The 57671-nt window shown below is 40.8% G+C and carries 44 protein-coding genes and 1 rRNA gene (1 of these 45 running past the window's edge); 32 read left to right on the top strand and 13 right to left on the bottom strand.

Annotated features, from left to right (window positions below; genetic code table 11):
- The first annotated feature begins 4 nt into the window (after positions 1-4).
- A 5S ribosomal RNA gene (gene rrf, locus FTT71_RS11145) occupies positions 5-119 on the top strand.
- 125 nt (positions 120-244) lie between these two features.
- Here rrf and FTT71_RS11150 read toward each other — a convergent pair.
- The gene (locus tag FTT71_RS11150; RefSeq protein WP_167845627.1) at positions 245-928 is read right to left on the bottom strand and encodes a TIGR04219 family outer membrane beta-barrel protein; all 684 of its coding nucleotides are present in this window, start codon (positions 926-928) and stop codon (positions 245-247) included.
- Positions 929-1097: 169 nt separating this feature from the next.
- On the opposite strand from FTT71_RS11150, the gene FTT71_RS11155 reads away from it, so the two are divergent.
- From FTT71_RS11155 to FTT71_RS11165, 3 genes are all read left to right on the top strand, one after another.
- On the top strand, positions 1098-2540 hold the full coding sequence (locus FTT71_RS11155) for an aldehyde dehydrogenase family protein (RefSeq protein ID WP_131262040.1): 1443 nt from the start codon (positions 1098-1100) through the stop codon (positions 2538-2540).
- 565 nt (positions 2541-3105) lie between these two features.
- Positions 3106-4590 carry a sodium-dependent transporter gene (locus FTT71_RS11160; RefSeq protein WP_104852799.1) on the top strand — a complete coding sequence of 495 codons (1485 nt, stop codon included), beginning with the start codon at positions 3106-3108 and terminating at the stop codon, positions 4588-4590.
- A 1-nt stretch (position 4591) separates the two neighbouring features.
- Entirely contained in the window at positions 4592-4702 is a 111-nt protein-coding gene (locus FTT71_RS11165; protein ID WP_004970370.1) for a methionine/alanine import family NSS transporter small subunit, read from the top strand.
- 302 nt (positions 4703-5004) lie between these two features.
- Here FTT71_RS11165 and rsmB read toward each other — a convergent pair whose 3' ends face one another.
- Positions 5005-6312 carry a 16S rRNA (cytosine(967)-C(5))-methyltransferase RsmB gene (rsmB, locus tag FTT71_RS11170; RefSeq protein ID WP_180160952.1) on the bottom strand — a complete coding sequence of 436 codons (1308 nt, stop codon included), beginning with the start codon at positions 6310-6312 and terminating at the stop codon, positions 5005-5007.
- Complete coding sequence (gene fmt / locus FTT71_RS11175) at positions 6309-7271, bottom strand: methionyl-tRNA formyltransferase (RefSeq protein ID WP_179994460.1); 963 nt, start codon at positions 7269-7271, stop codon at positions 6309-6311. Before fmt ends, rsmB begins: the two co-directional genes overlap by 4 nt.
- A 370-nt stretch (positions 7272-7641) precedes the next feature.
- Here fmt and ilvD (FTT71_RS11180) point away from each other — a divergent pair, with 370 nt between their 5' ends.
- The 5 genes from ilvD (FTT71_RS11180) (at position 7642) to FTT71_RS11200 (ending at position 13604) form a co-directional block, all read left to right on the top strand.
- Positions 7642-9471 carry a dihydroxy-acid dehydratase gene (ilvD, locus tag FTT71_RS11180; protein WP_019837334.1) on the top strand — a complete coding sequence of 610 codons (1830 nt, stop codon included), beginning with the start codon at positions 7642-7644 and terminating at the stop codon, positions 9469-9471.
- Positions 9472-9690: 219 nt separating this feature from the next.
- Complete coding sequence (gene ilvD, locus FTT71_RS11185) at positions 9691-11376, top strand: dihydroxy-acid dehydratase (RefSeq protein WP_004970362.1); 1686 nt, start codon at positions 9691-9693, stop codon at positions 11374-11376.
- A 118-nt stretch (positions 11377-11494) separates the two neighbouring features.
- A complete protein-coding gene (locus tag FTT71_RS11190) occupies positions 11495-12814 on the top strand; it encodes a hypothetical protein (RefSeq protein WP_180160953.1) in 1320 nt (439 codons plus the stop codon).
- Entirely contained in the window at positions 12804-13091 is a 288-nt protein-coding gene (locus FTT71_RS11195; protein ID WP_004970358.1) for a chorismate mutase, read from the top strand. Before FTT71_RS11190 ends, FTT71_RS11195 begins: the two co-directional genes overlap by 11 nt.
- Before the next feature lie 333 nt (positions 13092-13424).
- Positions 13425-13604 carry a hypothetical protein gene (locus tag FTT71_RS11200; protein ID WP_004970356.1) on the top strand — a complete coding sequence of 60 codons (180 nt, stop codon included), beginning with the start codon at positions 13425-13427 and terminating at the stop codon, positions 13602-13604.
- A 279-nt stretch (positions 13605-13883) separates the two neighbouring features.
- Here FTT71_RS11200 and FTT71_RS11205 read toward each other — a convergent pair whose 3' ends face one another.
- The 4 genes from FTT71_RS11205 to FTT71_RS11220 form a co-directional block, all read right to left on the bottom strand.
- Positions 13884-15182 (bottom strand): solute carrier family 23 protein, encoded by a 1299-nt coding sequence (locus FTT71_RS11205; RefSeq protein WP_004970352.1) that lies wholly within the window; start codon positions 15180-15182, stop codon positions 13884-13886.
- Between the two features lie 261 nt (positions 15183-15443).
- On the bottom strand, positions 15444-16388 hold the full coding sequence (locus tag FTT71_RS11210; protein WP_180061065.1) for a GGDEF domain-containing protein: 945 nt from the start codon (positions 16386-16388) through the stop codon (positions 15444-15446).
- Between the two features lie 441 nt (positions 16389-16829).
- Positions 16830-19514 carry a phosphoenolpyruvate carboxylase gene (gene ppc, locus FTT71_RS11215; RefSeq protein WP_131261313.1) on the bottom strand — a complete coding sequence of 895 codons (2685 nt, stop codon included), beginning with the start codon at positions 19512-19514 and terminating at the stop codon, positions 16830-16832.
- Positions 19515-19749: 235 nt separating this feature from the next.
- Positions 19750-20364, bottom strand: a complete 615-nt coding sequence (locus FTT71_RS11220) for a TetR/AcrR family transcriptional regulator (RefSeq protein WP_019837343.1) — start codon at positions 20362-20364, stop codon at positions 19750-19752.
- A gap of 413 nt (positions 20365-20777) precedes the next feature.
- On the opposite strand from FTT71_RS11220, the gene FTT71_RS11225 reads away from it, so the two are divergent.
- The 4 genes from FTT71_RS11225 (at position 20778) to dnaJ (ending at position 26812) form a co-directional block, all read left to right on the top strand.
- Complete coding sequence (locus FTT71_RS11225; RefSeq protein ID WP_180160954.1) at positions 20778-21917, top strand: efflux RND transporter periplasmic adaptor subunit; 1140 nt, start codon at positions 20778-20780, stop codon at positions 21915-21917.
- 3 nt (positions 21918-21920) lie between these two features.
- The gene (locus FTT71_RS11230) at positions 21921-25055 is read left to right on the top strand and encodes an efflux RND transporter permease subunit (RefSeq protein WP_180160955.1); all 3135 of its coding nucleotides are present in this window, start codon (positions 21921-21923) and stop codon (positions 25053-25055) included.
- Between the two features lie 135 nt (positions 25056-25190).
- A complete protein-coding gene (locus FTT71_RS11235; protein ID WP_026438412.1) occupies positions 25191-25568 on the top strand; it encodes a hypothetical protein in 378 nt (125 codons plus the stop codon).
- Between the two features lie 128 nt (positions 25569-25696).
- Positions 25697-26812 carry a molecular chaperone DnaJ gene (dnaJ, locus tag FTT71_RS11240; protein ID WP_004970338.1) on the top strand — a complete coding sequence of 372 codons (1116 nt, stop codon included), beginning with the start codon at positions 25697-25699 and terminating at the stop codon, positions 26810-26812.
- 94 nt (positions 26813-26906) lie between these two features.
- Here dnaJ and FTT71_RS11245 read toward each other — a convergent pair whose 3' ends face one another.
- Complete coding sequence (locus FTT71_RS11245; RefSeq protein WP_180160956.1) at positions 26907-27191, bottom strand: hypothetical protein; 285 nt, start codon at positions 27189-27191, stop codon at positions 26907-26909.
- Between the two features lie 283 nt (positions 27192-27474).
- Between FTT71_RS11245 and dapB the strand changes: the two genes are divergently transcribed.
- Together dapB and FTT71_RS11255 are read left to right on the top strand one after the other, a co-directional pair.
- A complete protein-coding gene (gene dapB, locus FTT71_RS11250; protein WP_180160957.1) occupies positions 27475-28296 on the top strand; it encodes a 4-hydroxy-tetrahydrodipicolinate reductase in 822 nt (273 codons plus the stop codon).
- Between the two features lie 132 nt (positions 28297-28428).
- Positions 28429-29073, top strand: a complete 645-nt coding sequence (locus tag FTT71_RS11255) for an START domain-containing protein (protein ID WP_179988874.1) — start codon at positions 28429-28431, stop codon at positions 29071-29073.
- A gap of 92 nt (positions 29074-29165) precedes the next feature.
- On the opposite strand, the gene FTT71_RS11260 is transcribed toward FTT71_RS11255, so the two are convergent.
- The 5 genes from FTT71_RS11260 to FTT71_RS11280 all read right to left on the bottom strand — a co-directional run bounded on the left by FTT71_RS11260 (position 29166) and on the right by FTT71_RS11280 (position 35241).
- Positions 29166-30605 carry a capsule assembly Wzi family protein gene (locus FTT71_RS11260; protein ID WP_180160958.1) on the bottom strand — a complete coding sequence of 480 codons (1440 nt, stop codon included), beginning with the start codon at positions 30603-30605 and terminating at the stop codon, positions 29166-29168.
- A 176-nt stretch (positions 30606-30781) separates the two neighbouring features.
- Positions 30782-31156: an endonuclease domain-containing protein gene (locus tag FTT71_RS11265; RefSeq protein WP_136143550.1), complete on the bottom strand. Its 375-nt coding sequence runs from the start codon at positions 31154-31156 to the stop codon at positions 30782-30784.
- Positions 31157-31470: 314 nt separating this feature from the next.
- Positions 31471-33657, bottom strand: a complete 2187-nt coding sequence (locus FTT71_RS11270) for a polysaccharide biosynthesis tyrosine autokinase (protein ID WP_180160959.1) — start codon at positions 33655-33657, stop codon at positions 31471-31473.
- A 52-nt stretch (positions 33658-33709) separates the two neighbouring features.
- Positions 33710-34138: a low molecular weight protein-tyrosine-phosphatase gene (locus tag FTT71_RS11275; protein WP_019837353.1), complete on the bottom strand. Its 429-nt coding sequence runs from the start codon at positions 34136-34138 to the stop codon at positions 33710-33712.
- Positions 34138-35241 carry a polysaccharide biosynthesis/export family protein gene (locus tag FTT71_RS11280; RefSeq protein ID WP_180160960.1) on the bottom strand — a complete coding sequence of 368 codons (1104 nt, stop codon included), beginning with the start codon at positions 35239-35241 and terminating at the stop codon, positions 34138-34140. Before FTT71_RS11280 ends, FTT71_RS11275 begins: the two co-directional genes overlap by 1 nt.
- Positions 35242-35558: 317 nt before the next feature.
- Between FTT71_RS11280 and tviB the strand changes: the two genes are divergently transcribed.
- From tviB to pgi, 17 genes are all read left to right on the top strand, one after another.
- Positions 35559-36836 (top strand): Vi polysaccharide biosynthesis UDP-N-acetylglucosamine C-6 dehydrogenase TviB, encoded by a 1278-nt coding sequence (gene tviB, locus FTT71_RS11285; protein ID WP_180160961.1) that lies wholly within the window; start codon positions 35559-35561, stop codon positions 36834-36836.
- 9 nt (positions 36837-36845) lie between these two features.
- Complete coding sequence (wecB, locus tag FTT71_RS11290) at positions 36846-37970, top strand: non-hydrolyzing UDP-N-acetylglucosamine 2-epimerase (RefSeq protein ID WP_180160962.1); 1125 nt, start codon at positions 36846-36848, stop codon at positions 37968-37970.
- 12 nt (positions 37971-37982) lie between these two features.
- Positions 37983-39242: a UDP-N-acetyl-D-mannosamine dehydrogenase gene (gene wecC, locus FTT71_RS11295; RefSeq protein WP_180160963.1), complete on the top strand. Its 1260-nt coding sequence runs from the start codon at positions 37983-37985 to the stop codon at positions 39240-39242.
- Between the two features lie 263 nt (positions 39243-39505).
- Positions 39506-40429, top strand: coding sequence for a hypothetical protein (locus tag FTT71_RS11300; protein WP_180160964.1), 924 nt, complete (start codon positions 39506-39508; stop codon positions 40427-40429).
- Position 40430: 1 nt separating this feature from the next.
- Positions 40431-41600, top strand: a complete 1170-nt coding sequence (locus FTT71_RS11305; RefSeq protein WP_180160965.1) for an EpsG family protein — start codon at positions 40431-40433, stop codon at positions 41598-41600.
- Positions 41601-41620: 20 nt separating this feature from the next.
- The gene (locus FTT71_RS11310; RefSeq protein ID WP_180160966.1) at positions 41621-42757 is read left to right on the top strand and encodes a glycosyltransferase; all 1137 of its coding nucleotides are present in this window, start codon (positions 41621-41623) and stop codon (positions 42755-42757) included.
- A gap of 22 nt (positions 42758-42779) precedes the next feature.
- Positions 42780-44120: a hypothetical protein gene (locus FTT71_RS11315; protein ID WP_180160967.1), complete on the top strand. Its 1341-nt coding sequence runs from the start codon at positions 42780-42782 to the stop codon at positions 44118-44120.
- Positions 44121-44143: 23 nt separating this feature from the next.
- On the top strand, positions 44144-46279 hold the full coding sequence (locus FTT71_RS11320; protein ID WP_180160968.1) for a bi-domain-containing oxidoreductase: 2136 nt from the start codon (positions 44144-44146) through the stop codon (positions 46277-46279).
- A gap of 4 nt (positions 46280-46283) precedes the next feature.
- Complete coding sequence (locus tag FTT71_RS11325) at positions 46284-47930, top strand: heparinase II/III family protein (RefSeq protein ID WP_180160969.1); 1647 nt, start codon at positions 46284-46286, stop codon at positions 47928-47930.
- Positions 47927-49099, top strand: a complete 1173-nt coding sequence (locus FTT71_RS11330) for a glycosyltransferase family 4 protein (protein WP_180160970.1) — start codon at positions 47927-47929, stop codon at positions 49097-49099. The genes FTT71_RS11325 and FTT71_RS11330 overlap by 4 nt, the downstream gene beginning before the upstream one ends.
- A 16-nt stretch (positions 49100-49115) precedes the next feature.
- Complete coding sequence (locus FTT71_RS11335) at positions 49116-50069, top strand: NAD-dependent epimerase/dehydratase family protein (RefSeq protein WP_180160971.1); 954 nt, start codon at positions 49116-49118, stop codon at positions 50067-50069.
- 14 nt (positions 50070-50083) lie between these two features.
- Positions 50084-51094 carry a glycosyltransferase family 4 protein gene (locus FTT71_RS11340; RefSeq protein ID WP_180160972.1) on the top strand — a complete coding sequence of 337 codons (1011 nt, stop codon included), beginning with the start codon at positions 50084-50086 and terminating at the stop codon, positions 51092-51094.
- A complete protein-coding gene (locus FTT71_RS11345; RefSeq protein WP_180160973.1) occupies positions 51087-51611 on the top strand; it encodes an acetyltransferase in 525 nt (174 codons plus the stop codon). Before FTT71_RS11340 ends, FTT71_RS11345 begins: the two co-directional genes overlap by 8 nt.
- A gap of 45 nt (positions 51612-51656) precedes the next feature.
- The gene (locus FTT71_RS11350) at positions 51657-53531 is read left to right on the top strand and encodes a nucleoside-diphosphate sugar epimerase/dehydratase (RefSeq protein WP_180160974.1); all 1875 of its coding nucleotides are present in this window, start codon (positions 51657-51659) and stop codon (positions 53529-53531) included.
- Positions 53532-53619: 88 nt separating this feature from the next.
- Positions 53620-54501 carry a UTP--glucose-1-phosphate uridylyltransferase GalU gene (gene galU, locus FTT71_RS11355; protein ID WP_180160975.1) on the top strand — a complete coding sequence of 294 codons (882 nt, stop codon included), beginning with the start codon at positions 53620-53622 and terminating at the stop codon, positions 54499-54501.
- A gap of 348 nt (positions 54502-54849) precedes the next feature.
- On the top strand, positions 54850-56118 hold the full coding sequence (locus FTT71_RS11360; RefSeq protein ID WP_180079765.1) for a nucleotide sugar dehydrogenase: 1269 nt from the start codon (positions 54850-54852) through the stop codon (positions 56116-56118).
- A 14-nt stretch (positions 56119-56132) separates the two neighbouring features.
- Positions 56133-57671 carry the 5' portion of a glucose-6-phosphate isomerase gene (gene pgi / locus FTT71_RS11365; RefSeq protein WP_180160980.1) on the top strand. The gene runs 168 nt beyond the window's last position, so the window shows 1539 of its 1707 coding nt (coding positions 1-1539); its start codon is at positions 56133-56135; its stop codon lies off the right edge, out of view.

Genomic DNA, 57671 nt, shown 5'->3' on the forward strand with positions numbered 1-57671 from the left:
TTGTGCTGGCGACCATAGCAAGAGTGAACCACCTGATCCCTTCCCGAACTCAGAAGTGAAACCTCTTCGCGCTGATGGTAGTGTGGGGTTACCCATGTGAGAGTAAGTCATCGCCAGCTCATTATTCTAAACACCCTCAACTAGCGTTGGGGGTGTTTTTTTATGGATAAAATAAAATGTTAAGAAGAATAAAAAACCCTTAAATATAATTTAAGGGTTTTAAACTTATATGAATATCAAATACTTAGAAATGTGCTTCTAAGCCTAAATATGGACCTTTAAACTCTAATTGAGTTTCTTGGTTGGAATCTTGATTCAGTTTAATGTCTAAGATGCGATAACCCGCTTTTAAACCGACATCCACCAGAATCGCATCAATAAAGTTATACTTAATTTCTGCTTGAGCATCACGCACTTCATTGTCACTATTTTTAGCGTAATTGGCTTCAGCTTTAGCACTTAATCCTGTAAATGGTAACTTTACTGCAGCTTCAGCATACAGCATTGGCAAAGTTTCACTGACTTCCTGAGTTTGGAACAGATTAGATTTTAAATCACCCTTAATGAGTTTAGCGCCAATCCCAACATCTGCTGCAACAATATTATCTAAAATTTCATAATATAAAATGAAATCTGAATAGTCTAAATCGAGCTGATGGGTTTTTACACCTGCAACACTTTGTTCACTTTCGGCCTGTAAATTGGTGTGTTTAATTTTTGCATTGGGCAAAAATGGCACAGGATGCTCGACTGAAACGCTAAAAGGTAGGGCATAATCATCATCAAGCTCAGGTGAGAGTTGCGTTTGAGTCCAGTCTGCACTGTATTTCCAGTAATCTAGGCTGGCTTTTACACCAATGATATCGGCATGCACCGCTGAACAACTAATTAAACTGCATGCTAAAGCAAAACGTTGTAATGTAAGCATATAAACTCTAGTATTTTGTCATCATTTGGGATGAATGGTGTGGTGTTGTATGTTCTCGTGACAAAAAATCATGTGAAATATTGTCCAACTTAGCGCATCATACATTTTCTAGAATCAAAATTCTTGTAAAAATATAGCTTAATTCGCGCCAAAAATAGAGGATTTCAGTATGCAAAATGTCCATCCACCTGTCGATTATCCGCTCTATCTTGCCAATAAAGCCGTAGAAACAGGGCAATGGTTAGCCGTTCAGCATAAATATTCTCAAAATTTATATGCGCGTGTCGCACTTGCCGATGCGAAAAGTATTGAAAAAGCCATTCGTGCAGCCGTAAAAGCAGAAGCCGAAATGGCAAAGTTACAGCCCTTTCAAAAACAAAAAATTCTGTTGCATTGTGTGCAGCGTTTTCAAAACATGCGTGAAGAATTGGTCGAAATTTTAATTGCCGAAGGTGGAAAACCACGTTTGGCTGCGATGGCAGAAGTCGAGCGTTTAATTAATACCTTCCAAATTGCGGCAGATGCGGTGTCACAACTAGATGAAGGGCGTATTTTGCCGTTGGCAGTGACGGCTGCTGCTGCGAATTATCAAGGGATGGTTAAGCATGTACCCATTGGTACCGTGTCTTTGATTAGTCCTTTTAATTTTCCGTTGAATTTAACTGCACATAAAATTGCACCTGCGATTGCCGCAGGTTGTCCTTTTGTATTAAAACCTGCCAGTGCCACGCCTATTTCAGCATTGAAAATTGCAGAAGTGTTGGCAGAAACAGATTTACCTAAAGGTGCGTTTTCGGTATTGCCTTGTGAGCGTGAACAAGCTGATGTTTTAGTGACAGATGACCGCTTTAAACTGCTCAGTTTTACCGGTTCAGATGTGGTGGGTTGGGATATGAAAGCCCGCGCAGGACGCAAAAAAGTAACGCTAGAGTTGGGCGGCAATGCAGCAGTGATGATTGAACCCGATACTGAATTGAATGATGCATTGATTCATCGCTTAATTGGTGGTGCGTATAATCATGCTGGGCAGGTGTGTATTAGTGTGCAACGTATTTTGGTGCATGCTGACGTATATGCCGAACTGAAAAAGAAACTTGTGAGCCAGCTCAAGAAAATTAAAGCGGCAGATCCTGATTTAGACAGCACTTTGGTCGGGCCAATGATTAAGGAAGCTGAAGCGCAGCGCTTGAAAAAGTGGATTGATAAAGCAGTGAAAAAAGGCGCAAAAATATTGGCAGGTGGCGAGCTGAAAGGTGTGATGTTTGAGCCGACTTTATTGGAACAGGTCGATCCAAACTTGGAGGTTTATAAAGATGAAGTTTTTGGCCCTGTTGCCATTTTGGAAAAATATTCATCTTTTGAACAAGGAATTACACGTATTAACCAAAGCCGTTTTGGTTTACAGGCGGGTATTTATACACAAAGCTTGGAAAAAATGCTGTATGCATGGGATCAGTTACAAGTTGGTGGGGTGATTATTAATGATATTCCATCGTTCCGTGTGGACAATATGCCTTATGGTGGAGTGAAAGATTCGGGTTTAGGGCGTGAAGGGATTCAATCTGCTATTCGGGATATGCAGGAAGAGCGTTTATTGGTAATTAAGCGTTAAGTATCTGATCTAATGATGCATCGTTATAAATAAAGAGAAAGGATGAGTTAACTCTGAATTTTGAGATGATTGATTACAGTGCTGTAGTTCGGTGAATAATAGGCTACAGCGCTGCTAAAATAGATGAAAATTAAAATAACTCAAATAGCATCAAAATTTCATTCCAAATAGTTATACGATTTATAACTAAAAAATCAAGTCAAAATGGAGTGGAATTTGAACGTTTGATTAAAAAAATGCATACAAAAAGCATCTTTCTAAGCAGAATTTACAGAAAAATTGTTCAAAAATGAGTATTGTTAAGCCATACAAAAGCGCAATATTGGGCAAAGACTTTAAGCAAGATTTTCCGAATATTTCGCTGTTTGACCTTTAGAATTTGATGCTCAAAAGGTGTGACTCTAAAGCAAACACCCAGATTTTCATTTTTTGCAGGATATTTTTTGCGTGCGCTAAAGTACCGTTATATAAAGTAAATTTAAGCTAATGAAAAAGTAAGTTATTTATATAAAAGGTCAGAATTAAAAAACAAGCAGCAAAAAATAGCCTGAAGTTTAGGTGTTCTATGACAGATTCTCGTGAGAGTTGGTCCGCGCGATCAGGCTTTATTATCGCAGCCATTGGTTCTGCGGTCGGGTTGGGCAATATTTGGCGTTTCCCTTATGTTGCCTATGAAAATGGCGGCGGCGCATTTTTAATCCCTTATTTAATTGCGATCTTTGCCGCAGGTTTGCCATTGCTGTTTTTGGACTATGCAGTTGGGCATAAATACCGTAAAGCACCACCAACCGCTTATAAAAAGCTCATGAACAGTGAAGCATTGGGCTGGTGGCAGGTGATGGTGACTTTGCTGATTGGTATTTATTATGCCAGCGTATTGTCTTGGGCAGGCAGTTATATGTTCTATTCCATTGGTCAGCAATGGGGAACAGACACTGAAAAATTCTTTTTCACAAGCTACTTACAAAATGGTGAAGGTTTAGCCTTTGGTTTTGTACCAACCTTATTTATTGGCTTAGTCATCGTATGGACGGTGGTGATGTTCATTTTATATGGTGGGGTGAAAAAAGGGGTTGAGCTGTCAAATAAAATTTTTATACCACTTTTGCTGATTTTGTTCTCTATTCTCGTGGTTCAAGCTTTACGTTTACCGGGTGCAGTCGATGGCTTAAATGCTTTCTTTACGCCTAACTGGGAAGCGATGGCGAACTATAAAGTATGGTTAGCTGCCTTTGGTCATATCTTCTTCTCACTTTCAGTGGGTTTCGGGATTATGTTGACCTACTCATCTTACCTAAAACGTAAAACCAACTTGACTGGTTCAGGCTTGGTGGTTGCACTTGCAAACTCATCTTTTGAAATTTTAGCGGGTATTGGTATTTTTGCTGCGCTTGGTTTCATGGCGTACAGCGCAGGTTCATCGGTAGATGAAGTGGTTTCGGGCGGTATTGGTTTAGCTTTTATTGCATTCCCGAAAATCATTTCAAGCTTGGGTGCAGGTGGCGATTTATTTGGTTTCTTATTCTTCGCCTCATTGACGGTTGCAGGGGTGACCTCAATGGTGAGTATTCTGCAAGTACCCATTGCTGCGTTCCAAGACAAGCTGGGTTGGTCGCGTAAGCGTGCAGTAACCATTATTGCGGGTGGTTCAGCTATTGTTTCAACCATTTTATTCTCTACCCACAGCGCGATTACTTTTGTCGACATCATTGACTACTTTGCCAACAACATTGGTATTGTTGGTGGTGGTTTATTGTCGATCATTTTGGTGACTTGGTTCCGTCGTCCATTGCTCAAAGAATTGCAGCAACACGTTAACCAATACTCAAGCATTAAATTGGGTTGGGGCTGGAATTTCCTATTAACCATCGTGACTCCGCTTTCATTGCTCGTGGCTTTAGGCTTAACCCTGAAATCTATTTTTGCAGAAGGCTATGGTGGTTATCCATTACACATTTTACTCACCGTGGGTGGTGGTACCGTGGTGCTCTTTATTATTGGCGCGGTATTGCTTAGCCGCTTAAAAGATCACGACGCAGCGGAGAAATAAGATGAATACATCTGCATTGGTGATGTTGATTATTTCAACAGTGGTACTTTGGGGTGGTTTGGTTTTGGCGATGATTCACCTGATCAAAAACCCAGATGAACTTGAAGACTAAGCATTTTACTGAACGAGTGCAATGTTGTAAGGCATTGCACAGCCTGAGCAAAAACAAGCACTGCTTTGTTTGCAGCGCAAGGCGCAGCGAAGGACAAGCATATTTTTTGCTGCTATTGCGTTATGTGCCAGTCATTTAGAATGACTAAATTTCCTGTCCCATGCCTTATATCAGCTAAAAAATATGCGTCGTCGCAAACATAGACGAAGTGTCAACAGACCCTAAATTAACCCTTGATTGATTCAAGGGTTATTTTTTGGGAAAGGCTATTAAATGAGAAGAATCGTTAAAACAGAAATAGCTTAGGCGGTTTTTTCAATACGACAATAATAAAAACCATCCCCGCGTCCTTGTTGCGGCAATAATTGGCGCCCATACAGTTGTGGAATGCCCCAATCTGCCTCAATTTTGACTTCTTTGGCATTTTGATGTTCGGAAAAGAATTGCTGCATTTGCTGTTCATTTTCGGCTTTTAAAACCGAGCAGGTAATGTAAAGCAAGGTGCCACCAACTTTGAGCTGTTGCCACATCTGCTGCAAAATCTGTTGCTGTAATACCACCGTCTGCTGAATATCGCTAGATTGACGCAGCAAACGAATATCTGGATGACGACGCAAGACTCCAATTGCAGAACACGGTGCATCCAATACAATACAGTCTACTGCTTCACTGGCATTCCATGTGGTTGCATCGGCAGCCAAAATTTCAACTTGCGCTTCTTGATTCAGTTGCAGACGTTCTAGATTTTCGCTGACACGTAACAGACGTTTGGCATCCTGATCTAAGGCAATCAATTTTTTAGGCTGAAATTTTTCAAGCAGATGCGCTGTTTTACCACCGGGTGCTGCGCAGGCATCGACTACCACTTTGCCATCTAAATTTGGCAAGAGCGTTGCACACAGTTGGGCATGTTCGTCCTGTACGGAAAATACGCCTTCATCAAAACCAGGCAAGTCTGGAATGTGCACATTTTGCAGCATCACAATACCGACTTCAGACACGGTGCAAGCTTCTGCAGCAATCTCTTGTTCCTGCAAAATTTCTAAATAGTCATCGCGGCTGATTTGGCGTGTATTGACTCTTAAAGTCAGAGGCGCGGTTTGCTTTAAAGTTTGCGTCAGTTGTTCTTGTTGTTCAGGCCAATCTTTTTTCAGACGTTTATACAACCAACTTGGCAAACCATGTGCCTGCGCCAAAGCCTTTTGAAATTCCGATGTTTCACGTGAAACACGACGCAGAATTGCATTCACCACACCGCTGAGTGCTTGATAGCCCAATTGTTTGGCTGCAGTTACGGTTTCAGAAATTGCGGCATGACTGGCTACACGAGTACAAAGCACTTGATATAAGCCGACATATAAACAGGTTTCAACAGTTTCATTGTTGAGTGGTTTCACCAACAGCGGCAAAGTAATGCTTTTTAGGGCATACCATTGACGCAAAGTGCCCAAAACCAGTTCATGAAACAAGGCGCGGTCACGTTCTGCGACTTTACTTAAATGTGCAGGTAAAACGCTCGCCAATGATTGCCCTTGTTGTACAGCCAATAGCGTACGGATGACTTGGGCACGCAAGTTCAAATGTGAGTTGCCTGATTCAGAATGGCTCATGCGAGAACTTGTCCTGTTTGAAGTTTTTGAGTTTGAATGATTTGCACAGGATTCAGCGGTTTAGCGCCTGGCCATTGCAACGAGCTTAAGCATACCGCTTGTTGATCGCCACAAGCGACGTGTACGCCTTGTTTGTCCAGTTTTAAAATTGTGCCTGCAGCTTTGCCTTGTGCAGATTCATCCGATAATGCTGAACCCCAAACGCGCAAGTTTTGAGTGTCATCTAAAGGGATAAACGCCACAGGCCACGGATTAAAGGCACGGATATTACGGTCAATTTCGGCTGCAGTTTGTGACCAGTTAATTTGCGCTTCGGCTTTCGTCAGTTTGTGTGCGTAGACCGTCAAGGCTTCATCTTGCACTTCACGCGCAGCCAAATAGTCTTGCAATTTTTGCTCTGAAGCCAATACTTCAACAATCGCTTCAGCACCTTGCTGTGCCAGTTTGTCATGTAAAGTGGCAGAGGTGTCTGTGGCAGTAATTGGGCATAGGGTTTTATACATCATATCGCCTGTATCTAAGCCTGCAGCCATTTTCATAATGGTAATGCCTGTTTCGGTATCACCTGTGGCAATAGCACGCTGAATCGGCGCTGCACCACGCCAACGTGGTAGTAAAGAACCGTGAATATTCAAGCAGCCATATTTTGGAGTATCTAAAACCACTTGCGGCAAAATTAAACCATAGGCAGCAACCACCATCACATCGGCATTCAATGCAGCCAATTCTTGTTGAGCCGCCAGACCTTCTTCAGTAGATGATTTAAAATGTAAAGGTTGATAGACAGGAAGATCGTGTTGTAGTGCCAATTGCTTCACCGCAGATGCTGTGAGTTTTTGTCCGCGTCCTGCTTTACGGTCAGGCTGGGTGTAAACCGCGACAATCTCATGTTCGGTGTTCAGGAGTGCTGCCAAAGCGCTTGCAGCAAATTCAGGCGTACCTGCAAAAACGATTTTCAATGGAAATCAACCCATAGTTTTAGATGACGCGGCAATTATAACAAATTGCGGCTCAAAGGTCGGAACGGGTTGTAACAAATCCACCTTGTCGCTGTGCTATAAATTATTATGATAAAAATTAGTAATGCAAAATTTAAAAATTATTCATGAAAGTTTTGTATTGCATTCAGTATGATCAACAAGGTGCTGTGGGTTCTCGTCACTTTTTATCCATCATAAAGTTGGTAAAGCAGCAGCCTTACTACCTCAAGCTGTAGTAAAATAGAAAGACTCTTAAACTATTTTGCAGTGATACAGATCTTGCAAACAGTATTATTTCGCCAGAATGAATTTCAGATTCATTTCAGCACAACCAAGTTGGAACTTTATAATGCCTGACTATCGTTCAAAAACATCGACACACGGAAGAAATATGGCGGGTGCACGCGGCTTATGGCGTGCAACGGGTATGAAAGACGAAGATTTCGGTAAGCCGATTATTGCGGTGGTCAACTCATTTACCCAATTTGTACCTGGCCATGTGCATTTAAAAGACCTCGGTCAAATGGTGGCAGAGCAAATTCAGGCGGCAGGTGGTGTTGCCAAAGAATTTAACACCATTGCTGTAGATGACGGGATTGCCATGGGTCATGACGGCATGTTGTATTCATTGCCATCGCGTGACTTGATTGCCGACTCGGTAGAATACATGGTCAGCGCACACTGCGCCGATGCAATGGTGTGTATATCCAACTGTGACAAAATCACACCAGGGATGCTGATGGCTGCTATGCGTCTGAACATTCCAGTGGTGTTTGTGTCTGGCGGCCCAATGGAAGCAGGTAAAGTCAAAATTCGTGGCAATGAACACGCGATTGACTTGATTGACGCGATGATTGTGGCGGCAGATGACAACTATACGGATGAAGAAGTTGCTGAATATGAGCGTTCTGCATGTCCAACTTGTGGTTCATGCTCAGGGATGTTCACTGCAAACTCAATGAACTGCTTAACAGAAGCTCTAGGTTTATCTTTACCAGGCAACGGTTCAATTGTAGCAACTCACGCCAACCGTAAAAAACTGTTTGATAAAGCAGGTCAGTTGATTGTGGAATTGGCCAAACGCCATTATGAACAAGACGATTACAGCGTATTGCCACGTTCAATTGCAACCAAAGCATCTTATGAAAATGCTATGACGTTGGACATTGCCATGGGCGGTTCAACCAACACCGTACTGCACTTGTTGGCGGCTGCCAATGAGGCAGGTGTGGATTTCACCATGGATGACATTGACCGTTTATCACGTAAAGTGCCTGTACTATGTAAAGTAGCGCCTGCAAAACAAGATGTTCACATGGAAGATGTACACCGTGCGGGTGGCATTATGTCTATTTTAGGCGAGCTGGATCGCGCAGGTTTATTGGACACTTCAGTAGGCACAGTTCACGAAGCGACTTTAAAAGATGCTTTGGATAAATGGGACATCATCCGTACCGAAAATGAAGACGTTTACCAGTTCTTCCGTTCTGCACCGGGCGGCGTACCCACCCAAACAGCATTCTCACAAGACCGTTACTATTCACGTTTAGATGGTGACCGTGACAATGGTGTGATTCGTAATGCAGAACACGCTTTCTCTAAAGATGGTGGTTTGGCGGTACTTTACGGCAATATTGCTTTAGATGGCTGTATTGTAAAAACTGCAGGGGTGGATGATTCTATTTTGAAATTCAACGGCACAGCACGTGTTTTTGAAAGTCAGGATGCTGCAGTAGACGCGATTTTGGGCGGTAAAATTACAGCGGGTGATGTGGTGGTGATTCGCTACGAAGGCCCACGTGGTGGCCCAGGTATGCAAGAAATGCTCTATCCAACCAGCTATTTGAAATCGAAAGGTTTAGGCAAAGAATGTGCCTTACTGACCGATGGTCGTTTCTCGGGCGGTTCTTCAGGTCTTTCAATTGGTCACGTTTCTCCAGAAGCGGCTGAAGGTGGTGCGATTGGTCTGGTTGAAGATGGTGACCGTATCGAAATTGATATTCCAAACCGCAGCATTCACTTGGCGGTAGATGACGCAACTATGGCGGCACGTCGTGAAGCGCAAGAAGCTAAAGGCTGGCATCCTGCAGAAGAACGTCCACGTAAAATTTCTAAAGCGTTGAAAGCTTATGCCATGCATACCACCAGTGCGGCAAAAGGTGCGGTACGTGAAATCTAAGCAGTACTTGGCAATTTAAGCTGCTACAAAAAAGCACTCCAAAATTGGGGTGCTTTTTTTATGAGCCTGCATTGAGCAATGTTAGTAGTGCAGCAAATTTGAGCAATGAAATTAGACAGGCATTTTCGTTTACATCCTGCCCGCTTTCGATACAATGAAAAATAAAATAAATCGTCATGATGAGCACGTCATTTCACCCATCTTGCTAAGGAATCAGCCATGAGTAAACAGAATATCCGCGAACATTCAGCCGAAGTCTATGAAGGCATTGAAAATGCACCTGCACGCTCCATGATGCGTGCGGTGGGTTTTAAGGATGAAGATTTTACTCGTCCATTTATTGGCATTGCATCGACTTGGGCCAATGTCACACCATGTAATATGCATATTGATGGCTTGGCGCGTGAAGCGGAAACAGGCGTGAATCAAGCGGGTGGTAAAGGCATTATTTTCAATACCATCACCATTTCAGACGGTATTTCAAACGGCACCGAAGGCATGAAATATTCACTAGTTTCACGTGAAATCATTGCCGACTCAATTGAAGCCGTGGTGGGTTGTCAGGCCTATGATGGTGTGATTGCAATTGGTGGCTGCGATAAAAACATGCCAGGCTGCATTATGGGACTGGCGCGTTTAAATCGTCCGGGCTTGTTTGTTTATGGCGGCACGATTAAACCGGGTGCAGGACATACCGATATTATTTCGGTGTTTGAAGCCGTGGGTCAGCATGCCAAAGGTGAAATTAACGAAATTCAGGTCAAACAAATTGAAGAAGTGGCTTTGCCAGGTGCAGGCTCTTGTGGTGGCATGTACACCGCGAACTCTATGGCATCGGCCATTGAAGCATTGGGCATGAGTTTACCAGGGTCTTCGGCACAAGAAGCTGTTTCTCAAGATAAAATGGATGACTGCCAACGTGCAGGCGAAGCAGTCATGAATCTGTTACGTCTGGATATTAAACCACGTGACATTATGACCAAATCTGCCTTTGAAAATGCCATTAAAGTGCTGATTGCTTTGGGTGGATCGACCAATGGTGTACTGCATTTAATTGCCATGGCACATTCTGCAGGGGTTGAACTGACACTAGATGATTTCGTGCGTATTGGTCAGGAAACTCCAGTGGTGGCCGATGTACGTCCATCGGGCAAGTATTTAATGTCGGAGCTGATTGCCATTGGCGGAATTCAACCACTGATGAAACGTATGTTAGATGCAGGCATGCTCGATGGTTCTTGCTTAACGGTTACAGGTAAAACTTTGGCAGAAAACTTGGCCGATGTTGCTGATTATCCTGAAGGTCAGCAAATTATTTTACCGTTTGATGCACCAATCAAAAAAGATTCGCACTTGGTGGTTTTAAAAGGCAACTTATCGCCTACGGGCGCAGTGGCAAAAATTACAGGCAAAGAAGGCTTGTATTTTGAAGGCCCTGCGCGCGTTTTTGAAGGTGAAATTGGCGCGATGCGCGGCATTTTAGATGGTGAAGTGCAAGAAGGTGAAGTGGTGGTGATTCGTGGTGAAGGCCCTAAAGGTGGCCCGGGTATGCCAGAAATGCTGAAACCAACTTCTGCAATTATTGGCAAAGGTTTGGGTAATTCAGTCGCGTTAATTACCGATGGACGTTTTTCGGGTGGCAGTCACGGTTTTGTGATTGGGCATGTGACCCCAGAAGCGTATGAAGGCGGGCCAATTGGTCTGGTGAAAAATGGCGATAAAATTTCGATTAATGCCGAAACCCGTGAAATGACTTGGCATGTGTCGGAAGAGGAAATGGCAGCACGTAAAGCGGCATGGGTCAAACCAAAGCCAAACTATACCCATGGTGCATTGGCGAAATTTGCTAAATTGGCATCGGGCGCAGAAAAAGGTGCAGTGACTGATCTGAATTTAGAGGTCTAATTGATCATTTTTATATGAATTGATATAAATCCTTGTGTACTATTGAAGGACGAGCGCACATGATTTGCATGTGGCTTGTCCCCAAACCACAAGGATTTTCTTTTTAGAGGCTGATCTCATGTCACTGTTACGCCGTTGGTTCGATCCGATCAGATCGAGTTGGTTTTATCAAAAACCATCTCGGCAAGCGGTGTTGCCCACGGAACACGGACTGAGTGTGCATTTGCGTCTAGATGATGTATATAGCTATTTGGCGGTACAGCAATTGCCGCAATTAGAAGATATTCTGGCCGATGAATTAAAACCTTTAACCGTGGTGATTTCGCGGCAAAGTGGCGATGCACCGAATCAAATGTCGGCTGCAGAATGGCAAAATTACTGTATTCAAGATGCACAAATTCTTGCCAAACAACATCGGTTTAGTTTTCACGATACCCCTGAGCCACCGACTGCAGAGGCCTTAATACAGGCAGAAACCATTTTGCGGCATACCCCGTTACGTGGTCAGGATTTCTTGTATTTACTCGAAGATGTGTTCCATATGCTGTGGCAAAAGCAGTCGGGTAAATTACGCACCTTATATGCTATGGCCAGCCGTCATCATCAAATTCAGGATTTTCCTGAACGAATCTTTAATGATGCACCTGTATTGGCCAGTTATTTTGAATTTGGTGGACGTAAATATCATGCCGTAGATGATTTATTGCGTCTAACCCGCCGTTTAAAACAACAAAAATTACTCACCGATAATCCTATTTTCTTGATCAATCACATTGAATGGCGAGAACATTTAATTAGTGATGCCGAAGAACTCAATGAAATTCAGGCACTCGACCCTGAACTGGATTTGTATATTGCACTGGAAGACCCGATTTCTTGGTTGTTATTGGCGTATATCAAAGAAGAATTAGCTGCCTATTACAATATCCATTTGAATGTGTATCCCTTGTCTTATCATGGACGCGACTGGTTTGACTGGAGTTTGGCGACGCGATTATCTAAACGTACTGATGTTGCGTTTACGCCGTTTTGCCGCCCGACTGAGCAGGCGACTTATCAAATGGCACAACTGTATTACAGTGCGCCTGAAGAACAGCGTGTGGATGCCATGTATCGCATTTTGCAGGCGGTATGGACGAGGGGACAGGATTTATCCTTTAAAGCGCATTTTGAGCGTATGCAGCGTGAACTGGAGTTAGATCAACTGACCACAGCCGATGTGACCGAGTTGCTCAAAGAAAACGATATGCTGTGTGAAATGAAATCTCAGCCCGATTTTCCTGTGTTGGAATTGCGCATAGATGGGCAAAGCTACGTGTTTAACAGCTTATATCGGGTGTGGATGATTGAAAGTATTTTCAGTAATGTGTTAGAAGAAAAGTATAAGAGTGAAAACGAAACCGAAACTGAAAGTGTAGCCCAAGCCCATGAACAATGAAAAAGTAAACTCATTACAACAAGCACGTGACAAAATAGACCAAATTGATGTGGCTTTAATTGAACTGATTGCATCGCGTCAGTTTTATGTCGATCAGGCCATGCGCCATAAACAGACTGTGGAAGATGTACAGTCACCGCAGCGCGTGAAAGAAGTGATTGAAAAAGTCCGTACTTTGGCTGTGCAACATGCAGTCGATCCTGACATGGTCGAGCGTTTGTATCACGATATGATTCAGCATTTTATTCAGCGTGAATTAAAAGAATTTCGTCCTTAATTAGCCTATCTCTAAGCAGATCTATCCCTAAGTTTGGGCGATGCTTCAAACGCAGCCCAAACTTTGCGTTTTTGCGGTAAAACCGCGTATTTATATGCCATCTTGGTATTCAAAGCATAATTTTTAAAAATAATTTGCTTATTTTTTCTGCAGGTGGTTTTAAGCGCAAAGCCTTGCCTGTCTTGGCTTTGCTGGGTTTTTAAAAAGAATTGGTAAAAAAAAGAATATGATTTTATTACATTTTTTAATATTGTAAGTTTGCTTTATTTTAAAAAGTATATATATTGTATATACATCTTTTGCAAAGCAGTCTTTATTTTGGAGAGATCAGCAATGAACGAGCAAATCAAAAAAATAAAGACAGGCAAGAAAGATGGACAACTTTTAATTCGTATTAATAGTACTGAACGTGATGAATTTATTCGTTTATGTGAAGAACTTGATACTAGTGCTGCTCGTGAATTAAGAAAATTTATTCGTAGTTTTGTGAAACAACACAATGGCAACGAATAGCCTTACTAAGGAGTAATACCATGGCTAAGCAAGTTAAATCTTTGAAGCAACAAATCAAAGCACGTTTGAAAAAGATTTCAAAACATAAAGGCAAATTGAAGCAACTTAAGCAAGAGCTTAAAAAACAGAAATAAGCCAAGTAAAAGCATTATCTCTTAAAAACGGTTCATTCTAGACAGACCGTTTGAGGTAAAAAAAGACCGAACAATCACTGTTGTTCGGTCTTTTTGCATTGTTTCGGCATTTACTTAGGTTCAAGCAAATGACCGCAAGTTCTGATTAAGAGGGATCACGCAAACTAAAGAACCAGTTCAGGAACAAGGCTGCAAAAGTTGCTGTCCCAATCCCGCCCAAGTTAAAGCTGCCCAATTGCAACGCAAAGTCACCCGTTCCTAAAATAATGGTCACGGCAGCCACCATCAGATTTTTGTTTTTAGAAAAATCGACTTTGTTTTCAATCCAGATTTTCGCGCCAGCAATGGTAATCAAACCAAATACCACAATCGAAGCGCCCGTTAAAATGGCGGTAGGAATGGTATGGATAATTGCCCCAAATTTTGGTGATAAGCCAAGGAAAATAGCAAAGACCCCCGCCACCACAAAAATAATCGTGGAATACACGCGGGTAACAGCCATCACCCCAATGTTTTCACCATAGGTAGTCATACCCGGTGCACCGACACCACCTGCAAGGGTTGTGGCAACACCATCGGCTACAAAGGCTTTACCAATGTGTGGATCGAGGTTTTCACCAGTCATGGCACCTACTGCTTTAATGTGTCCCAAGTTCTCTGCCACCAAAATGAAGGCAATTGGGGCAATAATCAGCATGGCATTCACATCAAATACAGGCGCATGAAAGTCTGGTACGCCAAACCAAGCGGCTTGCTGAATCGGTGCGAAGTTAATTGGCGTCCCCCAACCCATGACATTGGTGACTACAAAATAGATCAGATACGATATGAGCAAGCCAATCAGGAGCAAGAGGCGTTGCAGTAAACCTTTGGTAAATACGGCAATCATGCCCATACATAGCACAGTCACCAAGGCCATCCACATATTAAATGGATTGCCTGCAACCGCTTTGACCGTGACAGGAGCAAGGTTTAAACCAATGATCATCACCACCGCACCTGTTACCACAGGTGGCATTAATTTTTCAATCCAGCGGGTGCCAGTAGCCATCACCAAAAAGCCAATCAGGGCATATAAAATACCGCAGGCAATAATCCCGCCTGCCGCGACCCCAATATTGGCATTTAAACCGCCTGCTGCGCCTGCATAGCCTGTTGCAGCAATCACCACCCCAATAAAGGCAAAGCTTGAGCCTAAATAACTTGGAACGCGCCCACCTGTCATGAAAAAGAACAGGATGGTACAAATCCCTGACATTAAAATGGCAAGGTTCGGATCAAAGCCCATTAAGAAAGGTGCAAGTACAGTAGCACCAAACATGGCAAACGCGTGTTGTATCCCCAATACAACGGTTTGTGCAGGCGGTAGATACTCATTGGTACCTACAGGACGTGCATCAATGCTGCCTTCATAAGGGCGCCATTTGGGAAACCAATTGGACATAAAGTAAGCACTCAAAAGCTAAATTGAGCACATCATACCCTTGTATTGCATAAATTTTTTAAAAATTTTGCGAGGAAACTGACCAGCTGCTTATTTTTAGGATTAAATTTTACTATTTGATAAAATTTACATTTAATATAAATAAGTAATTTTATTTATAAATTTAAAGAATGTATTGCCGCATCAATGCGATGAATCCAGACTAAAAATAAATTTAATTGCACATAATTTAGGCTGAATTTTAGACACGCAACGTATGTCTTAGTCAATGTCTGCTTGCACGTTATTACGTCCACTTTGCTTAGCTTTATACAGCGCTGCATCGGCGCGTTGAATCAGTTGATGCAGATGTGCACTCGAGATCGGTTCTGCACTCAAACCAAAGCTTGCGGTAATTTGAATGTACTGTGCCGCATAGGGAATACGATGTTGTTCAATGGCGATTCTGCAGCGTTCCAGTACATTTTGGGCAATTTGTGGTGAGGTATTAGAGAAAATAATCATAAATTCTTCGCCACCAAAACGTCCGATAATATCTTCACTGCGCAGATTTTTTTGCAAAATTTTGGGGATTTGCTTGAGAACCTGATCACCGCCATCGTGTCCATAGCGATCATTTACTTGCTTAAACCAGTCTAAATCGAGCAGGGCAAGGCAGATGTGTTCTTTGTTTTGCCCCGCCAATTGTTTTTGATTCACCAGTTGGTTGAATTTTATGCTTAAACCGCGTCGGTTGAGAGTTTGGGTGAGTGGATCAAGCAGAATTAGTTGTTGCTGATGTTCTTCACGAATCATCCAGCGTCCCAAAAAAGTATTAAATAAAATGGCCAACAGAACACCAATGATGGTGCTGCCAATCAAGTTATTGATGAGCATGAAATTTTGGAATTCCGCACTGGTAAACGTATAGGGCTGAAAAACGGGCGCATAGGGGATAATATTGCGCAAGGTCAGCAAAGAACCACCGTAAAATACCACCAAGCAGGGAATGGTGCCCCAAAAGATAATGCTGCGTTTAAACAACAATAAGCCTGTAAAAATGGAGCCAATGGTAAATACGCCTGTGAGTACCGTCATTTGACCCAGAAAATAGCCAATACTCATGAGTGAGCTGCTATAAAAGCCTAAACACAGAATTGGAAAATAATAGAGTGTGGTCTGATTTTCAGGAATACGATAGCTGATGACATATAAAGACCAAGGCAATCAGCAAATACAATATTAAACAACCCAATACCCATGGCAGCATGTATGGGGTAAACAGGGGTTGGCTTTGACTGAGCCAAAGTACCACTAAAAAGAGTAAATGAAAGAAAAAAACCAAGCCACTGACGACACGTGATTTTTGGATGTTATTTAAACTGAGGAGATTTTTATACCCTTGAAAAAATAAAAAATTTTTAGCTTTAATAAAGTCGTCATTGTAGAGCTTTCTGGCATAGGCAAGTCCAAACTCTTATTTATTGTCTAATCTAAGCATAATTCAAATAAGTTGAGACAGAAATCATAAAAAATGCCAGTTATCATGTTTTTTTATGATTTTTTCTACTTAGCCTAATATGTAGTCATCCGTCCCAAATCATGTTTAAGTGAGTGAATGAGCCACAAGCAGAGCATGACTCTGCTTGTTGTGCTATTCGTTAGGTCTTAACCTGTATTGCGTAAGCCTGCTGCAATCCCTGCAATACTCACCATGAGGGCATGATCGACAGGGGTATGTTCGGCATGCTGTTCTGCCAAATACAAACGACGACGTTTCATCAATTCTGCCTGTAGCAAATGCAGTGGCAATAAATAAGGTTTACGCACCCGCATCGATTGATCTAGCACATCATTGCTGCTGAGCAATTGCGATTCACCTTTAAGGGTCAGTAAAGTCGTCACAGCATCACGCAGACGTTGACGGAGTTGCTCACCGAGTTGTTTTAAGTCTTCGTCATCGGTCAGGTTAGATTCGTAGTACAGGGCAATATTACTGTCGGCTTTAGATAGCACCATTTCTAGCATATCAATTAAAGTCTGGAAATACGGCCAATCGCTGAGCATCTCATCCAAAGTGGCTTTTTGTCCCTGATCGAGCGTTTGGTTAATTGCTGCGCCTGTCCCTAACCAAGCAGGCAGCATTAAACGGATTTGTGTCCATGCAAATACCCACGGAATGGCACGTAAGGATTCAATTCCACCGCTCACTTTACGCTTCGCAGGACGTGAACCGAGTGGCAACATCTGCAATTCCAGCTCTGGCGTAACGGTGCGTAAATATTTCACAAAATGTGGATTTTCACGCACGGTTTGGCGATAGACCTGCACCGAAAGTTCGGTCATGTTATCCATCAACTCGCGCCATTCTGCTTTCGGCACAGGTGGTGGCATCAGCGTCGCTTCTAAGGTTGCAGCGGTGTAGACTTCCAGATTTTGTAAGGCAACCCCTTCAAGTCCAAATTTAAAACGAATCATTTCACCTTGTTCGGTGACGCGGATTGCACCTGAAATAGAACCCGGTGGTTGTGAGAACAATGCTTGTTGTGTTGGTGCACCGCCACGGCTGATGGAACCACCGCGACCATGGAATAAAGTCAGCTGCACAGCATGTTGCTGCGCTACCGCAGTCAGTTCTTCCTGCGCGCGGTACTGCGCCCAGTTGGCAGACATGAACCCTGCATCTTTGGCGGAGTCTGAGTAGCCAATCATCACCTCATGTTTGCCCTGAATATGCTGTTTGTACCAATGCATATTAAATAGGGTATTCATGGTTTGGGCAGCCCCATCCAAGTCTTTCAGGGTTTCAAACAGCGGCACCACACGCAAAGGATGCTGAATGCCCGCTTCTTTTTGCAGCAATAACACTGCCAATACATCACTTGGATATTCCGCCATGGAAATAATATAAGCGCCCAAACTTTCCTGCGGCTGTGCAGCCAAAGTGCGCATGGTGGCAAACACTTCTTGCACATCGGGATGTTGAATCAGGCTTTGTGCAGGTTCTTGCATGAATTTTGGCAATAACGGACGTTTACTTTGTAGCTCTTGAAGCAAGAAGTTCTGACGCGCTTGTTCAGTCCAAGTTTCAAAATTGCCCAAACCTAAATATTCGGTAATGGCAGAAATGGCTTGACGATGACGTCCCGATTCTTGGCGAATATCCAGTTTTAGTAATTCAATGCCGAAACAATTCACACGATGAATTAAATCCAACAATTTGCCGTTCGCAATGTCTGATAATTGGCAAGCCGTCAGCGAGCGATAACACAGCAATAAAGGCTGTAACAGTTCGTCTTTGCTTTTGATGACCAAACTGTCATCAGCCTCTTTGCCTTGCAGTTTCGCTGCTAACCAGTCGCGGGTGGCTTTTAGGCGTTCTCGGGTGTCGCGTAAATATTCACGGTACGGCTCGGCATGGAAATGTCCCAAAGCATCTGCCAATTCTGGGCTGCATTGCTGAATGGAGAGTTCCCAACGCAGGTTTTCAATATCACGTAAATACAGTTCTGCTGCTTTCCAGCGTGACAGCCACAGCACTTCTTGAGTAACTTTATGAGTGACATTCGGGTTACCATCGCGGTCACCGCCCATCCAAGAGGCGAAACGTACAGGTGCAACGCTCAGCGGTAGGCTTTGTCCACAATGTTCCTGCACAATGCTGTCTAATTCACGCATGAATTTAGGCACCGCATTCCACAGGGTTTGTTCGATGGTGGTAAAGCCCCATTTGGCTTCATCGACAGGGGTTGGGCGATGTTGGCGAATTTCATCGGTTTGCCAAGCCGAGCTGATCAGCTGTTTTAAATCTGCCAAAACTGCCTGACGTTCACGTGGTGTCAGTTTTTGCTGATCCATTTTAAACAAGCAGTCATTAATATCGTCATATTTTTGAATGAGGGTACGACGGCTGACTTCAGTCGGATGCGCAGTTAAAACCAACTCAATTTTTAGCTCGCAGACTTGTTGAAAGAGTGTTTCTGCAGAAATTTGGTTGTCTTTAAACTTGATAAATAAGTGATCTAGCGGGTTTGGAGAAACGCCATTTTCATCAAATTCGCTTTGGCGACGGCTCCGCACCACATGATATTGCTCAGCGATGTTGGCAAAATTCAAAAAGTGGGTAAAGGCACGGGTGAGCGGTAAGATTTCATCATCTTCCAGACTTAAAAATAGTTGTTCGAGTTGCTTTTCAGCTTCGGCTTGTCCATCGCGCGCGCCTTTAGATAAAGCACGAATTTGTTCGACCTGATTAAACAAATCTTGTCCTGCGTGTAACTTGAGGGTTTCACCCAATAAGTTGCCAAGTAAGCGTACGTCATCGCGTAGAGGAGCATCAATTTGTTGAATCATTCGTTGTTCTCCATGTTCTGTGTTTTTCTACTCTGTTAAGACTATACCCCGATTTAAATACAATCCAAGCGGGCTATCTACAAAAGTTGCATGGATTTTGCGCATCTGAAGTTATAGTGCCAAGTGGCAGTATTTAGGAGAGAAATACAGGACGGAGATATGAGTCAGTTGATCATTCGTATATGTGTAAGGTGAGAGTTAGATTTCGCATGATGAGGCTGCAAAATTAGCTTGCTCAGCCATAACGCAGCATAAAAATACCAATCGCATCTTCAATAATCTTTTGAGATTGTGCAGCATCGGGCACGGCACGTACACCGAGTAAAACTTCATGGTGACGTAAACCATGCAGTAAGGAAACGATCAATTCAGTTTGCGTTTTTGGTTCATCGGCCTGAATAAACTGCAATTCTACTGCTTGGCGAAAGAAGCTTTCCCACATCGCGCGAAGTTTGGCATGTGAGGCATTGTAAAACTGCAATGCCAACGGATTTTGCTCCGAGGCCAGTTCCATCAGCAAATGTTCTAATTTAATCGCTTCAGGCATATTGACCAAGTTCAAGGACAGTTTACAGGCTTGGTATAAGGCCTGCTTAAAATTGCTATGTGCAGTCAAGTCCAAAGGTTGTGCTTTGAGCAGACTTTCACAGGTTTCTTCAATGGCACAGGAAAATAAGGTGGCTTTGTCTTGAAAGTGGTTATACACCGTTAATTTGGTCACGCCTGCTTCACGTGCAATCTGATTCATACTCGAACCATGAAAGCCCAACTTTAAAAACAAGTGTTTTGCCGACATTAAAATGCGTTGGCGTTTTTCTAAATCTTTTGGTCGTCCGACATGAATCTGCACACGCTCATCCTAATTTGCATCAGTACAACTGGAAAATGACGCTTCAGTTTTAATTAATGTACCCAGTGGTATATTAATTAAAAAATAATCAATTTAATATAGGGGTTTGCACGCACTTCATAAATGGCTTGCGCTGTAGGCTAAAACTGAGCAGATCAGGCATGAAACGCAGGGAATAGCGAGACTATTACCAAGTTTCATAACGCAATCTGGGAAAGTTTTAGCCACAGTCCTTTGGAACAAGCATATTTTTTACTGCTATTACGTTATGAGTCAGTTACTTAGAATGACTAAGTTTCCTGCCTCATGCCTTATATCAGCTAAAAATATGCGCTGTCGCAAACATAGACGAAGTGTCAGCAAACCCTACCGTATTCTGCCCTAAAAAAAACGTTTAAATAAGAGCAAACCTGATGAACACGACTCAGAATCTCATTGCCAGCCTGATGCTGCTGTGCTGTATCACCCTAATTGGATGCAGTAAGCAAAAAACCGAGGTTGAACAGGAAGTCCCTTTGGTGATGGTGACCCAGCCCAGCAGTTTACATCTTGAGCAAAAAAGCTATGCAGGCGAGGTGCAAGCACGTCAGCAAACGGCTTTGGCATTTCGGGTTGCAGGGCAAGTTACACAGCGTTTTGCCGATGTGGGAGATCAGGTCAAAGTTGGGCAAGTCTTAGCAAAACTGGATGTGCAAGATGCCGCATTGCAGCTCAATGCCGCGCGTGCGCAACTGGAAAGTGCGCAATCTGCTGCAAAAATTGCTAGCGATGAGTTACAGCGTTTTCAGCAATTATTACCCATGAATGCCGTCAGTCGCTCGCAATATGATGCAGTCAAAAACCAATATCAACATGCTATGGCACAGTTGAAACAGGCACAGTCCAATTATGCAGTCAGCAGTAATCAAACCGACTATAACCAGTTACGTGCCACAAAAAATGGTGTGATTACTGAACGCAATATTGAAGTTGGGCAGGTTTTAGCGGCAGGGCAGGTCGCTTATCAATTGGCGATTGATGGGGAGCGTGAAGTCGTGATTGGCGTGCCTGAACAAGCGGTGGGTGAAATTCGAGTCGGGCAAGAGGCAACGGTAAGTTTATGGTCACAACCCGATACCCGTTTTGCAGGTACGGTTCGAGAAATTTCCCCTGCGGCAGATCAGTCGCGTACTTTTAAAGTCAAAGTGGCTTTACGTGAAGGCAATGCACAGATTCAATTGGGGCAAAGTGCGCGGGTATTTCTGACTCGCCAAGCCAATCAGGGTTTATATGTGCCTTTATCTAGCGTGTCGGCAACAGGGCAACAAGCTTTTGTTTTGGTCTTACAGCCAGACTCAACCGTGCGCCAAATTCCTGTTACATTGGGCGCTTATGGACGTGACAGCGTGCCTGTACTGAGTGGCTTGCAGCCGCAAAATTATGTGGTGATGGGTGGGGTGCATTTACTGCGTGATCGACAAAAAATCCGCCCAATTAACCGTGACAATCAAGCTGTACAGGCAGTCAATCCTACAGCTCAGGCAGCTCCTGCAGCCACACAGACGGAGCGTTAAAATATGAATTTTAACTTATCCGAATGGGCGCTGAAAAATAAAGGTCTAGTGGTCTACTTGATGCTGCTGTTGGGCATTGTTGGTATTTTTTCCTACTCTAAACTGGCACAAAGTGAAGATCCACCGTTTACTTTTAAAGTGATGGTGATTCAAACCTATTGGCCGGGAGCGAGCGCCAAAGAGGTCTCGTTACAAGTCACTGACCGTATTGAAAAAGAATTGATGAGCACGGGCGATTATGAACGCATCATGGCCTATTCGCGTCCGGGCGAGTCCATGGTGACTTTTATTGCCAAAGATTCTATGCGCTCCAGCCAAATTCCAGATGTTTGGTACAAGGTGCGTAAAAAGGTCAATGACATTCGCCATGAACTGCCACAAGGGGTACAAGGCCCATTTTTTAATGATGAGTTTGGCGACACTTTTGGCAATATTTATGTGCTGACAGGCGCAGACTATGACTACGCCACCCTCAAAGAATATGCCGACCGTTTGCAGCTACAATTACAGCGGGTCAAAGATGTAGCCAAAGTTAATTTGGTGGGTTTACAAGATCAAAAAATATGGGTTGAGTTATCTAACACCAAAGCCGCGCAACTCGGTATTCCTGTTACCGCGATTCAGCAAGCCTTACAACAACAAAACAGCATGGCAAGCGCAGGTTTTTTTGAAACCCATTCAGACCGTATTCAGGTACGTGTCAGCGGTGCGTTGCACAGTGTTGATGAGCTGAAACAAATGCCGCTGTTGGTAAATGGCACCACCATTCAACTGGGCGATGTTGCCGAAGTCTATCGCGGGTTTAGCGAACCTGCCCAACCACGTATGCGCTTTATGGGCGAAAACGGCATTGGCATTGCGGTGTCGATGCGTAAAGGCGGTGATATTCTGGCTTTGGGTGAAAATCTGGAAACAGAATTTGCCCGTTTGCAAAAGACCTTGCCTTTGGGCATGCAACTGCAAAAAGTTTCTGATCAGCCTGTTGCGGTAAAACACAGCGTCAATGAATTTATGAAAGTCTTGGCTGAGGCGGTGATTATCGTGCTTTTGGTCAGCTTCTTTTCATTGGGTTTTCGCACGGGCTTGGTGGTGGCATTTTCTATTCCACTGGTTTTGGCGATGACTTTTGCAGGTATGCATTTGTTTGATGTCGGGCTGCACAAAATTTCACTCGGTGCGCTTATTCTAGCGCTCGGATTATTGGTGGATGACGCCATTATCGCCATTGAAATGATGGCAATTAAGATGGAGCAAGGCTATAGCCGTTTGCAAGCTGCAGGCCATGCGTGGCGAACAACTGCTTTCCCTATGCTGACAGGGACATTGATTACCGCAGCAGGTTTTTTACCCATTGCCACAGCAGCCTCAAGTACAGGGGAATATACCCGTTCAATTTTCCAAGTGGTGACCATTGCTTTGGTGGTGTCCTGGTTTGCTGCCGTGCTATTCGTGCCGTATCTGGGCGATAAATTATTGCCAGATTTTCAGCGTCATGCACAGCGAGCGCCGTGGTATCAACGTCTTTGGGCGCGTTTAGGCAAACAAGCTGAGCCACAGCCTGTGCTACAGCACGCAGGTGAATTACACGACCCTTATCAAACCCGCTTTTATCAAGTGTTTCGAGATTGGGTCAATACCTGTGTGCGCTATCGTAAAACCGTCATTGCAGCGACCGTGGCCATTTTTGTCCTATCCATTGCCATGTTTAAATTGGTACCGCAGCAATTCTTTCCGCCTTCCAATCGGGCAGAAATTTTAGTCGATTTAAAACTCGAAGAGGGTGCATCCTTAACAGCCACAGAAGCAGCCGTTAAAAAAGTTGAAAAGTTTTTAGCACAACAACAAGGCATCGACAATTATGTAGCCTATGTTGGCACAGGTTCGCCGCGTTTCTATTTGCCTTTAGATCAGCAATTACCGCAGGCCAGTTTTGCCCAATTTGTGGTATTGGCATCGTCTTTAGAAGACCGCAATGAAATTCGCCGTAATTTATCTGAACAAATTCGCTTGTTATTGCCAGAGGTGCGTACTCGCGTGTCATTATTGGAAAATGGCCCACCAGTGGGTTATCCATTGCAATTCCGCGTGTCAGGAGAAGACTTGGCACAAGTGCGACAATGGGCACAGCAAGTCGCAGCCACCATCAGTGCCAATCCAAACAGTACCAATGTGCATTTAGATTGGGGTGAGCCGAGCAAAGTCATTCAATTGCAGATTGATCAAGACCGTGCCCGTCAAATGGGGGTGTCGAGTCTGGATTTAGCTAACTTCCTTAATAGCTCTATCAGTGGCGCGGCTATTAACCAGTATCGTGAAAAACGTGAACTGATTGAAATCCGTTTACGTGGTGATCAAACCGAGCGCCTAGATGTCGCATCTTTAAGCAGTTTGGCTATACCGACTTCACGTGGAACATCGGTGCCGTTGGCGCAAATTGCACAAATTGAATACCGTTTTGAAGAAGGCTTAATTTGGCATCGTAACCGCTTACCGACCATTACCGTACGTGGTGATATTCGTAGCAATTTGCAACCTGCAACGGTGGTGGCAGAACTGTCTGAACCGATGGCGGCCCTGCGTGAAAAGTTGCCAAGTGGCTATTTAATTGAAGTGGGTGGCACGGTTGAAGAATCGGCACGTGGGCAAAAGTCAGTCAATGCAGGCATGCCATTTTTCCTTGCCGTGGTGATGACTTTGTTGATGATTCAGCTGCGTAGCATGTCCCGTGCATTCATCGTGTTTTTAACTGCACCGCTCGGCATTATTGGCGTGGTATTGTTCCTGTTGCTGTTTAACAAACCCTTTGGTTTTGTGGCGATGCTCGGCACCATTGCCTTATCGGGCATGATCATGCGCAATTCTTTGATTTTAATTGATCAGATTGAGCAGGATATTCGGGCTGGGGAATCGCAGTGGGACGCGATTATTAACGCTACGGTGCGCCGTTGTCGTCCAATTGTACTGACCGCTTTGGCGGCAGTATTGGCCATGATTCCACTTTCTCGCAGTATTTTCTTTGGCCCGATGGCTGTGGCAATTATGGGTGGATTAATTGTCGCGACTTTATTAACTCTGTTCTTTTTACCTGCGTTATACGCACAGTGGTTTAAAGTGAAAAAAAATCCACATAATCTGTAAAAGTGACATAATAACGGGTGCGAAATTTGGAAAATTTCAATATAGTAGCACCTTATATTTTTCAGCCTTTGCATACGTTACAGCATGCGCCAGATTAAAAAATAAAGCATGGCACAGATGGGGTTAAATCACATTATGAAGCAAGATAACTTGGTAAAGTTTCGCCGTTCCGTTGCGATCTCTTACGTGTTTATGTTTTTTGCTTTATTTACTGTGGTGAGTGGTGCATTGGCGTATTGGTATGCACGAAAAGTGATTGTGGTCGATAGCACTGAAGTCTGGTTACAGGCACAGGCTTTATGGATCATGCGTAATGTGGTGATTTACAGTGTATTGGCATTGTTTGCTGCATTGTGGTTTATTCCATTGGCCTTCTTTCCTTGGGATGCCTTTTTATGGGTCAAAGCCTGCACCGTAGCAGGTGTGGTCTTTGCCGTGATTGCCTTCTTATTTTTAATCAATGCTTGGATTAAAGGGCTATCCAAATTTTTGAAAAATAAAGCCGTATTCTAAGGACTTTTCGCGTGCATTCAGCAGGCAGCTAAAATTTTTAACAGCTTTCCCTTGTAAAACTCAGTTTGACCCCAATTTCAGACTTCAGTTAAGTTTTAAATAGAATTCCGTGAGGAGCATCGCCAGACATGGCTAAACGTGATTATTATGAGGTTTTGGGCGTCTCTAAAACCGCTAGTGATGATGAAATTAAAAAAGCCTACCGTAAGTTGGCGATGAAATATCATCCAGACCGTAACCCGGACAATCCTGAAGCTGAAGAGAAGTTTAAAGAAGCTTCAGAAGCGTATGAAGTTCTGTCAGACAGCGAAAAACGCAGCATGTACGACCGTATGGGCCATCAAGCCTTTGAAGGTGGTATGGGCGGTGGTGCTGGCGGCTTCGGTGGTTTCAGTGCGGAAGATATTTTCAGCCAGTTTGGGGATATTTTCGGTGGAGCCTTTGGTGGGGGGGGGCGTGGCCAGCAACGTCAACGCCGTGGTTCAGACTTACGCTATGTGATGGAATTGACGCTTGAAGAAGCAGTCAAAGGCGTTAAGAAAACCATCACCTTTACAGCACCTGCGCCATGTGAAGCTTGTGATGGTAAAGGCTCGGAAAATCCAAATGATGTTGAAACCTGTCCAACCTGTCATGGTGCGGGTCAAGTACGCATGCAGCAAGGTTTCTTCTCGGTACAGCAAACCTGTAGCACTTGTCGTGGTCAGGGCAAAATTATCAAGAACCCATGTAAAAAATGTCATGGTTCGGGGGTGTCAGACCGTCAACAAACTCTTGAAGTGACCATTCCTGCAGGGGTGGACAATGGCGACCGCGTACGCTTAACAGGTAAAGGTGAAGCCATTCGTGATGGTCAATCGGGCGACCTATATGTAGAAGTGGTGGTGCGTGAGCACGAAATCTTCCAGCGTGATGGTGCTGATCTGTATATGGATGTGCCTGTTAGCATTGCCGATGCTGCTTTAGGTAAGGAAATTGAAATTCCTACTCTAGATGGTCGCGTGAGCCTGAAAGTACCTGAGGGAACACAAACGGGTAAATTGTTCCGTTTGCGTGGTAAAGGGGTAAAACCTGTGCGTACCAGTATGCAGGGCGATTTACTCTGCCGTATTGTGGTGGAAACACCTGTGAATTTAACGGCACGTCAGCGTGAATTGTTAAAAGAGTTGCAGACGACGATGGAAGGTGAGGGCAGTCAGTCATCACCAAAGAAAAAGTCTTTCTTTGATCGTTTGTTTGATTAAGGAAACCTAGGTTAGGTATGTCAAAGCACGACCTCATCTAAACTCAAAAATAAAGGCGATCTTAAGGATCGCCTTTGTTGTATCTGCTGTACTCTTATTCGACTTCAGGTACATCAATCTCTAAAACATCCACCATTTCAGTCGTTGCTGTTTCAACGGTAGTTTGTGGTTGAGCGCTTGCAACAACCCCATGTTCTGCTGCTGTTTCTTCTAGTTCAGGTGTATCAACTTCAACAGCAAGCGGTTCTTGTAGTGTCACGCTAATACGGACTTTGGACAGGCTTTCTAGCGTATCCCCTTCTTGAAGTGCAGGCTCTGCAAATACGGATGCTGTGCTGATGCCTAACAATAATGCCAATACCATGTTCTTCGAATGCATGTAAATCCCCTTTAATTTGTGCAGTTGTTTTCATTCGTGCAGGCTAGTCTGCGCATGCAAGTTTGCAAATTTGTGAAATAAAAACAAAAAATGAGCATTTTCAGATAAATTTTTAGCACCGCTTTGATAAAAGTTTGCCTGAGATATTTAAAGTGATCATCAGCAGCCCAGTCACAGTTGCTTTCCGATAAAAATAAACCCAGAAACTTGGCAGACAAACTTAGTCTAGGCAGCGAGTTTTGATATAGTAAGCACAATTGAGAATCTATTTTAGGAATATGCTATGTCAGCAACTCCACGCATTGGTGTATTAGGCGCAGGCGGCCGTATGGGACGCATCTTAATTCAAGCCGTTCAAGAAGCAGGCTACCAATTGGCAGCTGCAGTCGAACGCCCAGAAAGCAGCCTCTTGGGGGCAGATGCAGGAGAGTTGGCAGGTGTGGGTACACTCGGTGTGAAAGTCGTGGGCAGCCTAGAACAAGTATTAGCTGACTGTGATGTCGTAATCGACTTTACCGCACCAGCTGCTACTGCACAGCACTTAAAGCTTTGTCGTGAAGCAGGCGTGGCAATTGTGATTGGCACCACAGGCATGAACGATGAACAAAAAGCACTCTTAGAAGAATCGGCTCAACAGACCCCAGTAGTGTATGCTGCCAACTATTCAGTTGGGGTAAACGTTTCAATTAAACTGCTGGAATTGGCAGCCAAAGTCTTTGGTGATAGCGTAGATATTGAAGTGATTGAAGCGCATCATCGTCATAAAGTCGATGCACCATCAGGCACGGCATTGATGATGGGCGAGGCCATTGCAGTAACCTTAGGTCGTGATTTAAAACACGATGCTGTTTACTGCCGCGAAGGACACACAGGGCCACGTGAACGTAAAAGTATTGGTTTCCAAACCATTCGTGGTGGTGACATTGTAGGTGAACATACCGCGATGTTTATTGCCGATGGCGAGCGTGTGGAAATTACACACAAAGCCACCAACCGTATGAACTTTGCTGCAGGTGCCGTGCGTGCTGCAGCGTGGGTGGTGGGACGCGAAGCGCGTAAATACGATATGAAAGATGTTCTTGGATTTAACGATATTCAGGCTTAAAAACTGCGCAGGAATCCGAAATAGATAAAAATGACTTGAACAATTTTCAATCTGCCGCTAAAACTAGGGTCTGATGTCATGGATGATGACGCATCAGACCCGATCTAAAACTAAAATAAGATGCAAAATAAAATGAAAAAATCTCTGCTGATGCTTGGGTTAAGCACCTGTATTTGTGCGGCCTCTGCACAAAATATTGAACATGCCAAACTCAGCATACATAAAAACAATATTAAAGTCTGGACCTTTCAACAACAGTCTAGCCCGGTGTTTTTATATAAGGCCGAAACCACCTTCAATGTACCTTTAGAAAAAGCTGCTGCCTTAATTTTAGATGTTGATCATGCCGTGAAATGGGTGCCTTATGTTGGCAGTGTCAAAGTTTTGTCACGCGATGACCAAAAAGGTGAGTTCTTACTATATATGGTGCTGGATTTTCCTTTTCCGCTAAAAGATCGTGATTTGGTGGTCAAAGGCAAAATGAGTAAAGATGCGCAAGGTATGGTTAGTATTCAAAATAAAGCCATTGAGGGGGGCTATCCCTTGAACCCAGATTATGTGCGTATTCAGGATTACGAAGGCGACTGGACCTTTCAGAAATTGGGTAATCACAAAGTCAAAGTCAGTACCTACGGCTATGCTAACCCTGAGGGCTCGATTCCTTTAAGTTTTGTGAATATGTTTGTGCAACAGCAACCGTATCAAATGCTGCAAAAAATGAAAATTGAATTAAGCAAAAGCGGTAGTTATAAGGCGTTGCCTGAAATTTTGCGTTAAATAATTGAGTTGCGCTGAATTTTTAATCTTAGAAAAATGGATGAAATCGGTGTCTATCTCATCCACGAAGTATTTCGGTCTAGCGGGTAGACTTAATAAGAAAATAATCCTTTTTCTAAAGGAAATTCAATGCCAATCGATGCACCACCATCATTGCCATGCACATCTGAATCGCTAATCCAGCCATTCAGTTTAAGTGGAATATCTGGGCGTAAATAGTGTGTCCAAGTCAAATCCAAAGCTTTTAACTGATCTTTTTCTGGGAAAGCTTGGTTGGTTGCGCGGTTTGATTCATTCAATTTGGCAAACAGCATACGTGCATTGACGCGGTTTAGGCGATCTAGACGCATATCACCACCGAGTGAAATCATTTGTCCATCACCGCCAATAGCATGCGCTAAAGGATAGCCATGTTGGTAGAAACCGTGAGTATAGTCGCTGTGATTATAAGTGATACCTTGTGCTTTACCGTTGGTACGGGTGTCAGCCCATTCGGTATAGAGGTGGAACGGCATATTCTGATAGCTTGATGAATAGTCTACCCCAGCCAAATACATTTTTTTTGAAGGTAAGCCGCCTGCTTCATCTTCACCAGCATATTGTGCATAAACACCCATTGGCACTTGTAGCAATGGCTGTAGGTTTAAGCGTGCATCAAAACCTGCAATTTGGTTAGAGGGGTTAGTGGTATCGCCATATACATTATCTTTACCAATAACAGCATCCCAGAATGAATCCAAACTTTCAGGTCGACCTTCACCACCCCACTGGATTGCACGCGATGCACCCAATTCCAAATAAGGCAATGGTTGTGCAGTTACACGTAAACCAATCAATTTGGCATCGGGCACAGCATCATAATCATGCAACTGACCTGCAAAGGCTTGATATTGCCATGGACCAATCCATGATAGCCATTTGTTGCTGAAGGCTTGTTGTTCGGCACGTTGCATGGTTACGCCATAAACTGGGCGGCTAGCATCGCCACGAATTAAACTGCCATCATGTGCAGGACCCCAATATGTTGGAATTTGTCCTGCGATAAGCCATTGATTCCAAAGCTTGGTTGCAATATAGGAACCTTCAACATTGACATCTTGATCGTTATCAATTTGTGGGTCTTTTTCTGCATTGACCCGAATTTTAGCATCCCAGTATTGATTGCCTGCATTGAGTTCCAAGCCTGCTTGATATTGCGCTTTTTGTTGGTCGCCAAAGGCTTGAGGAATATTCTTTTGATCTGTTTCTGCAAAAAGCGAGGCTTTGAGCAGTTGGTTATTGGCATTTAAATGTGCCACCACTGCATCGATGACTTTCTGTTGATTGTTGTTGCTGACTTTGGCTTGAGAAAGCGCACGTTGAATTTCATCACCACTCATAGGCCAAGTTGACGTACTAATTTGAATGACGCCTTGCTGATTTAGCCAGTTTAAATCGGTACGTAAGTTTTGGTCATTTAAGACAATGCCTTGGGCAAAGGTTAAGGATGAGCTTAATGCCAGTGTCGCCAACAGCGCTTTGGGTGCAAACATGCTTATATATTCTCAGCGTTTATAAACTGTAACCAAGATAGGTTTTTGAGTGGATTTTTGCAATGTGAATTGTTGAGTATTGTTGTAAATTTCAACAGAAAATTCTTCTGTAAACGGTGGAGGCTAGCACTAGTAAGGGCTTTGTAATAAATGCTCCCACCCTTTTTAAAGGGAGGCTAGGAGGGATTATCAGCGTGTTGACTTAAAATCACATTTTCAATGGTTTGGACGACTGCATCGAGTTCATGCAAAATTTGTAAATTGTTAAATCTTAACACCGTTAAATTTAACTGTGTTAAAGCTTGATCACGTAATAAATCATACTTTAAGCCTTTTTCGTTCAAATGTTGGCTGCCATCGCATTCAATAATTAAACTTGCCGCAGGACAGTAAAAATCTACAATAAAATTCAGAATAGGCTTTTGCCGGTAAAACTGTAAGCCCAAGAGTTGTTTTTGACGCAGTCGTAACCAGAGTTTTTGTTCTGCTTCGGTCATATTGTTTCTTAACTGTCGTGCGTTATATTTTAAATTTTTGTTATAGGGTTGCATGGTTTTTTATTCTTTGTTTTAAAAAGTGGTTTATTTTTAATTAGCTTTCTTGTGACATACATAGCTCATCTTTTTAGATTTTTTTAATCCCCCTCCATCCCCCTTTTTCAAAGGGGGAAGCTAGCACGAGCATATAGCTCACCTTTTTCAAAGGGGAGGCTAGCACAAGCAGAGGCTTTGTAATGAAACATTCCTCCCTTTTTTAAAGGGAGGTTAGGAGGGATTTTAACGTTGGTGGCTTTTGCTATATATAGCTCACCTTTCTTTGACAAAGGGGGTAGCCTAGCGCCAGCAAAAAGGGTAGATTGAATAAATCAATCCTCATTCTTATTGGCTTTATAGGCATAGGCATAGTTATAACCATAGCCATAACCGCCCGCTTCACGTTGAATATCATTCAAAATAAAGCCGTTGACTTTCACGCCAGCTTGTTCAAAGCGGTTGACAGTCAGTTCAAGCTCTTTCATTTGCGTCTTGGCATAACGTGCCACAACCAAATTCACACCCGCATATTGTGAAATAATAATCCCATCGGTGACCGCAAGAACTGGCGGGGTATCAATCAGAATATGGTCAAACTGACTCGACAAGTGCGTGAGCATGTCTGCAAATTTTTGCGTGCTTAACAATTCTGACGGATTAGCAGGGCTTTTGCCGCGACTGATGATGCTTAAATTTTCAACCTCAGTACTGCGTACAATACTGCCTAACTCTTGCTGACCATTCAGGTATTCGGTTAAGCCAGGCTTAGGGTCATAATTAAAGTATTTGTGCATATAACCACGACGTAAATCGGCATCAATCAATAATACGCGCTTATCACTTTGCGCCAAAATGGTGGCTAGGTTAGTTGAAATAAACGATTTACCCAACTCCGGTGCAGGGCCAGAAATCATAATGATATTGTTTTTGGCACTGCTTAAAGCAAAGTGAATAGCAGTACGCATGCTGCGCAGGCTTTCAATCGCAATATCATCACTGTGTTTCACCGCAAGAATAGGAATATTCTTTTTCTTTTTCAGAATTTTAATACGGCTTTCTTGCACAGGTGAACGTGGCACAGTGGCATAAACAGGTAAATCCAGTTCATTTTCAATTTGATTCGAGTCTTTAATACCTGAGCGCAACATATTACGCAGTAAGGCCAATAATGTGCCCAGAAAACCACCCAAGAAAACGGACAAAATTAAAATTTGTAATTTCTTTGGTTTAATTGGCTCAATCGGCTCTACCGCAGTATCGACAATACGCACATTACCAATTTCACCTGCTTTGGCAATACGCAGTTGTTGGTAAGAGTTAAGCAAGCCTGTATACAGCTGTTGTTTCACCTCAACTTCACGGAACAGTTGTAAATATTGGCGTTGTAATTCTGGCAAGCGTTTGAGCGTGCCGTCTAACTCTGCAATACGTTTATTAATTGCCCCCAATTGCGCATTCATTTGCTGCATGACAGGGTGTTCGTTGGTGTATTTGGCAGCAGCTTCAGCCACTTGTTGCTCTAACTGCGCTTTTTGGGTTTCCAAAGTAATACTTTGGGTTAAATATAACTCAGATTCTTTGGTCACATCGACTGTATTAAACTGTTGGCGGAAACGGTTAAATTCACGTTCTGCCACATCTAATTGTTGTTTTAGTTCTGGGAGTTGATCTTCCAAAAATTTTAAAGTCTGTGCCGTTTCTGCAGTACGACGCTCAATATTTTGTTGGCTATACGCCGCTAAAATGGCATTTAGTACTTGGGTAATGTGTTGTTTGTCTGACCCTTGGTAATTCAGCCCCAACACGCCTGTTAACTTACCTCTTTCTGCCACAGAATAGTCAGCGGTTAAGCTTTTCATGGCAGCAGGTAAGCTTTGTTTTTGGATGTTATAGGCAGCGTTAAAGCTGTCTTGACTAAAAATAGCGACTTTCCACACCCCAAATTCAGACTGTAATTGACTGACTTGGTTTAAAGGTGCAGAAAAAACGACCTGTTCGGTTTCTTCATCGGTCAGGCTGTATTTGCCTTGTGCAAATTTTAAAATTAAGTTTTTATCTTGAAAATATTGCGGGATATCGAACTGGCGAATATCAAAACTTTTTTGATTGTCTTTAAATAGCACTGACTGAGATGAATATTCACTGTCATATTCATGCTTGGCAATTAAACGATTCCAGAAACTGTCTTCTGTACCCGAAACGCGAATATTTAAATTTAGATGATCAATCACGTTACCCAACACCAAACGTGATTTTAAAATTTCAATTTCAGCTTGTGCAGGTGATTTCTGCTCAATCATATTGGACAGATCACCCAATAACGCTGCAGAGGCCCCTTTGCTGTCTTCGACCTGTACCAAAGCATCTACTGCATAGGTGTCTGGTGTGGTTCTTAAATACAATAAAGCGCAGACAATACTGAGTAGAACGCAAAGGGTAATCATTTTCCATTGTGCGATTAAGGAAAAAAATAATTCCTTTAAATCAATGGTGTCTTCGGTGTTGGCGGTTTGGCTCATAGTTTAAATATCAAAAAAAGTAGAATTTTAAAAAAAGCTGAATATCAAGAAACTAGATATATTTTTTCCAGTCGGCAATGCAGGCTTGAATTAACGCACAGGTTTCATCAAATACGGCCTGATCGTGCTGATAGGGGTCGGCCACGTTTTTACTTTGCCAGTGTCCCAATCTAAAGGTTTTGCCTTTGGCAAAGGGCCAAGTTTGTTCCACATGCTTTTGTTGATTTTGGCTCATCACCAAAATCAGGTCGGCTTTTTTAATTAAGTCTGCATTGAGTTTTTTTGCCACGTGTGGACTCATGTCAATGCCGTGACGTTGCATACATAAACGGGCTTTGTCATCGGCTGCATGACCCACTAAGCCTGAAATACCTGCAGATTCAATTTGTAAGTGTGGATACTGCTGTTTTAAAAAGTATTCTGCCATGGGGCTACGGCAAATATTGCCAATACACACCACCAAAATGTGATTAATTTTCATTAGTTCCCCAAACGATCTAGGTTATATAAAGCATTTGAGAATGGAATAATTTGGTTAACCACACGTTGCCAGCGGGCCAAGCCTGAAGCATCGACATAGACAATATCATTGCTGCGCATTTTAAATTGATTGGCGAGGCCAAAATCGGCAATGCTGGTTAAATCCATGTGATAGACTTCGGTATGTGCTGCATTCGGCTGGCTACGGACCACATAAATTTTACTGCGGCTGGCAGACAGTGGGTTTAAGCCCAAGCTTTCACCCAATACATCGCTTAAGCTCATGCCTTGATCACGCATAGGGAGCGATTGATTTTTACCCGACTCACCCATCACATAAATTTTTTGGTTTTCACGGTTGTTGACATACAAGGTGTCATTCGGCTGAATGAGTAAGTTGTGCAATGACAAGCCTGCTTTTTCCAACTCTACGGTATTGAGTTGATAGCTACGCCCCTGACGCACTAAAGTCATAGAAGCATTGTCACCTTGTTGAGCATTGACCCCACCTGCCATACCTAGTGCGGTATAGACACTCACAGGTTGATCATTTAAATAGAATTGCCCGCCTTTCATGACATTACCTTGTACCGAGTATCGCTGTCCTTGGTAAGACAAGACTCGTACAATCACGTCTGGGGTTTTTAAATAACGTGCCAATTGACTGCGCAACTCACGATTCACTTGCGCTAAAGATTTACCTGCAGCTTTATAACGCCCGATAATAGGAAATTGAATATAACCCTGTGAGTCAATTTGATAACCATTGGACTCAACGGCTTTTTCGTTACTAATGGTATTGGTTGGTGGTGTAATTTCAGGATATGCCCATAAATAAATAGAAAGAATATCGCCTGAACTTAAGGTGTATTGACGCTGTGGTGTATGAAATAAATGTGCATAGTCTTGTTGAATATTGTGTACTGCAGGCTGCACCGCAAGCATTGAGTCTTGGGTGAGTTTAATTACATTGACCGCTGTGCCCAAGTCGGTGGTATAGACCCCTTCATTTGGTAAGTCATAAGTTTGAAAGCCAGAGGTGATAGCACACCCCGTAGTGGCAATGCCACATGCCAATAAAACAGCCAGTTGAAAGTGTCGCACGCGAGATCCCATTATTAATTTTTTAAAATCGTTTTGGATAAATTGCTGTCATTTTACCGAACTTGTGAAAGAGGTGTATAGCAATTTGTAACCATTTTGCATATTTGGCAGAATTTTAAAGTAGAAAAGAGAATTCTTAAAAAAATTATGAAGTTATTCTAAATAGAAAAAGTGAATACTCATAAAAATTATACATTGCAGTCTTTTTCACGTCATTTGAGCATAAATCTCAATAGAAATTTCATAAATTTCTGCTACTATCCCTGCCGAAAGATTCTTTCTTCATAAAATACAGATATAAATTTAAAGGCGCTCAAATGCTACAGCTTTCAGACCTAAAAATTGCCATTATTGGTTTAGGCTATGTCGGGTTACCCCTAGCGGTAGAATTTGGCAAGCAGCTGCCTGTTGTGGGTTTTGATATTCAGCAAAAACGCATACAAGAATTACAAAGTGGGCAAGATCACACTTTAGAAGTGTCTCCAGAAGAGCTTAAACAAGCAACACAACTGACTTATTCCGCTAATTTAGATGATTTGAATAGCTGCAATTTTTTTATTGTGACTGTTCCAACGCCAATTGATGAATTTAAACAACCTGATTTAACCCCACTTATTAAAGCCTCTACCAGTATAGGGAAAGTGCTTAAAAAAGGCGATGTAGTGGTGTACGAGTCTACAGTATACCCAGGTGCAACAGAAGAAGCTTGTATTCCAGTTTTGGAACAAGTGTCTGGATTAGAATTCAATCAAGATTTTTTTGCAGGCTATAGCCCAGAGCGGATTAACCCTGGCGATAAGCTGCACCGAGTGACCAATATTTTAAAAGTGACTTCGGGTTCTACCCCAGAGGTGGCAGATTTTGTGGATGCAGTTTATCAACTGATTGTGACTGCAGGTACGCATAAAGCACCGAGTATAAAAGTGGCTGAAGCCGCTAAGGTCATTGAAAATACCCAGCGTGATGTGAATATTGCTTTAATTAATGAATTGGCAGTTATTTTTAATAAGTTGGGTATAGATACTGAAGCTGTGTTGCAGGCTGCGGGAACCAAGTGGAATTTTTTACCTTTCCGCCCTGGTTTAGTCGGTGGGCACTGTATTGGGGTAGATCCATATTATTTAACCCATAAAGCACAGTCTTTAGGCTTGCATCCAGAAATTATTTTAGCGGCACGCCGTTTAAATGACCGTATGGGTGAATATGTTGCAACACAATTGATTAAAGAGATGGTGAAGCAGCGTATACAAGTGGTGGGTTCAAAAATTTTAGTGATGGGCTTAAGTTTTAAAGAAAACTGTCCAGATATTCGTAATACTAAAATTATTGATATGGTTCAGGCTTTAAAAGAATATGAGCTAGATTTAGATATTTATGACCCGTGGGTAGACCCGAAAGAAGTGGAACATGAATATGGTTTAGCCCCAATCAGTGCATTGCAGAATAATGAATATGACGCAATTATTTTAGCAGTTGCGCACGATCAGTTTAAACAAATGACAGCAGCAGATATACATGCTTTGGGTAAAACTAAGCATGTACTCTATGATTTAAAATATGCATTAAATAAACAAGATAGTTCAATTCGGTTATAGGGTAGTATTGTGAAAAAGAAAGTATTGCTGGTCTTCGGTACACGACCAGAAGCAATTAAAATGGCACCATTAGCTTTACAATTAAAACAACAGGAAGCAAGTTTTGAGACCAAAGTGTGCGTAACAGGTCAGCATAGACAAATGCTAGATCAGGTGCTGGAACTTTTTAACTTAACACCAGATTTTGACTTAAATCTAATGAAGCCAGGACAAACCTTGTCTGACATTACTTCTGGTGTATTGAAAGGCTTAGAGCAAGTTTTTGCTGAATGGACACCTGATGTGGTGTTGGTGCATGGCGATACTGCCACAACTTTTGCCGCCTCTTTAGCTGCATACTACCATAAAATTGCGGTTGGTCATGTAGAAGCAGGTTTGCGTACTGGCGATATTTATTCACCTTGGCCTGAAGAAGCAAATCGTAAACTTACGGGTGCGTTAACCACGTATCATTTTGCACCGACGCAATCTTCTTATAATAATTTAATTAAAGAAAATATAGACCCAAAAAATATTACCATTACAGGTAATACAGTTATTGATGCTTTGCTTACGGTAAAAGAAAAGGTTGAAACAGATCGGGCGGTTATTGCTCAGTTTGAGCAGCAATTTAACTTTTTAGATTCGACAAAAAAACTAATTTTGGTGACTGGTCACCGCCGAGAAAACTTTGGTCAGGGCTTTTTAAATATTTGTACAGCATTGGCAAATATTGCAAAACAGTATCCTGATGTGCAAATTGTATACCCTGTACACTTAAACCCAAATGTACAAAAGCCTGTGAATGAATTGCTATCGGGCATTTCTAATATTTATTTAATCGCACCGCAAGACTACTTACCTTTTGTGTATTTAATGAACCGCAGTTATTTGATTTTAACCGACTCTGGCGGTATTCAGGAAGAAGCCCCTTCTTTGGGTAAACCAGTATTGGTGATGAGAGATACAACCGAGCGCCCAGAAGCGGTAGAGGCGGGTACAGTCAAACTTGTAGGCACAGATGCAGCACTTATACAACAGTCTGTGATTGAGCTATTAGAAAATACAGACTTGTATCAAACGATGGCGGCAGCGCACAACCCGTATGGTGATGGTACCGCGAGTCAACAAATTATTCGTGCTTTAAATAAATAAATTGAGTAAAAAATGCAGAAGTTCAAACATATTTGTGTTATTGGTTTAGGTTATATTGGTTTGCCAACAGCGGCCACCTTTGCTGCGCATGGGGTAAAAGTTACAGGTGTAGATGTTAACCCACATGCGGTAGATTTAATTAATCAGGGTAAGGTTCATATTGTAGAACCAGATTTAGATGCTTTAGTGCGTGACGTTGTTGCACAACAAAAGCTTTCTGCACAATTAAGCCCTGTTGCTGCAGATGCTTATATTGTGGCTGTACCGACCCCTTTTAAAGATAAGCATGAACCAGACTTAAAATATATTGAATCTGCAGCGAAAGCGCTTGCATCACAGTTGGTGAAAGGGAATTTAGTTATTTTAGAATCTACTTCGCCTGTAGGTGCAACTGAGCAAATGGCTGCGTGGTTAAGTGAAGCACGTCCAGACTTGACTTTCCCGCAACAAGCTGGCGAGCAAGCCGATATTTTAATTGCTCACTGCCCAGAGCGTGTATTGCCTGGTAAGGTGCTGCAAGAGTTGATTAGTAATGACCGTATTGTGGGTGGAATGACACCTCGTTGTTCGCAAGCCGCAATTGATTTATACAAGGTTTTTGTAAAAGGCGATTGCATTGAAACCAATGCGCGCACGGCTGAAATGTGTAAATTGACTGAAAATTCATTCCGTGATGTGAATATTGCCTTTGCTAATGAGCTTTCTATTATTTGTGACAAGTTAGACATAAATGTATGGGAGTTGATTCAACTTGCTAACCGTCACCCACGCGTGAATATTTTACAGCCAGGTCCTGGTGTAGGCGGTCACTGTATTGCAGTTGATCCATGGTTTATTGTTTCGAAAACACCAGATCAGGCACGTTTAATTCGTACTGCACGTGAGGTGAATGACAGTAAACCGGAATGGGTGATTGATCAGGTGAAAATTAAGATTGCAGAGTTTTTGCAAGAAAACCCTGAAAAAACGATAAAAGATGTAACTGTAGCTTGTTATGGTTTGGCATTTAAGCCAGATATTGATGACTTGCGTGAAAGCCCTGCATTAAATATTACAAAAAAATTAGCAGAACAAGGGATAAATATTTTAGCAGTCGAGCCAAATATTAAGAAACTTCCTGCTGAGTTATCATCAAACGTGAAGTTAATCTTACTACATGAATATACACAAGCAGATATACATTTGATTTTAGTAGATCATAAAGAATTTAAAAAATATTTAAATTTTAGTTCAATTAATATTGTTGACACTAAAGGTATATTAGGGAAATGAAGGCTATATATTCTCTAGGTTATAGTTTGAGTGTAAAATTCTGTCTTTTTTTCTTAAACTATATTGCTATTAATTATATGTTGCTTAGTGAGTATGGGGAGTTTAGTTTACTTCACTCTACGATCAATAGTATACTAATTTTCAGTGGGCTAGGTCTATTATACTCATCTAATATTTTGACATCTAAATGGTTTCTTAAGAAACCTTATTTTGTAATAGAATATTTTAAGTTGTCTATATATTTAATATTGGGTTTGTCCTTAATGTTTTCTATATTGATGTCTTTTTTTTATGATAATATTTTTTTAATTTTTTTAATTATATTTTTTTTTAGTATTTCATTTTTATTGGATGGTTTTTTTTATGGTATATCTGAAATTAAGAGACTATTTGTTTTTGGGTGCTTTTCTTTAATATTTTCCATACCTTTGATTTACTATTTAGTTGTAAATTATAGCCTTAAAGGTGCTTTGATAGGTCTTATTTTTTCAAAAATTTTACTAATTATTTTTCAATTAAATTATTTTTATAAAAAAATATTGATGAATAAAAATATTATATTTAGGGTTAAATACTTAAAAGAGATTATATTGTTCTATAAAAAATATAATATACCTATGGTTATAAGTGGGCTTATAGCAACCCCTGTAATTACATTTTGTATGTATGTATTGTCCTCTCGTAAAGGAATGGAAGAGGTTGCTATATTTTCATGGTGCTATCAAATATATCTATTGGCAATGTTTATTCCGGTAGCTCTTGGTAGCTATTATTTATCTATGTTTAGTAAAATTAATTTAGATGATAAAAAGAAAAATATAGATAAAGTAACTCGATTTAATATATTAATATCTATATTGGCTTCTGTTGTAATGTTGTTTTTTTCAGAAATTATATTGAGTTTAGGGGGGGTGGGAAACTACTCTAATTCATTAGTAGTATTTTACTCTTTTATTGTTACGATGTTTTTCTATTCCTTAAACTTAGGTTATGTTAGTTTATGGTCATCTTTAGGTAAGAATAAATTTCAGTTGAAAATGCAATTTTTATGGGCTTTATCTTTAATAATCACTGTATTAGTATTGGTAGATAGTTTTGGGGCTATATCGATGCCGATTGGAATGAGTTTAGGTTTTTTATTTCAGTTTATAGTCCAAAGATATAAGTTTAAATCACTTATGGTGTAAAATGAAAAAAATATTATTTTTTATATTCTTAGCTCTTTTTTTGATTTTTTTACCAAAATTTTTTGTTTTTATATATTTATTAGTGAAATATTCTGTAGCTAAAATAGTTAATTCATATATGGAAAAAATAATTGATTTTCTAATCTTCTTTTATAGTGCAATTATTTTATCATATATGCTTGCTAATAGAGAGTATTATAAAGGTGAGGAGGTGGGTTTTGGTGATGATATGTATCACTATTATAATGCATTTGATTGGATTAAGAATGTAAGCTTTAGTGAATTTTTATCAAATTTTAATATAGTTACATCTTTAACTGGTTCTGGGGAGGTGGGTTTTTGGGTTATTGTTAAAATAATGAGTTACTTTATTAATGATAATTTTTATATCCATGTTTTTTTAACATTATTAGGTTTGTGTCTTATTTATATATCTGGGGAAATATGGAAGCGATGTGGTTTGTTGTTTTTCTTCTTTTATACTAATACAATTACTTTTTTTGCATATCAAGGATCAGCAATTAGGGCAGGGTTGGCTATAGGTTTTATTTTTATAGGTTTAGCTATTTTCCTAAAATATAAGAAAAATATTTATTTATTTATTTCTCCTTTAATTCATTTTAGTTCTATTCCTTTAATATTTATTATAATTTTAGGGAGGTTTAAAGAAATATCATTAGTTAATAAGATTAAATATTTTATTGTTTTTTTTCTAACACTAGCTATTTTAATTTATATATCAATTCAAACTCAAGATGGGGGATTAGGGTTTAAGTTATCAGCAAAATTAGCTTCAGAAAATGAAACTACAATTTCTGCAATTCTTCAGTTCTTTATAGAAGTATTTTTTGTTATATCAATTGTCTATTTCTTTTTTAAAGAAAAAGTTGATAGTAATTTATTAAGAATATGTGTATACTTTTTTATTTTTTCTATTTTAGTTTTACTGGTATCTGAATCTTCATTTTCTCGATTTTATCGATATGAATATATTATATTTATATTTATATTTTCATCTATTTTTATGAATATTAAAGGTTTTTTGTATAGATATATGGTTATTATATCTTCATTTTTATGGTTTATTTTTATAGGTTATACAAGATATTCTGGTGTTTTTGCAGAAGATTTTTTGGGATTTGTTGGTTATAGTATTTTAGATATTCTATAGAAATTATCATGAGCTAGTATATGAAGATATTGATTGATTGTAGTTTATTAACAATAGGTGGAGGTGTGCAAGTTGCATTAAGCTTATTGTTAAATATTGCTAAAGATAAACAGTTTCAATCTGTTGTTGTCGTAACGCATCAGATTGATCAGCAATTAACCGATAGTATAAAAAATTTATTCTATGCATATTATGTACTAGATAGTGTACCTATGTATCAAAAGTATAAGCAGGCTCATTTTTTTTCAAAGTTAGAAGAGAAATATACACCTGATTTAGTTTTTACAGTATTTGGACCTTCTATGTGGCGTCCTAAAGCACCCTGTCTTCAAGGTTTTGCATTAGGGTTAATGTTTTACCCTGAAGTTCAGGATATTTTAAACTATAGTTTGCTTAAAAAAATTAAAATTAAAATAATGTATTTTATTAAAAGGAATTTATTTCTAAAAAATTCTGATTATTATGTTGTTGAAACCTCTGTTGTTAAAAATAATTTAAAAAATCTTCTAAATCTGGAGAGTAATCATATTTTTGTTATTGAAAATAGTTACAATCCATATTTTGAAGAATATTTTAATAGAAAGATGAGTGTAAAAATTTCAAAGGATGAGTTTAATTTTTTGGTTCCTTCCTCTTACTATCCGCATAAAAACTTAGAAATTTTAGCAAATGTCGTAGATTTACTTTATATAAAGAATTTTAAAAATATCTATTTTAATTTTATGATAGAAGATAAATATTTTGAAGCACTTACTAGGTTGGTGGTTAATAAAAATGCCCGATATATGTTGAAAAATTTTGGCCCAATTACAAGCTCAAATTTACCTAAATATTATGCTGATTGTGATGCTGTAATTTTACCTACTTTAGCTGAATCTTCAACAAGTGCTTATCCAGAATCTTTTATTTCTAAAAAACCTCTCTTAACATCAGATCGTGACTTCTCAAGAGGCTTATGTGGAGAGGCTGCTTTATTTTTTGATCCTTTAGATGCTGAGGATATAGTAAACAAAGTGATTACTATATATCAAGATGAAAAACTTAGGGTTGCTATTGTTGAAAAAGGTGTTGATCAGCTTAGTAGAGTCTATATTTCGGCTGAAGAAAAATGGAAGAAACAAAAAAACCTTATACAAAATTTAATTGACTTAAATTAAATAGTTTTATCGAGATATTTTGATGAGTTATATTAATTACGCCAAGCAAAATCTTACCCGTATTCCTTATAGTTTAGGAAAGTATATTGCTCTTTTACCCTATGGTATACGTCCTGGTATGAGTACTATATATTCACTACGAAAAAATGAAATTTCAAATTTTAATGAGTTTAATTCTGAAAAATATAAAAAATTGATATTTGATAAGGTTAAACATATAAGTGTTTATGCTTATTCTAATATTGAATTTTATAGAAAGTTGTATAAAGCTTCTGGTGTCAATCCTGAAAAATTTTCTGATTTTAATGACTTATTTGAGTTGCCAATTATCAGTAAAGCTGAATTGCAAGCTGTTTCTATTGAAGAACGCTCAAATATAAAGCTAAAAAAATCTATTGCAAATACAGGTGGGAGTAGTGGGCAGCCTTTATCATTCTATATAGAACCAAGCTCTATACCACATGAGTGGGCACATATGCATACTATTTGGGCTAAATTAGGCTATAAGCAAAGCGATTTAAAAATTGTTTTTGGTGGGCGAGCTGACGTCAAAAATATTATGGAATATGATGCAGTACGTCATCAGTTGACTATTGATATTTATAAGAGCCCACAACAAATCGCAGATACCCTGTTAGTAAACTTTAAAAAATATAAGCCAAAATATTTACATGGTTATCCAAGTGCAATTTTTGACTTTGTTATTTGGCTCGATCTTAATAAACATCCCTTGTTACCTGTATTTAAACAATACATACAGGGAATGTTCTTAGGTTCAGAATTTCCATCCCCAGTCCTCAGAAAAAAAGTAGAGGAGTTACTTTCTTGTAGTTCAGTATCATGGTATGGACATACAGAAAGAGCGGTTCTGGCATACGAAAAAAATGAACAGTATACCTATAGCCCATTTATTTCTTATGGTTTTGCAGAAGCAATTCAGAATGAACAAGATGATTTTAGTTTAGTTTCAACCAGTTACTATAACTATGCTTCTCCTCTTATCCGTTATGATACTAGTGACTTGATTGAACCCAATATTCAAGATGGATTGCTTGTGGATTTTAAAATTAGCAGTGGGCGCAATGGTGAGTATGTACTAGATCGCCATTTAAATAAAATTTATTTAACTGCTTTAATTTTTGGCCGTCATCACTCAATTTTTGATTACGTGCAGCATGTGCAAGTGAAACAAATAGAAGCTGGTAAGGTTACATTTTATATTACTTCAAACCATAACTATTCCTATGAATTTTTAATAGATAAAATGGATTTAAGTAATGTAGATTTAGACTTCTCTTTTGAGGTTATTCAATCTCCTATTAAGACAGCTGCTGCAAAAGTCCCATTATTAATCAAAAATTAACTATAGAATTCCTGAGCAAACTTATGAAACAAATCCTTCAAGATATGGCAAAAGGCGGTACAACCGTAACCGAAGCACCAGTACCACAGTGCTCAAAAGGGCATTTACTTATTTCTACCACTACTTCGCTTATTTCTGCAGGTACAGAGCGTATGCTGGTCGGTTTTGGTAAAGCTTCTATGTTAGACAAAGCTCGCCAACAACCAGAAAAAGTAAAAATGGTACTTGAAAAAGTCCAGACAGATGGGTTGCTGACCACTTATGACGCAGTAAAGTCCAAACTGGCACAACCCTTACCACTTGGCTATTGTAATGTAGGTGTAGTTCATGAGGTTGGAGTAGGTGTAGAAGACTTTAAAGTCGGTGATCGTGTCGTTTCAAATGGTCCGCATGCAGACATGGTCAAAGTACCGAAAAACCTATGTGCAAAAATACCCGACAATGTAACCGATGAAGCAGCTTCTTTTACAGTTGTTGCGAGTATTGGTTTGCAAGGCATTCGTCTGGCACAACCAACCATAGGCGAAAGTTTTGTGGTTACGGGTGCAGGCTTAATTGGCTTACTCACCATTCAAATGCTAAGAGCAAATGGCTGCCGTGTATTGGCTATTGACTTTGACCAAAGCAAACTCGAACTTGCCAAACAGTTTGGTGCAGAAGTCTGTAACCCTGCCAAAGGTGAAGACCCTGTTGCTGCAGGTTTAGCATTTAGCCGTGGTGCAGGGGTAGATGGTGTTATTATTACTGCATCAACCAAAGTGAGTGATCCTGTTACACAAGCCGCGCGTATGAGCCGAAAACGTGGTCGTATTATTCTAGTTGGTGTAACAGGTTTAGAGTTAAATCGTGCAGACTTCTATGAAAAAGAACTGAGCTTTCAGGTGTCATGTTCTTATGGACCAGGTCGTTACGATGCCGCTTATGAAGAAAAAGGACAGGATTACCCGGTAGGATTTGTTCGCTGGACAGAACAGCGTAACTTTGTTGCAGTGTTGGATATGATGGCGGCAGGCACATTAAATGTAGATACCTTAATTACCCATCGTTTTGAATTTGAAGATGCGCCAAAAGCTTATGATGTTTTAACAGAAGATAAATCAGGTTTGGGTATCTTACTTAAATACAATTCTGCCGTAGAAACACGAACCGAAAAGAAAGTCATTTTAAAACCAATTCAAATTGATGCACAAAATGCTGTCGTTGGTTTTATTGGTGCAGGCAACTATGCTTCTCGTATTTTAATCCCTGCATTTAAAAAAGCGGCGTCACAACTGCATACCATTGTAACTTCTGGTGGTATCAATGGGGTGATTCATGGTGAAAAGGCAGGATTTGCAGAAGCATCGACAGATATAGATGCCTTATTAAGCAATCAAGATGTAAATACTGTAGCAATTGCAACACGACATAATAGCCATGCCTATTTTGTAGAAAAAGCGCTGTTAGCGGGTAAAAATGTTTTTGTAGAAAAGCCATTGGCGTTGACGGTAGAAGAAATAGAAAAAGTTGAACAAGCTTATAATCAAAATATAGAAAATAAACAATATGCCCGTGTCATGGTGGGCTTTAACCGTCGCTTTGCACCTCAAGTACAAAAAATGAAAGCCTTGCTAGACACGGTGAAAGAGCCTAAAAGCTTTATTATGACTATGAATGCAGGCGCAATACCTGCAGACCACTGGACACAGGATAATGCGGTAGGCGGTGGGCGTATTATTGGTGAAGCATGTCACTTCATAGATTTAATGCGCTTTTTAGCAGGTTCAAAAATTGTGTCTGTTCAAGCTAGACGTATGGGTGAAACTGATGCTGTACAAGTCCTTGAAGATAAAGCAAGCATTACTTTAGGTTTTGAAGATGGTTCATTTGGAACAATTTTCTACTTGGCGAACGGAGCATCAAGTTTTCCTAAAGAGCGAATAGAAGTCTTTGCTGCAGGTCGTGTATTACAACTTGACAACTTCCGTAAACTTAAAGGTTTTGGTTGGTCTGGCTTTAACAAAATGAATTTGTGGCGTCAGGACAAAGGACAAGATGCTTGTGCGGCTGCTTTTGTTGAGAGTATTCGTCAAGGCAAAGAGTCACCTATTCCAGCAGATGAAATTTTTGAAGTTGCACGTATGACCATTCAAGCTGCTGAAGTTTTGAGAGCACAGTAGTATTATGGATCTTAAAAAACTTATTCATACTATTAAGTATTTAAAATTTGTACAGTTGTATTATCGACTGTACTATATCTTATTAAAGCCTAAAGTGCAGAAAAAAGAGTTTTCTCTAAACCTAAGAGAAGTTAAGAAAAAATGGAATAATGTTATAGAGAAATCAATTTCTATGATTGGTGAAAAAGAGTTTTATTTTCTAAATAAAAAAGGAAAAGTAAATTCTAGTTTAGATTGGAATGCAAAAGAACAAGATAAGTTATGGCTTTATAATTTACATTATTTCGATGATCTCAATGCAAAAGAAGCATTAGAACGTCAAGTTTGGCATTATAGCTTGATTAATCAATGGATAGAACAGAACCCATATGCATTAGGTAATGCTTGGGAGCCTTATCCAACATCTTTAAGAATTGTAAATTGGATTAAATGGGCATTAGCTGGAAATAACCTAAATGCAGCTCAATTACAGTCGTTAGCTTTGCAAGCTGAACATTTATCTAAAAGTATTGAATGGCATATTTTAGCTAATCATCTTTTTGCTAATGCTAAGGCATTAATTTTTTCTGGATTATTTTTTAACTCTCAAGAGTCTAAGATATGGCTGCAGAAAGGTCTGAAAATATATCAAAAAGAAATACAGGAGCAAATATTAGCAGATGGTGGTAATTTTGAATTAACTCCAATGTATCATTCAATTTTTCTAGAAGACTTATTAGATATATATCAATTAATAAGCCTTTACTCTATGGATGAAAAGTTAGATAAAATTTATCTATCATCTGTCATAAAAAAGATGTTGGTCTGGTTAAGCCATATGTGTCATCCTGATGGTGATATTTCATTTTTTAATGATTCTACTTTAGGTGTTGCTCCAACCTTTAAAAGCTTAAAACGCTATGCAACTGCTTTGAATATTATAGATGATTATGAAGTAGCAAAAAAAACTGATGCTTATTTGGAAGAAAGCGGCTATATATCAATTTATGGTGATGACTATAAAATGATTGTAGATGTTGCAAAAGTTGGTCCCGATTATCAACCAGGCCATGCGCATGCAGATACATTGAGTTTTGAGTTGAGTATTGGAAAAGAACGTTTATTCGTAAACTCTGGTATTTCTCAGTATGGTTTAGGTGAGGAGCGAAACCGTCAGCGTAGTACTTCTGCACATAATACTGTAGTTATAAATAATATTGATTCTAGTGAGGTCTGGGCGGGGTTTAGAGTGGCGCGTAGAGCATATCCAAAATTAGAAACCCTGGAATTTAATGATAATGGTATAATTAATGGTTTTAAAGCTTCACATAATGGTTATTATAATTTAGGACTTAATATTTCCCACCAACGAAGTTGGATGTTTAATAAGCAAAATTTGATTATATCTGATTTGATTCTAGGAGAGTATGAAAATGCAGAGGCAAAATTTCATTTACATCCAAATGTTAAAATTACATCTTTAAATGATAATAAGTTAAATTTTGAATTAGATGAATACAAAGGTGAAATAAGTTTCAGTACGGACTCGGAGTTAAATATTGTAAAAGGTACGTGGCATCCTGAGTTTGGAAAAAAAATAGAAAATCAATGTGTAAGTGTGAATATTTTAAAAGGGATATTAGAAACAACTATTTCGTGGAGTCGTAAATGAATTTACTGATCATAAGTTTTTTCTATAAACCTGACTTGTCTGCAGGTTCATTTAGGACTACAGCATTGGTAGAGAGTATCGAACAGAAATATCCCTCAGCTACAATCGATATTATCTCAACTTTACCTAACCGTTATAACGACTTTTCTGAAGATTGTAAAAGAATTGAGTATAATGGAAATGTGACAATTTACAGAGCAGATGTTAGTACAAAATTTTCTGGAATATTAGGTCAAATTATTAGCTTTATGCTATTTTTTTTATTCGCATTTAAATTAGTTGTTGGAAAAAAATATGATCTAGTTTATGCAACATCTTCACGGTTAATGACTGCTTTTTTAGGTGCTTTAGTTGCGACAATAAAAAGAGCTCCTTTATATTTAGATATACGGGATATTTTTATTGATACAGTAGAAGATGTTTTTCCAAAAAAAATGACAGTTTTAGTTTTGCCGATACTTTCAGTAATTGAAAAATTTACTATTACTAAGGCGAATAAGGTAAATCTGGTTTCAAGAGGATTCTTACCATATTTTGAAAGTAAATTTAAAAATATACCGTATAGCTTTTATACAAATGGAATTGACTCAATATTTTTAAATAAAATAGAAAAACAATCACCTAATATAGATAAGGATAAACCTTTATCTGTTGTATATGCTGGAAATTTTGGTGATGGGCAAGGTCTACATAAAATTATACCACTCTTAGCAAAACAGCTTGAAAATAAAGTGGTTTTTCAATTGATTGGCAATGGTGGGAGAAAAAAAGAACTAGAAGAGCAATTAGAGAAATTAAATGTAAATAATGTAGAAATTATTGCACCTGTAAATAGAGTTGAATTGTTAAAATTTTATGAAAATGCTGATGTTCTATTTTTACATTTAAATGACTATGATGCTTTTAAGAAAGTAATTCCATCAAAAATTTTTGAATATGCTTGTTATAATAAGCCAATTTGGGGTGGGTTGTCTGGATATGTTGTCGACTTTTTAAATGATAGTATGCATGGGGCATATATCTTTGAACCTTGTAATGCGGATGAAGCCATAAAAGCATTTAATAATATAGATTATGCCATTAAGCCTCGTGAAAAGTTTATTCATTTATATACACGGAGTAATATTATGAATAATTTAGCTGACGATGTTATGGCGTTAATTAAATAACTTCAGGAATAAATTTATGCCTTTTGTTTCACATACTTTAATCACAGGCAGTAACGGTTTCTTAGGTCAATATTTATCGCAATTTTTGGCTGAAAAAGGCGTTTCAGTTTTAGCGCATACACGTAAAGCCCAAACATTTGATAATCCAAATATTAGCAATATTAATTTTGACCTAAATGACAATTTAGACAATATTGATTTAAGCGAGGTTGAGGTTATTATTCACTGTGCAGGTCGTGCGCATGTAATGCATGAAACTGCAGCATCACCACTTGAAGCATACCGCCAAACCAATGTACAAGGCACATTAAACCTTGCACAAAAAGCAGTACAAAGTGGCGTTAAACGCTTTATTTACTTAAGCAGTATTAAAGTGAATGGTGAACAAACTACTACGCAAGCCTTTCACCCCAATGATGATGTCCACACAGATGACCCGTATGGCCTATCTAAATATGAAGCAGAACAAGCCTTACTTGAGCTATCTCAACGTACAGGTTTAGAAGTTGTTATTATTCGTCCAGTCCTCATTTATGGGCCTAATGTAAAAGCCAACTTTAAAAGTATGGTGAACTTGGCAACTAAAAAATTGCCTTTACCTATTGGTTGCTTAAACAATAAACGCAGTATGGTGAGTGTCTATAACTTGGCTGACCTGATTCATACTTGTATGACTCATCCAAATGCCAACCGTGAAGTATTTTTAGCCAGTGATCAGGATGACATTTCAGTCAAACAACTATTTGAAAAATTAGCAAAATACCAAAATAACCAATTATTAATGTTACCTATACCGAAAAGCTTGATCAGTTTTCTTGCAAGCTTGGTGGGGAAAAAAGCAGTGGCTTCACGTTTATGTTCAGAACTGGTGGTAGATACCACTAAAAATACACAACTTTTAGGTTGGACAGCACCGTATAATGTCGATACAAGCCTAGAAAAAATGTTTAACACAGCGCATCAAAACTGAGCCTAGTCACAAATATGTCCATGCTATCCCTTTTTATTTTCTTTTTACTTGCGTTTGCGATGACCTATTTTATGCGCGCCTACGCCTTAAAGAAAAATATAATAGACAACCCCAATGAACGAAGCTCCCACAGTGTACCCACGCCACGTGGAGGTGGTGTTGCGGTGGTGTGTAGTTACTTGTTGGCGCTGGCGGTGCTGATATATAGCCAACAATTGACCGTACATATTGGCTTAACTCTTATGGCAGCAGGTTTTGTCATCGCTTTACTTGGTTTTTTAGATGACCATGGACATATTAACTCCATGCTGCGTTTAGCCGTACATTTCTTGGTGGCCATTGGAGTGGTGATCAGTTTGGGTGGCTTTAGCGAAGTTACAGCTTTTAATGGTCTGCAACTCGGCTTTATAGCCAATATCATTGCGGTACTATTTTTGGTGTGGTTGTTGAATCTGTACAACTTTATGGATGGCATCAACGGCATTGCCAGTGTCGAAGCAATCACCACTGTAGCCAGTATGGCAATTTTGTATTATGTACTCAATATCACATTAAACTCAGACATATTGTGGTTATTGGCAGCCTGTGTATTTGGCTTTTTACTGTGGAACTTTCCCAAGGCTAAAATTTTCATGGGCGATGCCTGTAGCGGATTTCTCGGCCTCACTTTGGGTATTTTGGCGCTCATCGCCCTCAAAGAAAACTTGGCACTGTTTTGTGCGTGGATCATTTGCTTAGGTGTGTTTGTGGTCGATGCGACTTATACCTTAATAAAACGCGTATTGAGCGGCTATAAAATGTATGATGCACATCGAAGCCATAGCTATCAAATTTTATCACGTAAATGCGGGAGTCATACCCCCGTGACGTTGGCAGTTGCCGCAATTAATCTATTGTGGTTATTTCCTATCGCTTATATGACGGTTACACAAGCATGGGCGTACCCTGAACTGGCAGTACTGATTGCCTATATACCATTGTTAATTGTGGCTATAAAATTCAAGGCAGGTCATCCAGATGCTTAAACCCAGCTTGTTAATTTTAGGTGCAGGTGGATACGGTTTGGCTGTTGCAGAAGCTGCAGAACTTAGCGGACAATGGCAAGAGATTATGTTTGCCGATGACCGTTGGCCTGAAACACAGCATGTAGATAGCTATAATATTGTGACAAATATTGCCAGTTTAAATCAGCTGGAGATTACGCATCTTCAAGCGATTGTGGCTGTAGGCAATAATGCCTTACGTCAACAATGGCAACAGACCTTGCGAGCCTTGGGTATAGAATTGACATCGGTTATTCATCCACACAGCATGATTAGTCCAACCGCTCAAATCGGTTTAGGGGTCAGTGTGATGGCAGGGTGTGTAATTAGTCGTAAAACTGTGATCAACGATGGTGTAATTTTAAATATTGGTACATTATTAGATCATGATGTGGTCATTGAGCAATTTGCCCATTTAAGCGTGGGGGTAAAAGTCGCAGGTGGTCAAACTATCGCCGCACATTCATTTTTAGAGGTTGGAACCTGTATTCTGCATTAAAGTAATACGGTGTTTTAAAATTCAAATATTAATAATTGTATATTTATGAAATCCATTATCGAACCTGCTGTAGAATCCCCCCGCTTAGTCAAACTTGCATTTTTAATGGTGCTGGACTTTTGTGTATTTCCTGTCTTGCTATGGCTATGTTATGCCATCCGCCAGTTTGATTTAGGCGCAGAAGTGGTGCCCAACTTAGCTTTTGGTTCGGTATGGGCAAGTGTGATTGCCGTTGTATCGCTGTTTATTTTTGGGGTATATCGCTTTATTGTGCGCACCTACAGCGAACTGTTTATGGTTAAACTGGGGTTAGGTACCTCTTTGACTGTGGCAGGGTTGTATGCGTTGGCTTACTTTACCGATGCCTTTATCCCCACCTCTATTCCGCTCATGTTCGGATTTCTCATGTTCGCATGGGTTTGGTTTAGCCGCGGTTTTATTCGCTTTATCGTGCGTTCTTATTTACAAGCCGATGTACAAAAAAAACGTGTGGCGATTTATGGTGCAGGCAATGCAGGACAGCAAATTGCAGGAGCATTATACAATTCCGATGAACACTTACCCGTATTATTTATAGATGATGATCCCTCACTCACTGGGCAGCAGTTGGGCCGTTTAAAAGTCTATGATGCAGAAACAGCATTAAAAGTCATGCCGAAAAAGCATATTGATGAAATTTTGATTGCACTGCCTTCTGTCGGGCGGATGCGTAAAAGCGAGATCGTCAAATTCTTAGAGCCAGCACATATTAAAATTACCGAAATTCCAGGATTAACCAAACTGGTCGATGGTGAAATTCGCGTATCGGATATTCAGGAAGTCGATATTATTGACTTGCTCGGGCGTGACCCTGTGCCGCCAGTACCCGAACTGTTGGCTAAAAATATTCAAGACAAAATGGTCTTGGTTACAGGGGCGGGGGGGTCCATTGGTTCTGAATTGTGTCGTCAAATTGTCAAAAACAAACCCAAAGCCTTGGTAATTTATGAACTGACCGAATTTGCGTTGTACAGCATTGACAAAGAATTACGCTTAAATAGCGATGTCACGATTATCCCGATTTTAGGTTCAGTGCTCGATCAGGCCAAACTAGAGCGAGTGATGGAACAGTATAGGGTTCAAACCGTGTACCATGCGGCTGCTTACAAACACGTGCCCTTGGTGGAATGTAACCCATTGGCAGGTTTGAAAAACAACGCCATTGGTACGGCATTTAGCTTAAATGCAGCGGTCAAAACAGGTGTGGAAACATTTGTACTCATTTCTACCGATAAAGCCGTGCGTCCAACCAATGTCATGGGGGCGTCTAAACGTATGGCAGAATTGTATTGTCAGGCGATGGCAGACGCGCAAGATCAGACCCAAATTAGCATTGTCCGCTTTGGGAATGTCTTGGGTTCATCGGGTTCGGTGGTGCCGTTGTTTAAACAGCAAATTGCCAAAGGTGGGCCCATTACCGTGACTCATCCTGAAGTCACCCGTTACTTTATGACCATTCCAGAGGCCTCGCAATTGGTGATTCAGGCGGGTGCTTTGGGTCAGGGTGGTGATGTATTCCTGCTGGATATGGGTGAACCTGTACGCATTCAGGATTTAGCCCGTCAAATGATTGCACTGAGTGGTTTAAAAGTACGAGAAACAGGCAGTCAGGAAGGGGATATTGAAATTCAATATTCAGGCTTACGCCCAGGCGAAAAACTTTACGAAGAATTGTTGATTGATGCCGATAATACCGAAGTGACCCAGCACAGTCGTATTTTACGTTCTTATGAAAAAATGTATCCGTTGGATGAATTACTGATGGTGTTTGAGCGTATGCATGACTTAACCGCAATTCAAAGTGATATCGACTGGGCTTTAGCACAGCTTGAACACTATGTGGATGGTTATGCCCGTGGTACAGAAATTAAGGTGAACTAAATTTCAAAAACTAAGTTGAAGTAAGTCAGTTCAACTTGCTGATGAGTAAAATTTAACTAAAAAATTTGTGTGAAATTAGGCATCTGAGATGATTAAAAAAGCCATTTTACCCGTTGCTGGTTTAGGCACCCGCTTTTTACCTGCCAGTAAAGCCATTCCCAAAGAAATGGTCACGGTGGTCGATCGTCCTGCGATTGAATATGTAGTACGGGAGGCAGTTGCAGCAGGGATTGAGCAAATTATTTTGGTGACCCATTCCTCTAAAGCCTCCATTGAAAACTACTTTGACCGTAACTTTGAGCTAGAAACCACATTAGCACAAAAACAAAAACTGGATTTGCTCAAAGAAATTACCGAAATTTTACCTGCACATGTCAGTGTCGTGAGTGTACGTCAGCCACAACCTTTAGGCTTAGGGCATGCGGTTTTATGTGCTAAATCTGTAGTGGGCAATGATGCCTTTGCCGTATTGTTACCCGATGTATTGGTTAAAGATGATGCTGCACAAAATGACTTGGCACGCATGATTCAGCGTTTTGAGCAATCTCAGGCTGCACAAATTATGGTTGAAGCAGTACCAGATCATCTGGTCGATCAATACGGTATTGTCGATGTAGCTGCAGCACCTGCTGAAGGTGAAAGTACAGTGATGCAGGGCATTGTCGAAAAACCCGCAGTAGGCACGGCACCTTCTAATTTATCGGTGGTGGGGCGTTATGTCTTGCCTGCAGAAATTATGACTTTGCTCGAAAACACCCCTAAAGGGGCAGGTAATGAAATTCAATTGACCGATGCGATTGCCATGTTGCAACAAAATAGTGTGGTGGAAGCTTACCGTATGCAAGGTCAGACTTTTGACTGTGGCAGTAAGTTGGGTTACTTAAAAGCAGTGTTGCATTATGGGCTCGATCATCCAAAACTAGGTGATGATTTTAAAGCCTTGATTCAAGAGTTAAAGATTGAATCTTAAAGGTGATTAAGGGGGGGAGATTAGAAAATCTCTCCTAGCCTCCCTTCTTACGCAAGAATTTAAAGCAGTGCTTAAACTCTTGCTCAGGGAGGAACATCCCATTACAAAGCCCTTGCTTGTGCGAACCTCCCCCTTTTCAAAGGGGGATTGAGGGGGATTGAGGGGGATTAAAAAAAGGAGAGCCAAATATGGTGAAAACTTCCAATGTTGAAAATCCCTCCTAGCCTCCCTTTAAAAAGGGAGGAACAGTAGGAAAGGATGAAATGTAAAAATCTTTCCTAATCTCTCTTGAATCAAGAGAGTAACCCCATGAAATAAACAGCATCAAACAATACATAGGAACACATTTTGAAAGTCGCAGTCTTTGGAAAAACCCTCTATGCAGGCGTGATGTCTGCACTTTTGGCAGAATGTGGGCATCAAGTCTATTGGTGCGATATCTTTCAGGATGCTGCCCATCCACTCGAACAGCAACATCTCAGCTTTCAAGACCAAGCCTTGAGCCTGTTATTACAACAACAATGCAGTAAGGGCTTTTTACACTATTGTGATTTTGCTGCATTGCCTTTAGATGTGGATGTGTATCTACTCAGTTTGAACCCCACTGAAGAAGCTCACGCCTTAACTGTTTTGCGGCAGTTGCAACAACGTCCGATCATTCACCCTAAACTGATGATCAATGCCTCGACTTTGGGCTTAAATGGCACACAGCGCCTGCAAAAAATCTTGCCACAAGATGACTGGATTTATTTGCCCGACATGATTCAAGAGGGCAATGCCATTCAAAGTATGACCCGCGCACAGCAACTCACGGTGGGTTGTGAAAATGAACGTGCGCAAGTCAAACTCAAAGAATTACTCCGCCCCTTATTTCCACGTGCACAGCAATATCTTTTTATGCCCGTGTTGGATGCAGAATTTACCAAACTGAGTATTTCAGGCATGTTGGCGACTCGTATCAGTTATATCAATGACTTGGCAGTGGTGGCAGAAAAACTCGGGATTGATATTGAACATGTGCGACAGGGTATGGCGGCAGATAGCCGTATTGGTGCATCTTATATGTATCCTGGTGCGGGGTTTGGTGGTGAAAACTTTAGTCATGATATTCAGACTCTGGCCAGTACCGTCTCCACCACAGGGGTGAAAAGTCAGCTGTTGGCGCAGGTCTGGGACATTAACGAGCAACAAAAAGAACTCTTGTTTAGAAAGCTTTGGAATTATTATCAGGGCGATTTAAACGGTAAAACCGTGGCGATTTGGGGCGCAGCTTTTAAAGAAAATACTGCACGGGTGCAACATTCTCCCATTCATGTGATGTTGCCTGCGTTGTGGGCGCAGGGTGTGACGGTCAAATTGCATGACCCACAAGCCTTGCCTGAAATTGTGGCACAGTATGGTCAGCGTGATGATCTGATTTTATGCGCAGAACAATATCAAGCGGTGGAGGGGGCATCGGCATTATGTGTGTTGACTGCGTGGAAACAATATTGGAGTTTGGATTATCCAACTTTGTTGCAGCAGATGCAGCATCCGCTGATTTTGGATGGTCGTAATATTTATGATCCTGAATTTGTGAAGGCACAAGGTTTTGCTTATATGGGAGTGGGGCGCTAATGATTCGTAGCACAATGCCACAGACGCAAAGCTCGATTTCCCCAAATGACAATGTCTTGCCGCAGTTACAACAATTGCAGCAGCAGTTTCAGCAGCTGCATTTAAATCAGCTGTTTGCTCAAGATCCGCAGCGTTTTCAGCGTTTCTCGCTGGCTTTGGACAGTGTGCTGTTTGACTATAGCAAGCATCGGATTGATGCCAAGGTGTTGCAGACCCTGGTTCAGTTTGCACAGCAGAGTCAGCTTGCTGAGTGGATTCAACGTTTATTTTCAACGGCAACAGGCTCAGAGAAAATCAACTATACCGAACAGCGCGATGCGATGCATTGGGCCTTGCGTTTGCCTGCGACTAGCTCAGCATCAAGTGCTTCCGAACAGACCGATGCCTACGCTGCATTGACTGAGCAAGTCCATACCCAGCTTGAGCGTATGTATGCCTTGGTGGAAAAAATCCATGCAGGCCAATACCGTGGTGCCACGGGTGAAGTGATTCAGGATGTGGTCAATATTGGTGTGGGTGGCTCAGATTTAGGCCCGTTGATGGTGACCCAAGCCTTATCTGATTTTAAAGTGGCAACTGAAAAACCATTGAATGTACATTTTGTGTCCACCATGGATGGCAGCCAGCTATCTGAATTGCTGCATCGTCTGCGTCCTGAGACCACTTTATTTATTATTTCGTCCAAGTCTTTTGGCACCATTGATACCTTATCCAATGCACAAACGGTGAAACAATGGCTAGAAAAGGCCTTGGGTACACATGCGCAAATTCTGAAACATCACTTTATTGGGGTATCCACCAAAGCAGATAAAATGACTGCTTGGGGCATTTGTCCTGAAAATCAGCTCTTACTTTGGGATTGGGTCGGTGGTCGCTATTCGTTATGGTCGTGTATTGGCTTACCGATTGCCCTGACCATTGGCGTTGCGGGTTTTCAGCGGTTTTTAGCAGGTGCACATGCGGTTGATCAGCATTTTCAAAATGCTGCATTTGATCAGAACATCCCAGTGCTGATGGGCTTGCTGGGGGTGTGGAATAATAACTTCCTGAATATTCAGACTCATGCGGTCTTGCCTTATGATGGACGTTTAAAATACTTCGCTTCGTATTTACAGCAATTAGAAATGGAATCCAATGGCAAGTCGATTCAGCGTAATGGCGAGGCGGTGAGCGTCGATACTTGCCCGATTGTTTGGGGTGAGGTTGGGCCGAATGCACAGCATGCGTTCTATCAATTGTTGCACCAAGGGACACATGCGGTCAGCTGTGATTTTATTGCCCCTGTGCAGCGTTATAATGCCAATCAATTTACCTATGCGGAAAATGCTGAGGCTTTGGTAGAGCAACATCATTTGGCCTTGTCTAACTGCTTGGCGCAGTCGCGGCTTTTGGCCTTTGGTAATCAGGCTTTAGATCAGCAGGAATTAGATGGCTTAGCTGCGTATAAGCAGTACAGTGGTAATCAGCCAAGTAGCAGTATTTTATTGCAAGAACTCGATCCGTATAGCTTGGGCATGTTGATTGCTCTATATGAACATAAAGTCTTTGTGCAA

Origin of the sequence: Acinetobacter sp. YH01004 (assembly GCF_013420455.1) — a bacterium.
Classification (GTDB): Bacteria; Pseudomonadota; Gammaproteobacteria; order Pseudomonadales; family Moraxellaceae; genus Acinetobacter; species Acinetobacter towneri.

Excerpts from the sequence above, each read along its gene's own strand:
- FTT71_RS11315 (WP_180160967.1), top strand. The coding sequence starts at position 42,780 with ATGAGTTATATTAATTACGCCAAGCAAAATCTTACCCGTATTCCTTAT.
- dapB (WP_180160957.1), top strand. The coding sequence starts at position 27,475 with ATGTCAGCAACTCCACGCATTGGTGTATTAGGCGCAGGCGGCCGTATG.
- FTT71_RS11350 (WP_180160974.1), top strand. The coding sequence starts at position 51,657 with ATGAAATCCATTATCGAACCTGCTGTAGAATCCCCCCGCTTAGTCAAA.
- FTT71_RS11155 (WP_131262040.1), top strand. The coding sequence starts at position 1,098 with ATGCAAAATGTCCATCCACCTGTCGATTATCCGCTCTATCTTGCCAAT.
- FTT71_RS11300 (WP_180160964.1), top strand. The coding sequence starts at position 39,506 with ATGTTTTCTATATTGATGTCTTTTTTTTATGATAATATTTTTTTAATT.
- FTT71_RS11245 (WP_180160956.1), bottom strand. The coding sequence starts at position 27,191 with ATGCATTCGAAGAACATGGTATTGGCATTATTGTTAGGCATCAGCACA.
- tviB (WP_180160961.1), top strand. The coding sequence starts at position 35,559 with ATGCTACAGCTTTCAGACCTAAAAATTGCCATTATTGGTTTAGGCTAT.
- FTT71_RS11270 (WP_180160959.1), bottom strand. The coding sequence starts at position 33,657 with ATGAGCCAAACCGCCAACACCGAAGACACCATTGATTTAAAGGAATTA.
- FTT71_RS11225 (WP_180160954.1), top strand. The coding sequence starts at position 20,778 with ATGAACACGACTCAGAATCTCATTGCCAGCCTGATGCTGCTGTGCTGT.
- rsmB (WP_180160952.1), bottom strand. The coding sequence starts at position 6,312 with ATGAGCCATTCTGAATCAGGCAACTCACATTTGAACTTGCGTGCCCAA.
- wecC (WP_180160963.1), top strand. The coding sequence starts at position 37,983 with ATGCAGAAGTTCAAACATATTTGTGTTATTGGTTTAGGTTATATTGGT.
- dnaJ (WP_004970338.1), top strand. The coding sequence starts at position 25,697 with ATGGCTAAACGTGATTATTATGAGGTTTTGGGCGTCTCTAAAACCGCT.
- FTT71_RS11325 (WP_180160969.1), top strand. The coding sequence starts at position 46,284 with ATGGATCTTAAAAAACTTATTCATACTATTAAGTATTTAAAATTTGTA.
- ilvD (WP_004970362.1), top strand. The coding sequence starts at position 9,691 with ATGAGTAAACAGAATATCCGCGAACATTCAGCCGAAGTCTATGAAGGC.
- FTT71_RS11320 (WP_180160968.1), top strand. The coding sequence starts at position 44,144 with ATGAAACAAATCCTTCAAGATATGGCAAAAGGCGGTACAACCGTAACC.
- FTT71_RS11190 (WP_180160953.1), top strand. The coding sequence starts at position 11,495 with ATGTCACTGTTACGCCGTTGGTTCGATCCGATCAGATCGAGTTGGTTT.
- FTT71_RS11340 (WP_180160972.1), top strand. The coding sequence starts at position 50,084 with ATGTCCATGCTATCCCTTTTTATTTTCTTTTTACTTGCGTTTGCGATG.
- FTT71_RS11265 (WP_136143550.1), bottom strand. The coding sequence starts at position 31,156 with ATGCAACCCTATAACAAAAATTTAAAATATAACGCACGACAGTTAAGA.
- ilvD (WP_019837334.1), top strand. The coding sequence starts at position 7,642 with ATGCCTGACTATCGTTCAAAAACATCGACACACGGAAGAAATATGGCG.
- FTT71_RS11310 (WP_180160966.1), top strand. The coding sequence starts at position 41,621 with ATGAAGATATTGATTGATTGTAGTTTATTAACAATAGGTGGAGGTGTG.
- FTT71_RS11195 (WP_004970358.1), top strand. The coding sequence starts at position 12,804 with ATGAACAATGAAAAAGTAAACTCATTACAACAAGCACGTGACAAAATA.
- FTT71_RS11330 (WP_180160970.1), top strand. The coding sequence starts at position 47,927 with ATGAATTTACTGATCATAAGTTTTTTCTATAAACCTGACTTGTCTGCA.
- ppc (WP_131261313.1), bottom strand. The coding sequence starts at position 19,514 with ATGATTCAACAAATTGATGCTCCTCTACGCGATGACGTACGCTTACTT.
- FTT71_RS11200 (WP_004970356.1), top strand. The coding sequence starts at position 13,425 with ATGAACGAGCAAATCAAAAAAATAAAGACAGGCAAGAAAGATGGACAA.
- FTT71_RS11165 (WP_004970370.1), top strand. The coding sequence starts at position 4,592 with ATGAATACATCTGCATTGGTGATGTTGATTATTTCAACAGTGGTACTT.
- FTT71_RS11205 (WP_004970352.1), bottom strand. The coding sequence starts at position 15,182 with ATGTCCAATTGGTTTCCCAAATGGCGCCCTTATGAAGGCAGCATTGAT.
- FTT71_RS11150 (WP_167845627.1), bottom strand. The coding sequence starts at position 928 with ATGCTTACATTACAACGTTTTGCTTTAGCATGCAGTTTAATTAGTTGT.
- FTT71_RS11345 (WP_180160973.1), top strand. The coding sequence starts at position 51,087 with ATGCTTAAACCCAGCTTGTTAATTTTAGGTGCAGGTGGATACGGTTTG.
- FTT71_RS11255 (WP_179988874.1), top strand. The coding sequence starts at position 28,429 with ATGAAAAAATCTCTGCTGATGCTTGGGTTAAGCACCTGTATTTGTGCG.
- FTT71_RS11335 (WP_180160971.1), top strand. The coding sequence starts at position 49,116 with ATGCCTTTTGTTTCACATACTTTAATCACAGGCAGTAACGGTTTCTTA.
- FTT71_RS11260 (WP_180160958.1), bottom strand. The coding sequence starts at position 30,605 with ATGTTTGCACCCAAAGCGCTGTTGGCGACACTGGCATTAAGCTCATCC.
- FTT71_RS11235 (WP_026438412.1), top strand. The coding sequence starts at position 25,191 with ATGAAGCAAGATAACTTGGTAAAGTTTCGCCGTTCCGTTGCGATCTCT.
- FTT71_RS11275 (WP_019837353.1), bottom strand. The coding sequence starts at position 34,138 with ATGAAAATTAATCACATTTTGGTGGTGTGTATTGGCAATATTTGCCGT.
- FTT71_RS11230 (WP_180160955.1), top strand. The coding sequence starts at position 21,921 with ATGAATTTTAACTTATCCGAATGGGCGCTGAAAAATAAAGGTCTAGTG.
- FTT71_RS11160 (WP_104852799.1), top strand. The coding sequence starts at position 3,106 with ATGACAGATTCTCGTGAGAGTTGGTCCGCGCGATCAGGCTTTATTATC.
- FTT71_RS11305 (WP_180160965.1), top strand. The coding sequence starts at position 40,431 with ATGAAAAAAATATTATTTTTTATATTCTTAGCTCTTTTTTTGATTTTT.
- galU (WP_180160975.1), top strand. The coding sequence starts at position 53,620 with ATGATTAAAAAAGCCATTTTACCCGTTGCTGGTTTAGGCACCCGCTTT.